This window comes from Paenibacillus tengchongensis (assembly GCF_008973665.1).
Taxonomy (GTDB): domain Bacteria; phylum Bacillota; class Bacilli; order Paenibacillales; family Paenibacillaceae; genus Paenibacillus_AQ; species Paenibacillus_AQ tengchongensis.
On the sequence record NZ_WACP01000004.1, the window covers coordinates 344,356 to 402,026 of the forward strand.

At 56.1% G+C, this 57,671-nt stretch carries 51 protein-coding genes; 38 read left to right on the forward strand and 13 right to left on the reverse strand.

From position 1 onward, the window contains the following. The first annotated feature begins 30 nt into the window (after window positions 1–30). The 8 genes from F1381_RS09290 to F1381_RS09325 all read left to right on the forward strand — a co-directional run bounded on the left by F1381_RS09290 (window position 31) and on the right by F1381_RS09325 (window position 10,445). Window positions 31–774, forward strand: coding sequence for a CAP domain-containing protein (locus F1381_RS09290; RefSeq protein WP_151734542.1), 744 nt, complete (start codon window positions 31–33; stop codon window positions 772–774). A 610-nt stretch (window positions 775–1,384) separates the two neighbouring features. Continuing rightward, entirely contained in the window at window positions 1,385–2,278 is an 894-nt protein-coding gene (locus F1381_RS09295; RefSeq protein ID WP_246187964.1) for a GDSL-type esterase/lipase family protein, read from the forward strand. 59 nt (window positions 2,279–2,337) lie between these two features. Further along, a complete protein-coding gene (locus F1381_RS09300) occupies window positions 2,338–3,318 on the forward strand; it encodes an ABC transporter ATP-binding protein (RefSeq protein WP_151734543.1) in 981 nt (326 codons plus the stop codon). Beyond that, window positions 3,311–4,300, forward strand: a complete 990-nt coding sequence (locus F1381_RS09305) for an ABC transporter permease (RefSeq protein WP_151734544.1) — start codon at window positions 3,311–3,313, stop codon at window positions 4,298–4,300. The genes F1381_RS09300 and F1381_RS09305 overlap by 8 nt, the downstream gene beginning before the upstream one ends. A 69-nt stretch (window positions 4,301–4,369) precedes the next feature. After that, window positions 4,370–6,358, forward strand: coding sequence for a DNA topoisomerase IV subunit B (parE, locus tag F1381_RS09310; protein WP_151734545.1), 1,989 nt, complete (start codon window positions 4,370–4,372; stop codon window positions 6,356–6,358). Window positions 6,359–6,711: 353 nt separating this feature from the next. Next, the gene (gene gyrA, locus F1381_RS09315; protein WP_151734546.1) at window positions 6,712–9,150 is read left to right on the forward strand and encodes a DNA gyrase subunit A; all 2,439 of its coding nucleotides are present in this window, start codon (window positions 6,712–6,714) and stop codon (window positions 9,148–9,150) included. A gap of 138 nt (window positions 9,151–9,288) precedes the next feature. Further along, complete coding sequence (locus tag F1381_RS09320; protein WP_222850427.1) at window positions 9,289–9,891, forward strand: GNAT family N-acetyltransferase; 603 nt, start codon at window positions 9,289–9,291, stop codon at window positions 9,889–9,891. 122 nt (window positions 9,892–10,013) lie between these two features. Next, window positions 10,014–10,445: a MarR family winged helix-turn-helix transcriptional regulator gene (locus F1381_RS09325; RefSeq protein ID WP_151734548.1), complete on the forward strand. Its 432-nt coding sequence runs from the start codon at window positions 10,014–10,016 to the stop codon at window positions 10,443–10,445. 79 nt (window positions 10,446–10,524) lie between these two features. Here the strand turns inward: F1381_RS09325 and F1381_RS09330 are convergent, their stop codons facing one another. Beyond that, on the reverse strand, window positions 10,525–11,271 hold the full coding sequence (locus tag F1381_RS09330; protein WP_151734549.1) for an RluA family pseudouridine synthase: 747 nt from the start codon (window positions 11,269–11,271) through the stop codon (window positions 10,525–10,527). 3 nt (window positions 11,272–11,274) lie between these two features. Further along, window positions 11,275–12,138: a class I SAM-dependent methyltransferase gene (locus F1381_RS09335; RefSeq protein WP_151734550.1), complete on the reverse strand. Its 864-nt coding sequence runs from the start codon at window positions 12,136–12,138 to the stop codon at window positions 11,275–11,277. 211 nt (window positions 12,139–12,349) lie between these two features. Between F1381_RS09335 and F1381_RS09340 the strand changes: the two genes are divergently transcribed. The 3 genes from F1381_RS09340 (at window position 12,350) to F1381_RS09350 (ending at window position 13,926) form a co-directional block, all read left to right on the forward strand. Continuing rightward, on the forward strand, window positions 12,350–12,547 hold the full coding sequence (locus tag F1381_RS09340; protein WP_151734551.1) for a hypothetical protein: 198 nt from the start codon (window positions 12,350–12,352) through the stop codon (window positions 12,545–12,547). Between the two features lie 153 nt (window positions 12,548–12,700). Continuing rightward, window positions 12,701–13,153 (forward strand): flavodoxin, encoded by a 453-nt coding sequence (locus tag F1381_RS09345; RefSeq protein WP_151734552.1) that lies wholly within the window; start codon window positions 12,701–12,703, stop codon window positions 13,151–13,153. Window positions 13,154–13,155: 2 nt separating this feature from the next. Continuing rightward, window positions 13,156–13,926, forward strand: a complete 771-nt coding sequence (locus F1381_RS09350; protein WP_151734553.1) for a hypothetical protein — start codon at window positions 13,156–13,158, stop codon at window positions 13,924–13,926. Window positions 13,927–14,011: 85 nt separating this feature from the next. On the opposite strand, the gene F1381_RS09355 is transcribed toward F1381_RS09350, so the two are convergent. Next, window positions 14,012–14,866 carry a GNAT family N-acetyltransferase gene (locus tag F1381_RS09355; RefSeq protein ID WP_151734554.1) on the reverse strand — a complete coding sequence of 285 codons (855 nt, stop codon included), beginning with the start codon at window positions 14,864–14,866 and terminating at the stop codon, window positions 14,012–14,014. 34 nt (window positions 14,867–14,900) lie between these two features. Next, window positions 14,901–15,191, reverse strand: coding sequence for a GNAT family N-acetyltransferase (locus F1381_RS09360; protein WP_151734555.1), 291 nt, complete (start codon window positions 15,189–15,191; stop codon window positions 14,901–14,903). A 210-nt stretch (window positions 15,192–15,401) separates the two neighbouring features. Between F1381_RS09360 and F1381_RS09365 the strand changes: the two genes are divergently transcribed. From F1381_RS09365 to F1381_RS09400, 8 genes are all read left to right on the forward strand, one after another. After that, entirely contained in the window at window positions 15,402–16,304 is a 903-nt protein-coding gene (locus tag F1381_RS09365) for an ArsR/SmtB family transcription factor (protein ID WP_151734556.1), read from the forward strand. 233 nt (window positions 16,305–16,537) lie between these two features. Then, the gene (locus tag F1381_RS09370; protein WP_151734557.1) at window positions 16,538–18,316 is read left to right on the forward strand and encodes an ABC transporter substrate-binding protein; all 1,779 of its coding nucleotides are present in this window, start codon (window positions 16,538–16,540) and stop codon (window positions 18,314–18,316) included. Between the two features lie 70 nt (window positions 18,317–18,386). After that, window positions 18,387–19,340 (forward strand): ABC transporter permease, encoded by a 954-nt coding sequence (locus F1381_RS09375; RefSeq protein ID WP_151734558.1) that lies wholly within the window; start codon window positions 18,387–18,389, stop codon window positions 19,338–19,340. Window positions 19,341–19,353: 13 nt separating this feature from the next. After that, entirely contained in the window at window positions 19,354–20,277 is a 924-nt protein-coding gene (gene opp4C, locus F1381_RS09380; RefSeq protein WP_151734559.1) for an oligopeptide ABC transporter permease, read from the forward strand. Window positions 20,278–20,291: 14 nt separating this feature from the next. After that, window positions 20,292–21,275, forward strand: coding sequence for an ABC transporter ATP-binding protein (locus tag F1381_RS09385; protein WP_151734560.1), 984 nt, complete (start codon window positions 20,292–20,294; stop codon window positions 21,273–21,275). Next, on the forward strand, window positions 21,268–22,233 hold the full coding sequence (locus F1381_RS09390; RefSeq protein ID WP_151734561.1) for an ABC transporter ATP-binding protein: 966 nt from the start codon (window positions 21,268–21,270) through the stop codon (window positions 22,231–22,233). The genes F1381_RS09385 and F1381_RS09390 overlap by 8 nt, the downstream gene beginning before the upstream one ends. Window positions 22,234–22,588: 355 nt before the next feature. Next, window positions 22,589–23,203: a 50S ribosomal protein L25 gene (locus tag F1381_RS09395; RefSeq protein ID WP_187355266.1), complete on the forward strand. Its 615-nt coding sequence runs from the start codon at window positions 22,589–22,591 to the stop codon at window positions 23,201–23,203. A 208-nt stretch (window positions 23,204–23,411) separates the two neighbouring features. Beyond that, window positions 23,412–24,098, forward strand: coding sequence for a hypothetical protein (locus tag F1381_RS09400; RefSeq protein WP_151734563.1), 687 nt, complete (start codon window positions 23,412–23,414; stop codon window positions 24,096–24,098). Between the two features lie 43 nt (window positions 24,099–24,141). On the opposite strand, the gene F1381_RS09405 is transcribed toward F1381_RS09400, so the two are convergent. Next, window positions 24,142–24,768: a GyrI-like domain-containing protein gene (locus tag F1381_RS09405; RefSeq protein ID WP_151734564.1), complete on the reverse strand. Its 627-nt coding sequence runs from the start codon at window positions 24,766–24,768 to the stop codon at window positions 24,142–24,144. A 206-nt stretch (window positions 24,769–24,974) separates the two neighbouring features. Between F1381_RS09405 and F1381_RS09410 the strand changes: the two genes are divergently transcribed. Together F1381_RS09410 and F1381_RS09415 are read left to right on the forward strand one after the other, a co-directional pair. After that, entirely contained in the window at window positions 24,975–25,859 is an 885-nt protein-coding gene (locus F1381_RS09410; RefSeq protein ID WP_151734565.1) for an SMP-30/gluconolactonase/LRE family protein, read from the forward strand. Window positions 25,860–25,966: 107 nt separating this feature from the next. Continuing rightward, on the forward strand, window positions 25,967–26,860 hold the full coding sequence (locus tag F1381_RS09415) for a fumarylacetoacetate hydrolase family protein (protein ID WP_151734566.1): 894 nt from the start codon (window positions 25,967–25,969) through the stop codon (window positions 26,858–26,860). 127 nt (window positions 26,861–26,987) lie between these two features. On the opposite strand, the gene F1381_RS09420 is transcribed toward F1381_RS09415, so the two are convergent. Together F1381_RS09420 and F1381_RS09425 are read right to left on the reverse strand one after the other, a co-directional pair. Further along, window positions 26,988–27,527 (reverse strand): CDP-alcohol phosphatidyltransferase family protein, encoded by a 540-nt coding sequence (locus F1381_RS09420; protein WP_151734567.1) that lies wholly within the window; start codon window positions 27,525–27,527, stop codon window positions 26,988–26,990. A 115-nt stretch (window positions 27,528–27,642) separates the two neighbouring features. Beyond that, window positions 27,643–27,876, reverse strand: coding sequence for a cysteine-rich CWC family protein (locus F1381_RS09425; protein ID WP_151734568.1), 234 nt, complete (start codon window positions 27,874–27,876; stop codon window positions 27,643–27,645). Window positions 27,877–28,152: 276 nt separating this feature from the next. Here F1381_RS09425 and F1381_RS09430 point away from each other — a divergent pair, with 276 nt between their 5' ends. The 6 genes from F1381_RS09430 (at window position 28,153) to F1381_RS09455 (ending at window position 36,948) form a co-directional block, all read left to right on the forward strand. After that, the gene (locus tag F1381_RS09430; RefSeq protein WP_151734569.1) at window positions 28,153–29,112 is read left to right on the forward strand and encodes an ABC transporter permease; all 960 of its coding nucleotides are present in this window, start codon (window positions 28,153–28,155) and stop codon (window positions 29,110–29,112) included. Between the two features lie 15 nt (window positions 29,113–29,127). Continuing rightward, entirely contained in the window at window positions 29,128–30,024 is an 897-nt protein-coding gene (locus F1381_RS09435) for a carbohydrate ABC transporter permease (RefSeq protein ID WP_151734570.1), read from the forward strand. A gap of 97 nt (window positions 30,025–30,121) precedes the next feature. Further along, window positions 30,122–31,978, forward strand: coding sequence for a type 2 periplasmic-binding domain-containing protein (locus F1381_RS09440; protein WP_151734571.1), 1,857 nt, complete (start codon window positions 30,122–30,124; stop codon window positions 31,976–31,978). Between the two features lie 119 nt (window positions 31,979–32,097). Then, a complete protein-coding gene (locus tag F1381_RS09445) occupies window positions 32,098–33,840 on the forward strand; it encodes a sensor histidine kinase (protein WP_151734572.1) in 1,743 nt (580 codons plus the stop codon). Further along, a complete protein-coding gene (locus tag F1381_RS09450; protein WP_151734573.1) occupies window positions 33,833–35,257 on the forward strand; it encodes a response regulator transcription factor in 1,425 nt (474 codons plus the stop codon). The genes F1381_RS09445 and F1381_RS09450 overlap by 8 nt, the downstream gene beginning before the upstream one ends. Further along, window positions 35,254–36,948: an extracellular solute-binding protein gene (locus tag F1381_RS09455; RefSeq protein ID WP_187355267.1), complete on the forward strand. Its 1,695-nt coding sequence runs from the start codon at window positions 35,254–35,256 to the stop codon at window positions 36,946–36,948. Before F1381_RS09450 ends, F1381_RS09455 begins: the two co-directional genes overlap by 4 nt. Window positions 36,949–36,968: 20 nt before the next feature. Here the strand turns inward: F1381_RS09455 and F1381_RS09460 are convergent, their stop codons facing one another. After that, on the reverse strand, window positions 36,969–37,484 hold the full coding sequence (locus tag F1381_RS09460) for a YbaK/EbsC family protein (RefSeq protein WP_151734575.1): 516 nt from the start codon (window positions 37,482–37,484) through the stop codon (window positions 36,969–36,971). 411 nt (window positions 37,485–37,895) lie between these two features. Next, window positions 37,896–38,342 carry a MarR family winged helix-turn-helix transcriptional regulator gene (locus tag F1381_RS09465; RefSeq protein WP_151734576.1) on the reverse strand — a complete coding sequence of 149 codons (447 nt, stop codon included), beginning with the start codon at window positions 38,340–38,342 and terminating at the stop codon, window positions 37,896–37,898. Window positions 38,343–38,505: 163 nt separating this feature from the next. Here F1381_RS09465 and F1381_RS09470 point away from each other — a divergent pair, with 163 nt between their 5' ends. The 3 genes from F1381_RS09470 to F1381_RS09480 all read left to right on the forward strand — a co-directional run bounded on the left by F1381_RS09470 (window position 38,506) and on the right by F1381_RS09480 (window position 42,058). Beyond that, on the forward strand, window positions 38,506–39,966 hold the full coding sequence (locus tag F1381_RS09470) for an MFS transporter (RefSeq protein ID WP_151734577.1): 1,461 nt from the start codon (window positions 38,506–38,508) through the stop codon (window positions 39,964–39,966). 56 nt (window positions 39,967–40,022) lie between these two features. Then, window positions 40,023–40,250, forward strand: a complete 228-nt coding sequence (locus F1381_RS09475; RefSeq protein WP_151734578.1) for a carboxymuconolactone decarboxylase family protein — start codon at window positions 40,023–40,025, stop codon at window positions 40,248–40,250. Window positions 40,251–40,474: 224 nt separating this feature from the next. After that, entirely contained in the window at window positions 40,475–42,058 is a 1,584-nt protein-coding gene (locus F1381_RS09480) for a C39 family peptidase (protein WP_151734579.1), read from the forward strand. A gap of 76 nt (window positions 42,059–42,134) precedes the next feature. On the opposite strand, the gene F1381_RS09485 is transcribed toward F1381_RS09480, so the two are convergent. Both F1381_RS09485 and F1381_RS09490 read right to left on the reverse strand, forming a co-directional pair. Continuing rightward, window positions 42,135–43,490: a PFL family protein gene (locus F1381_RS09485; protein ID WP_246187974.1), complete on the reverse strand. Its 1,356-nt coding sequence runs from the start codon at window positions 43,488–43,490 to the stop codon at window positions 42,135–42,137. A gap of 36 nt (window positions 43,491–43,526) precedes the next feature. Further along, window positions 43,527–43,796: an ACT domain-containing protein gene (locus F1381_RS09490; protein WP_151734581.1), complete on the reverse strand. Its 270-nt coding sequence runs from the start codon at window positions 43,794–43,796 to the stop codon at window positions 43,527–43,529. Window positions 43,797–44,021: 225 nt separating this feature from the next. Here F1381_RS09490 and F1381_RS09495 point away from each other — a divergent pair, with 225 nt between their 5' ends. The 4 genes from F1381_RS09495 (at window position 44,022) to F1381_RS09510 (ending at window position 50,573) form a co-directional block, all read left to right on the forward strand. Next, window positions 44,022–45,647, forward strand: a complete 1,626-nt coding sequence (locus F1381_RS09495) for a diguanylate cyclase (protein WP_151734582.1) — start codon at window positions 44,022–44,024, stop codon at window positions 45,645–45,647. 51 nt (window positions 45,648–45,698) lie between these two features. Beyond that, on the forward strand, window positions 45,699–46,070 hold the full coding sequence (locus F1381_RS09500) for a response regulator transcription factor (RefSeq protein WP_151734583.1): 372 nt from the start codon (window positions 45,699–45,701) through the stop codon (window positions 46,068–46,070). Continuing rightward, entirely contained in the window at window positions 46,057–49,323 is a 3,267-nt protein-coding gene (locus F1381_RS09505) for an ATP-binding protein (protein ID WP_151734584.1), read from the forward strand. Before F1381_RS09500 ends, F1381_RS09505 begins: the two co-directional genes overlap by 14 nt. Window positions 49,324–49,598: 275 nt before the next feature. Beyond that, entirely contained in the window at window positions 49,599–50,573 is a 975-nt protein-coding gene (locus tag F1381_RS09510) for an aldo/keto reductase (RefSeq protein ID WP_151734585.1), read from the forward strand. Between the two features lie 118 nt (window positions 50,574–50,691). Here F1381_RS09510 and F1381_RS09515 read toward each other — a convergent pair whose 3' ends face one another. Continuing rightward, on the reverse strand, window positions 50,692–51,375 hold the full coding sequence (locus F1381_RS09515) for a DUF421 domain-containing protein (RefSeq protein ID WP_151734586.1): 684 nt from the start codon (window positions 51,373–51,375) through the stop codon (window positions 50,692–50,694). Between the two features lie 200 nt (window positions 51,376–51,575). Between F1381_RS09515 and lspA the strand changes: the two genes are divergently transcribed. The 4 genes from lspA to F1381_RS09535 all read left to right on the forward strand — a co-directional run bounded on the left by lspA (window position 51,576) and on the right by F1381_RS09535 (window position 56,527). After that, window positions 51,576–52,043 carry a signal peptidase II gene (gene lspA, locus F1381_RS09520; RefSeq protein WP_151734587.1) on the forward strand — a complete coding sequence of 156 codons (468 nt, stop codon included), beginning with the start codon at window positions 51,576–51,578 and terminating at the stop codon, window positions 52,041–52,043. A 250-nt stretch (window positions 52,044–52,293) separates the two neighbouring features. Next, entirely contained in the window at window positions 52,294–54,132 is a 1,839-nt protein-coding gene (locus F1381_RS09525; RefSeq protein ID WP_151734651.1) for an assimilatory sulfite reductase (NADPH) flavoprotein subunit, read from the forward strand. 51 nt (window positions 54,133–54,183) lie between these two features. Continuing rightward, on the forward strand, window positions 54,184–55,908 hold the full coding sequence (gene cysI, locus F1381_RS09530) for an assimilatory sulfite reductase (NADPH) hemoprotein subunit (RefSeq protein WP_151734588.1): 1,725 nt from the start codon (window positions 54,184–54,186) through the stop codon (window positions 55,906–55,908). Window positions 55,909–56,128: 220 nt separating this feature from the next. Beyond that, window positions 56,129–56,527 carry a hypothetical protein gene (locus tag F1381_RS09535; RefSeq protein ID WP_151734589.1) on the forward strand — a complete coding sequence of 133 codons (399 nt, stop codon included), beginning with the start codon at window positions 56,129–56,131 and terminating at the stop codon, window positions 56,525–56,527. Between the two features lie 11 nt (window positions 56,528–56,538). On the opposite strand, the gene F1381_RS09540 is transcribed toward F1381_RS09535, so the two are convergent. Further along, window positions 56,539–57,612: a glycosyltransferase WbsX family protein gene (locus tag F1381_RS09540; protein WP_151734590.1), complete on the reverse strand. Its 1,074-nt coding sequence runs from the start codon at window positions 57,610–57,612 to the stop codon at window positions 56,539–56,541. Window positions 57,613–57,671: the final 59 nt, after the last annotated feature.

Here is a 57,671-nt window from a genome sequence, read left to right on the forward strand (position 1 = left end):
ACAATACACCAAGAATAGGGAGATGGATGAATGAAGCGCAACACGTTTAGAAAAGCAATCGGGGGAAGCGTGGCCGCAGTGCTGGCGCTCAGCATTTCGTTGCCGCTGCAAGCAAACGCTGCAGACTATAATTCGGGAGTCGCGGCCGCAAATAACGGATTTGCCCAATTTCTGCAATCTATTAATTCTTATACCTTTAAGCAAATCTACTATGTCAAGAAGCCTGTAGTTACGGCTGCTCCTACAGCGAAGCCGGCAGCGACAGCCACACCGGCCGCAACCGCCAAGCCGACTCAAGCTCCTGCGCCAACTGCGCAGCCGGCCGCTACAGCGAAGCCCGCCGCAACTCCGGCACCAACGGCTAAGCCGGCTGTAACGGCTGCTCCTGCAGTCAACAGCACTCAAGCCTCGTACGTGCAGCAGGTCGTAGCATTGGTCAACAAGGAACGCGCCTCTGCCGGGCTGTCTCCGGTAACTGCACTGGACAGCCTGAACAAAGTGGCTGCCGCCAAAGCGACCGATATGCGTGTGAACAATTATTTCTCGCATACTTCGCCTACGTACGGTTCACCGTTTGACATGATGAAGTCCTTCGGCATCACTTACCGCGCCGCCGGCGAGAACATCGCCATGGGCCAGAAGACGCCTGAGGCGGTCATGACCGCCTGGATGAACAGTGCAGGCCACCGGGCCAACATTTTGAACGTGAACTATAACTATATCGGTGTAGGTTACGATAACAACTACTGGGTGCAGGAATTTATCGGCAAATAAGCAGCAAGGACAAGCAAAGCCCGTTCTCCGGTTGATCCGGCGAGCGGGCTTTGTTTTTTTACATAGTGTTCTCTCAAAAGCTCTGCTTCAGCCGGATGAGGGCCGCCAGGCAAGAATTATGCGGCAGCTGGGCGAATATATGCATGAGCTCCACAGCATACCTCCGGAAGTGATCGCCAGTCAGGCAGAGGGGTATCCCCCGCTTCGACGGATATACCGGCAGAAGCCTACCGGCGTCTGAGCGAACGTTATGAGCAGATTAAGGCGGAATTGTATCCGCACATGAGACCGTATACACGCGCTTGTGTAGATGAAGCTTTCCGGGGCTTGCGCATGGAGCGGAATGGTTCGATTACATCCTTTGTCTCATTCATGGGGATTTGGCCCTTGAACATGTATTGGTCAATGAGGACTATCCCCGATATTATCGGCATTATCAACAGCTTTTTTTGATGCTGATCCGGGGATAACGCTTATTCTGCGTTGTGATTTTTTACGCGAATCTGTATATTTGCAAATTGGACATAGAAGAATTATGTTTATCTACATAGTTAAGAAGTTAGTAAAAAGTGGCACAATGGAACTATGACCGGCATACGGAGGGATAGCTTTGAACGATTCCAAATGGACCTGGCGGCTTGTCGGCCTGTCGTCCATCGTGACAACAATACTGCTGCTGATCGGATTCATGTATGCCGTAAGCGACATTCTTTATCCGAAGGGGGAGACTGCGCTTACTTCACTGCCCGAGGAGACGCAGGCGCCCGCTGCCGCTGCAGACGGCTATAAGATTCTGGCGCTTGGCGACTCCCTGGCTAAGGGTACCGGGGACAATACCGGGAATGGATTTGTGAAGCGTACGATGGACGGGTTGGTGCAGGACGGCGGAAAAGCGGCGCTGGTGGGCAATATGGGCATCAACGGACTGACTACGGCCGGACTGCTGGACAAGCTGAAGGAGGAAGGCGTACAGTACGCCATGCGGCAGGCGAACATCGTCCTGCTCTCCGTCGGCGGGAACGATCTGTTCGGGAATTCGGGTATCCTGGGCAATAACAGCGGTGACAGCGGAGCAGAAATTCCCGAGGGAGCGTCCACACCCGTGCTGCCCGAAACAGAAGAGGCAGGAGCCGGGACGAGTCAGCACGAAGTGCAGGAGCTTACACCGGAGTCTTTGCTGGCGGGACTTCCGGCTGCTGTAGAACGTCTGGAGCAGGCTCTGGAAAGTATCGTTAAGATCAACCCTTCGGCACACATTTATTACATCGGGCTGTACAATCCCTTCGACGATGTTGAGGCGCTGCGGGTCCCAGGCAACCAGGCGGTGACGGCCTGGAACCATTCCGTGATGGAGCTGATCAATGCCCATGACCAAATGACGCTGGTACCGACACTGGATCTGTTCGGCAACCATTTAGAGAAGTATTTGTCCACAGACCATTTTCACCCGAACGAATACGGATATCAGCGGATCAGCGAGCGGATTATTCAAGCGGTCCGTTAGGATAGCACGGAGCAATGAAATGAGAGAAACGGCATAAGCCCTGAGGAGCTGATGAGAGGATGTTATTGGAACAGAGCAGCGGCTATCCGCCCGCCGTCCTGACGGTGGACGGCGTCCGTAAACGGATCGGCCGCAAATGGATTATCGACAATGTCACCTTTGATGTCCGGGCGGGCGAAATCTTCGGCTTCCTCGGGCCGAACGGCGCCGGCAAGACGACAACGATCCGCATGCTGGTGGACTTGATCCGCCCGACGGAAGGAACGATTACTGTATGCGGCTACAATGTCAACAAGAATCCAGAGCAGGCGCTGCAATATGTCGGCTCCATCGTCGAGAATCCGGAGGTGTATACCTATCTGACCGGGTGGGAGAACCTGCAGCATTTCGCCCGCATGCAGCCGGGAGTGGACAAGGCGCGTATCGCCGAGGTGGTGGAGATCGTCCGGCTTGACCAGCGCATCCACGACAAGGTCAGCACCTATTCGCTGGGGATGCGGCAGCGGCTCGGCATCGCGCAGGCGCTGCTGGGGCGCCCGCGCCTGCTTATCCTGGATGAGCCGACGAACGGGCTTGATCCGAAAGGAATCAAGGAGCTGCGCGAATTCGTCCGCAAGCTGGCCGGTGAAGGAATGGCAGTCTTCGTCTCCAGCCATCTGCTCAGCGAAATCCAGCTGCTGTGCGACCGGGTGGCCATTATCAGCAAGGGAAAGGTGCTGGCGGTCGGCGGTGTCCATGAGCTGGTATCCCGCAACTCCCCCTATGTATTGTGGGAGCTTGCGCCTAGCAGCCAGGCCAAGGTGCTGCTCGGCGCACATCCAGGCATCCGTATTCTGGCGCCGGACGAAGTGACGCTGGACGATGCCGTTACTGCCGGTATGGGAGAGGATTCGTTGGTTACCGTCATGGACGAAGCCCTGATTCCGGAAATGGTCTCCCTGATGGTTGCCGCCGGAGTGACCGTACGGGCTGTGCATAAAATCAACCCGACACTGGAACAGCTATTCTTGAAGCTAACGGAAGGTGAAACTATTGATTAACCTGCTTCCCCTGGTCCGCAACGAGTGCCTGAAAATTATCAAGAAGAAGCGCTTTTATGTCATACTGCTCATCCTGGTTGTACTGGTTCCGATGTTCACCTATGCCCAGATGCGGATCTCCGAGCGCAGCCGGGAGAAGTTCAACTCCGACTGGCGCCTGGAGATTCAGCAGCAGATTACCGATAACCAGAATTCGCTCAGCAGCGACCGGATCCCCGAGGAATGGAAGACTTACCGGCGGATTTTCGTCCAGCAGCTGCAGTATTACTTGGACCATAACGTCAATCCGAACGAACCGAGCGGCGTCACCTTTACCCGTGAATTTCTCGACAATTCGGTGAACCTGTTCATTCCGCTGCTGATTATGGCGGTTGCTTCCGACCTGGTATCCGGTGAGCGGACGACTGGCACAATTAAGATGCTGCTGACCCGGCCGGTGCGGCGGTGGAAGGTGCTGCTGAGCAAGCTGGTGGCGCTCCTGATGTTCGTCTCGCTGATTGTATTGTCGGTGGTCGTTATCTGCTACCTGATATCAGGCCTTGTCTTCGGCTACACAGGCTTCAATGTTCCGGTCTTCACCGGCTTTCAGATCAATGGGGATACCGTCGATATGTCGGGCGTACACGCGGTTCCGCAGTGGAAATACCTGCTGATGCAGGCCGGGCTGATCTGGTTCGTCAGCGTGGTGGTGGCGCTGCTTGCCTTTATGGTATCGGTGCTCGTCCGCAGCACGGCGGCCAGTATCGTGGTCATGATGGCGGCTCTGATTGCCGGAACCATTCTGAGCAACATGGCCTCCGCCTGGACCTCGGCCAAATATTTATTTATGGTCAATCTGGGGCTGACCGGGTACCTGGCCGGCACGCCGGCGCCGATTGAAGGGATGACGCTGCCGTTTTCCATGGCGGTTCTGGCCATTTGGGGCCTGGTTTCAATAATCATTTCATTCGCCGTCTTTACGAAAAGGGATATTTTGAATTAGAATGAACAAAGCAACGAAACGTTTGTTTGCATGTTTACTGATAGCGTAATTCATAAAGGAGGAGCATGAATGCTCGAACAGATCGATATGTTTGCAAAAGTCTCCAAGAACGGTGGAGTTGGACAGGCCGGGACCGGATACGATGCTGACGACATTCAGGTGCTCGAAGGGCTGGTTGCCGTACGCAAGCGGCCCGGTATGTATATCGGCAGTACAAGTTCCTCGGGACTGCACCATCTCGTATGGGAGATTGTAGATAACGCCGTAGACGAACATCTGGCCAAATTTTGCTCGAAGATTGATATTACCCTGCGCAAGGACGGCTCGGTAACGGTGACCGATAACGGCCGGGGCATTCCGACCGGTATGCACAAGACGGGCGTGCCGACTCCGCAGGTTGTATTTACGATTCTGCACGCGGGGGGCAAGTTCGGCGGCTCTGGCTACAAGAAATCGGGCGGACTGCATGGTGTCGGCGCATCTGTCACCAATGCACTTTCCGAGTGGCTGGAAGTGGAAATTTACCGTGAAGGCAAGACTCACAAGCAGCGTTTTGAATATTGGGTGGACAAGAAGGGCGTGGAGCATGTCGGGGAGCCGGTTACCGGCCTTGAAGTGCTCGGCAATACGAACAAGACCGGTACGAAGGTAACCTTCAAGCCGGATATTCGCGTCTTTGCCGGCGGCATCTCGCTGAATTACGATACGCTTGCCGAACGCGTGCAGGAGATTGCCTTCCTCAACTCGGGACTGCGGATCACCTTAAGCGATGAGCGCAGCGGACGCCAGGACGAATTCTATTACGAAGGCGGCGCCAGCCAGTTCGTCCAGTTTCTGAATGAAGGCAAGGACGTGCTGCATGAGGTCGTCCACTTCAGCGGCGAGAAGGATGAGATCGAAGTTGAGGTGGCGCTGCAGTATAACGCCGGTTACACCGAGACGCTGGCCTCCTTCGTGAACTCCATTCCGACCCGCAGCGGCGGTACGCACGAAACCGGTTTTAAGACGGCGTACACCCGTATACTGAACGAATATGCGCGGCGGACACAGCTCTTGAAGGAAAAGGACAAGAACCTTGACGGCAACGACCTGCGCGAAGGGATGATGGCCGTCATTAGCGTGAAGATGGCTGATGTGGAATTTGTCGGCCAGACGAAGGATCAGCTCGGCAGCGCCTCGGCCCGCAGCGCCGTGGATACGGTCGTCTCCGAGAACATGGCGACCTTTCTGGAGGAGAATCCGCAGGTGGCACAGAGCCTGCTGAAGAAAGCCATCCAGGCGTCCAGGGCCCGCGAGGCGGCGCGCAAAGCGCGCGATGAAATCCGCAGCGGCAAGAAGCGCAGCGAGAGCCTGAGCCTGGGGGGCAAGCTGTCTCCGGCGCAATCCAAGGATGTCAGCCGTACCGAGCTGTTCATCGTGGAAGGCGATTCCGCCGGAGGCTCGGCCAAGCAGGGCCGGGATTCCAAGCTCCAGGCCATTCTGCCGCTTAAGGGCAAGCCGATGAACCCGGAGAAGGCCAAGCTGCTGGACATTCTCAAGAATGACGAGTACAAGGCGATCATCTCTGCCATCGGGGCAGGGATCGGTCCGGAATTCGCCGTGGAAGACAGCAATTATTCCAAGATTATCATTATGACCGATGCCGATACCGACGGCGCGCATATTCAGGTGCTGCTTCTGACCTTCTTCTACCGGTACATGAAACCGCTGCTGGATGCCGGCAAGGTCTTCATTGCCCAGCCGCCGCTGTATAAGATTACGCGCAAATCCGGCAAGCTGGAGACGGTGCGCTATGCCTGGAGCGACGAGGAGCTGGCGAATTACCTGAAGGAATTCGGCAAGAGCTTTGAGCTCCAGCGCTATAAAGGACTCGGCGAGATGAATCCCGAGCAGCTGTGGGAGACGACGATGAACCCGGAGACCCGTACACTGCTGCAGGTACAGATCGAGGACGCCGCCAAGGCGGAGCGGCGCGTATCCACGCTGATGGGCGACAAGGTCGACCCGCGCAAGCGCTGGATCGTCGAGAACGTCGACTTCACCGAGGTGGAGGAATAAGCAAGCCGGGATGAAGGGGATGCCGCTGCAGATCCGCCGTCCCGGCTGCAATAACCGGCCGCGAATCCCGCGGCCGCATCAATGCCGCATATTCCATGCGGCATGCTGTTTGTACGGAAGGTGACGAATACTTCCGGATCTGTGATTTTTGGCGATAGGGAGGCGGAGCAAGCGGAATTGTTCTGGAGGAGCATTAGCGTCCGCCTTTGTTTCCGGATTTGTACCGCAAACTGCGGACCAATAGAACAAATCTGGAAACAACAGCGGCCGGAAGAATAATCCGCAGGCGGAGCAGCCGTGTATCGCCAACGCTTCACGGCACCCGGACAGAATGAGGAACAGAAGGTGAGCCAATGAGCAGTTTAGAAGAATTTTCCCCGGCCATACTGGAAGAGGTCGTCGGCGACCGCTTTGGCCGGTATTCCAAATATATCATTCAGGACCGGGCGATTCCCGACGTACGCGACGGCCTGAAGCCGGTGCAGCGCCGGATCCTGTACGCGATGTACGACTCCGGCAATACGCCTGACAAGCCGTACCGTAAATCCGCCAAGACGGTCGGGGACGTTATGGGTAACTACCATCCCCACGGCGATTCTTCCATTTATGACGGTATGGTGCGGATGGCCCAGCCTTGGAAGATGGGCCATGTGCTGGTCGACGGCCACGGCAACTGGGGTTCGATGGACGATGACCCGGCAGCGGCGATGCGCTATACCGAAGCCCGCCTGTCGCCGATTGCGCTGGAAATGCTGCGCGACATCGAGAAGCGTACCGTACAGTTCAAGGACAATTTCGATAACACCGCGAAAGAGCCGGTCGTCGTTCCTTCGCGCTACCCGAATCTGCTGGTGAACGGCGCCAGCGGCATCTCTGCGGGCTTTGCGACGGAAATTCCGCCGCATAACCTGCGTGAAGTCATCGACGCCTGCATCGCGGTGATGCAGAAGCCGGACATTCCGCTGGAAGAGATCATGACCTTTATCAAGGGTCCGGATTTCCCGACAGGCGGCACGATTATGGGCGGGGAGGGCATTCTCGAAGCGTACCGCACCGGTAAGGGCCGCATTTATCTGCGCTCCAAGACGGAGATCGAGAATCTGCGCGGCGGCAAGCAGCAGATCGTCGTCACCGAGGTGCCGTTCCAGGTCGTGAAATCACGGATGGTCTCCGCGATGGAGAACATCCGCCTGGAGAAGAAGATCGACGGCATTGCCGAAGTGCGCGACGAGAGCGGCCGGGACGGCCTGCGCATCGTGGTTGAGCTGAAGAAGGATGCCGACGCCCAGGGTGTGCTGAATTACCTGCTGAAGAAGACGGATTTGCAGGTCACTTATAACTTCAACATGGTGGCCATCGTTAACAAGGCTCCACATCAGCTCGGGCTCAAAGCGATTCTGGAGGCCTATATTGCCCATCAGCGCGAGGTGGTTACCCGCCGCACCCAGTTCGATCTGGAGCGTGCGGAGGACCGGGCCCAGGTGCTGGAAGGGCTCGTCAAAGCGCTGAACATTCTGGACGAAGTTATCGCGGCGATCAAGGCTTCGAAGAACCGCCAGGACGCCCAGAACAACCTGGTCTGGATGTTCGGGTTCACCGAACGTCAGGCGGATGCCATTCTCACGCTGCAGCTGTACCGGCTGACCAATCTGGAGATTCATTCCCTCCAGAAGGAGCTGGACGAGACGCAGGCGCGCATTAAGACCCTGCGGGGTATTCTGGAGAGCGACAAGAAGCTGATCTCCGTCATCCGCAAGGAGCTGCTGGAAATCCGCGACAAATACGGCATGGACCGCCGTTCGGTGATCCAGGGTGAAGTCGAGGAAATCAAGGTCAGCCTGGAAGTGCTGGTGAATGCCGAGGATGTGCTGGTGGCGCTGTCGGCCGACGGCTATATCAAGCGGACGGGCATGCTGTCGTTCACACGCTCCGGCGGCGAGCGGCAGGGCTCGGGCGTCAAGGACGGCGACCACATTGTCAAGGTAATGGATCTTAATACCCGCGACAATCTGCTCGTCTTTACCCGCAAAGGGCAATACTTCCTGCTGCCGGTACATCAGATTCCAGAGTTCAAGTGGAAGGACCCCGGTACGGCGATCGTCAATGTGATCTCTTTGGCCAAAGGCGACAGCATTGTCAATGTGCTTCCGGCCGGCAACCTGGAAGAGCCGCAGCGCAGCCTGGTATTCGTGACCCGCAAGGGCCAGGTGAAGCGCACCGAACTCAAAGAATACTCTACCACCCGCTCCGGGGCGGTGGCGGCCTGCAAGGTGGCCGAAGGCGATGAGATTGTAACCGTGGCGCTCAGCAGCAGCGACAAGGATATTGTGCTGGTCACCCGTGAAGGGATGAGCATCCGTTTCCGCGAAAGTGAAGTCAACCCGATGGGCCGTGTAGCTAGCGGTGTCCGCGGCATCCAGCTGCGGGAAGGAGACGAGGTGGTCTCCTGCTTCTGGGTACACGAAGACGAAGGCGAGATTCTGACCGTATCCGATCTGGGGTATGCGAAGCGGTCCCTGCTGGTCGATTATCCTTCGCAGAGCCGCGGCGGCAAAGGAATGCCGACCTTTGAATTCAAGGAAGGCAAACGCGTCAAGCCGAACGGCAGCCGGATCGCCGGCGCCTTCCACTGCACGGAGCCGCTGGAGCTGACGGCGGTTACCCGTGAAGGAACGCTCCAGGCATTCAGTTCAGAAGCTGCGCCGCTTGCAGAGCGGAAATCCATCGGCAAGCAGCTGGTTGCGGTCGATAAGAAGGACGAGATTATTCATTTATTCGTGTCGGTGAAGTAAGTCCGCCGCATGCCGTACAGTGCCCGAAGGCCCGTTATAACGGTCTTCGGGCACTGTTTTTTTACAGAAAAATTCAAGGAAATGTATCGCTTGCGCTGTTTCATATCACAATTTATGGTTACTAAGCGCAAGATTTCTGTGATAGTATGGAATTACCTGGAATATGCCGGTGGAGTCGCTGAAATTTCCGTTATCCGAAAGGAGATTCATGAGATGTACCTGCAGCATCATAATTTGCTGATCCGCAAGGCGCAAGAGGAGGACGCGCCGATCTTGTGCAAATGGTGGAATGACGGGAAGGTCATGGCCCATGCGGGCTTCCCCTTTGGCCTAAGAACCACTGTAGAAGCCGTAGAGGACCGGATTCAGGCTGCGACGGTACAGAACAGTCTGCTTATGATCGAGATCGCAGGCGAGCCTGCGGGAGAGATGAATTACCGGGCGCTTCCGGGCAATGAGGCTGAGATCGGCATTAAGATTTGCCAGTTCCAGCAGCAGGGCAAAGGATACGGCACTGTCTTAATAACTATGCTGATCGGCTCATTGTTCAAAGAATTGAATTATGCCACAATCAGATTGGATACCAATATCAGGAACGCCCGGGCGCAGCATGTCTTTGAGAAAATCGGCTTCAAGCAGACGGCGCTGCACCGCGATGCCTGGAAGAATCAGCTTGGCGAATGGCAATCTTCGGTGGAATATGAAATGACCAAGGCTTATTATTTCAAGCGGTTTGGCTGACGGGAGATTTGGCCGTGACATCTGACGGATGAGATAAATTTTGGGCGTATGCAGGAAATGGAAGTTGTTTCGCGAAAATAGTATTATAACGGAATCATTCCGCAGGAAAGGAAGGAATTAGTGTGCACTCCGCTGAATTCAGTAAAATATGGCACAAAATTTTAAAGGATTACAAGCTGCACATGGATACCAAGCTTGCCCCGACACTGACTGATGCCCAACTTACTGTGCTGGAATTGCTTCAGGAACGTGACGCCATGAAGCCTTCCGACCTGGCGCCGCATTTAGCTACCAGTCCGGCGGCGGTTACGATGCTGCTTGACCGGATGGAGAAGCATAACCTGATTGTCCGTGAACGCGATGCGGCAGACCGGAGAATCGTCTGGGTCAGCATTACAGAGACGGGCAAGAGGGAGACTGAGCGCGGCCTGCGTATTCGCAGCGAGTTCTTCGCTGAAGCGCTTGATCCGATTTCCTCACATAACCAGCAACTTCTGCTGTACCTGATGGGCAAAATGGTGATGGCTCCGGCAGCGGAAAGCCCGGTCCGTTGACGTTGCTCCTTGCACAGGCACAGGCAGGAAGAGATCATACAATATCTTAATGCCGCTATACATAAGAACAGGCCGTCCGTTAACGGACGGCCTGTTCTTGCAAATGACGCGGCCACAGATTCCAGGGATGGGTCTGCGGAGGCAGGGAGACCAGTTCAATCTCCTGTTTGCTCACGGGATGAGGAAACCCGACCACGGCGGACCAAAGGGCAATCTGCTGCCCGGGCTTGTTAACCGTTGCCCCGTACTTCTGGTCTCCGTAGAGCGGACAGCCGATTCCCGCAAGCTGCACCCGGATCTGGTGGGAACGTCCGGTGAGCAGATCGATGCGGAGCAGGCTGCAGCCCTCGGCGGTTCCCAGCACGGTGTAGTCAAGGATGGCTTCCTTGCCGCCGGGGGTTCCTTTGCGGACGATCTGCACTGTGTTGCTCTTAGGGTCCTTTAGCAGAGTGTTGACCAGCCGTCCCTTGGACTGTCGTGGTACGCCGTGGACGACGGTCAGATACACCTTGCGGAAGCTGTGGGTACGGACGCTGTCGGACAGCCGGGAGGCGGCCTTGGAGGTCTTGGCGAAGATCATCGCCCCGCCGACAGGCCGGTCCAGTCGGTGGACAAGCCCCATGAATACATTGCCCGGCTTGTTGTAGCGCTCTTTTACGTCCTCTTTCAGCAGGCTGAGCAGGTCCGCATCTCCTGTTGCATCCTCTTGCACCGGAATATTGACGGGCTTCACAATCCCCAGCAGATGATTGTCCTCAAACAGCACCTCGAAGCGCGAGGCTGCACCGCCCGGAGTTTCGGCACCGCCGGATTGATAATCCGCCATGAGTTAAGACTCCCAGCGGCCGAGAATGCCGCAAGGCAGGGTCATGCCGGATGCGGTGATCGGCAGGCCGATCTCGCCGGAGGACAGCTTGCCGCCGTAACGTTTACCCATCGTCATGGCCAGCATATTGCGCAGCACTGTCGGAGAAATGCCGGTAGTGTAGGAATTGATCAACAGGAACAGCGGCTTGTCGCTCATAATCTGCATGCAGCTCTCCAGGAAGGGATAGAGGCTTGTCTCCAGCTTCCACATCTCACCGCTGGGGCCTCTTCCGTAGGAAGGCGGGTCCATGATGATGGCATCGTACTTGCTGCCGCGGCGCTGCTCGCGCTGCACGAATTTGAATACATCGTCGGTGATGAAGCGTACCGGACGTTCACCCAGACCGGACAACTGCACATTCTCTTTAGCCCATTGCACCATGCCTTTGGCGGCATCTACATGAACGACCGAAGCGCCGGCGCTGGCTGCAGCCACCGTTGCTCCGCCGGTGTAAGCGAACAGATTCAGCACGGAGATCGGGCGGTTCGCCGCAGCGATCTTGTCCATCATCCAGCTCCAGTTCGCCGCCTGCTCCGGGAACAGCCCCGTGTGCTTGAAGTTCGTCGGGCGCAGATGGAACTTCAGTTTGCCGTAACCGATCTTCCAATCGGCGGGAATCGGCTTCTTCATCTCCCATTGGCCGCCCCCGGAAGAGCTGCGGTGATAATGCCCGTGGACATCGCGCCACTTGCCGGTATCATTGGAGAGCGGCCAAATAATCTGCGGGTCCGGCCGGCGGAGAATGACATCCCCCCAGCGTTCCAGCTTCTCGCCGCCTCCGGTATCAAGTACTTCATAGTCCTGCCATTCGCTTGCTATATACATCGATAATCCATCCTTCAAAAAAATTCATTTAGCCTTAATTGTACAACATATCCCCCCGCCGCTACAAACCGTTTTCTGCCATTCCTGCGACTATTCTCAGTTTGTCCCGACTATTGATTGTGTATAAGGCTTTACGAAAGCCGGCCGCGCGAGACCGTCATGAAATAAGCAGGTAAAATAAGACGGGCATGTCTGAGGAGGAGTGGAGAACATGTTGGACCTCTCGGCATTATGCTATCCGCTCACGGCCAATCCGGCGGCTGCCAGCGAATTCCTGCCGTGCCGTGCTTTGCGGCCTTATATCCACTGTTTCTGGGAAACGGCTGCCGCTCAAGGAGGCGGGAATGTCCGTGATCCGGACGGCAATGGGATTACGCTGCTTGAAGGCGGATACCTGGCTCAAGAATAGACTCCTGACCTCGAAAATACGAACTTTAACCCTGATGCCGGGGGATGAGGTTCGTATTATTTTTTCTTTCTAGTTGACATTGATAATCATTATCAAATAGAATGTGGGTAGCTAAGCGGGATGAAACATGATGAACCCAGGGAGGAACGATAGATGCCGAAGGTATTGGTGGCCTTCGCCAGCTTGACGGGCAACACCGAAGAGATGGCGGAGCTGATTGTGGAAGGAATACGCGCGGCGGGCGGGGAAGCGGTCATGAAATCGGTCACCGATTGCAACGCTATTGAGATACAAGAATATGAAGGCGTGCTGCTCGGGGCATACACCTGGGGCGACGGCGAGCTGCCGGATGAGTTCCTGGACTTCTATGAAGAGATGGATGAGCTTGAACTGCAGGGCGTAAAGGCGGCTGTATTCGGCAGCGGAGATACCGGTTACGAAATCTACTGCGGCGCAGTGGACCAGTTGGAGGCGAAGCTGAAGGAACGCGGGGGGGTGATTGTCCAGGACAACCTCAAGGTCGAATATGGACCGAATGCAGCGGAAAAAGAGCTCTGCCGCAGCTTCGGCCGCCAATTCATCGAAGCTTTCGCGGCGGTGTCCTGAGCATGGGCCGCACAGCGGGAAGTCTGATTGCGGAAGGGGCTGGCCGGCAAGGCCTCCGTTACAGCCGGCTCAATGATTTCCGCGCCGAGCATCTGATGCTGGGGGGAGCCGGCGGGGGCTCCGGCAGCCCGGCGACCGGGCTGCCCGTATGGAGGCAGCAGGTCCAGTACGCGGTGGGGCATACGCTCAACGATTTCTACAGCCTCCAGCCGGAGGTGCGCCGGGAGACGCCGGTCCAGTTCCTCCTGGAGCGGCGCTGGCCGCCGAAAGGGAATGCTTTTCCCTCCCTGCTGCATTACTGGGAAGTGAAGACCACCATCGCCGCTGAGCTGATGCGGATTGTCTCCTGTAACCATTTGCAGGACATTCCGGTCAAACTGTACGAGCAGTGGCATGTCCAGGTTCCGGAGCTTGAGCTTGAGCTGGCGATGATTTTTCAGCTGGCGTGGGGCTCTGGGATGAGCGGCGGGGGTCTCAAGCTCCAGAAATTTATGGTAAGCGGTCACGAGGATGTGATCGCGGGATTCCTGCACATGAGCAATGTCTTCTGTCATAAGGCGTACGGCCGGCCGGCGGAGACGGTGGAAGTCTTCTCGCTGCTGGACGGCCGCAATCATTGCTATGACGGAGCCTGCTTCTCACTGGATGAATCGCTGGATTACGTCCGTCTGCTTGCCGTCACACTGAAGCAGGAGGAGGACGCGGAGCTGGCCGCAAAATTCGGGGGAAGCGCAACGGACCGCCCCGCTGCTTCCTGCTACGGACTGATGTAACGCCTCCGAGCGGTGCAGGCGTGCACGAACATAGCAAAGAAGCCGGTTCCGCTCCTGGAACCGGCTTCTTTGCGGTCGAACGATATTATCCGTTATAGCTGTAGTAATTCTGCCGGTTCTGAATGACAAATCCGCAGCTTTCGTACAGCTTCAGGGCATTCGGGTTATCCAGAGCAACCTCCAGGCTCACGCTGTTGCCGTGATGCCGCTCCCGCTCAATGGTCTGGAGCAGCGAGCTGCGCCCGATGCCCCGGCTGCGCAGCCGCCGATCTACGACAAAACCGGAAATCCAGGTCTCTCCGTCTTCCGTATACAGCCGCATCTTGCCGGCGGGCTGGCCGTTCCATTCGATCAGGACATGTTCCTCTGAGTTTCCCGGTTGAATCTGATTGTACATCCCGGCGGCGTCCGCCTGGTCCATGCCGAAGCCGTCCAGGTCCAGAGCGATGAGCAGATCCGTCTCATCATCGCGCGCCGGCCGCAGGGTGACTTCCCCGGCAGCGGCAGATCCGGCGCTGTCCGCCTGTACCTGAGCAGCTGCACTGTCCCATTTCATCTGATATTCGGCATGATGAAAGGAGACGGGCAGCTTCTTCAGAAAGCCTGCGGCAGATTGGGATGTCTCGGGAGCGTTGAGCAGCACCGAACGGGCCGGTCCTTTGGCGAGCACGTCCTGAGCCTGCTGCCACAGACCGGTGAAGATTCCCCGGCGGCGGTAGCCCGGGCGGACCATGCCGCAGATTTCCAGCTCGCTTCCGATGCCGTACAGTCCGATGAACCCGACCAGCAGATTTCCCTCAACCTTCACCAGCCACTGTGCCCCGCCGTCTTCCGGCACCTGGCGCAGCATATCCCAGTTCAGCTTCAGGTTAATGTGCTCGTATTGCTCGCAGCGCTGCTGCAATTCCTCTATTTGCTTCAATGTTTCTTCCGTATTCAAACCTAGTTCCTCCCAGCGATTCACGCCGGATTGCTTACTCCTTGGAAGCGCGCGGGCTCAGGACGTCCGCATATTCGGCGTGTTTCTTGAATTGATGTGCCGCATAAGTGCACTCAGGTACAATCTTTACATTCTCCGCACGGGCTTTGTCGACCACGGCCCGCACCAGCTTCTCACCCGCACCTTGGCCGCGCAGATCTTCGGATACAAAGGTATGATCCACTACAATATCCCCGTTGCCCTCATCCGATCTGTATGTAATTTCGGCCAGGTCCTTACCGTCGCCAGCAATATAGAAACGATTCTCTCCATTCTGAATGTGCATCTTATTAACCTCACTCCTGTTCGCTGTAATGCTACTATTGTACTACCCGAATTTGGAAAAAGCGAGGTCGCGACTTTTTTAGATTAAACAACGCCGTTTAGTAAGTTATAACGTCCCGGATCACGCCCTGCTTGCGTTTGAGCCGCCTAATGCCCTAAGATGAAGACACTAACGCTGCAAAGAATAGAAGTCGCATCAGGAGGAATGAGTGTGGAATATGAGGTAGGGGTTGAATTCTGGCCAATCTACGAATTGGTGAACAGCATACATACTTATATCTGCAAAAAATCCGGCAGGAAGATCGAGCTCGGCAGCGAGTGGTCCGCTGAAGTATACGCTACACTGAGTCCGGAGCTGCGCCTCGCGCTGGAGCATGCGGAATTGGACAATGACTGGAAGCTGCTCAATCTGCTGCTCTACCTGTGTCCGGACAAATCAACGGTGGAGGGAGTGCTTCTCTGGCTGGAACAATTATCGGTCGGTGAGATGTATGAGACTCTTTCCGGGTATGTCAGCATTTTCCCGACCCAAATGAATGAGTACCGCAGCCGGATGCTCTTCCTGCTCTCGGAATGGAACCGGCAATATTTTAGCAGCGGTAATGATAACGTTCTGCGTAAGCTTCAGGAGCATGCGGAGGAGCGGAGGGCCGTGCTGGCAACAAGCCCTGTGCAGAATTTTGTCGATGAGACGACGAACGGATTCGTCTTCCTTCCGGTGGAAGGATTGCGCCGGCTGGTGCTGATTCCGCATTTTCATTTTCAGCCGGTCAATATCATTTATAACTTTGGTTCGCTGACCCTCTGCCATTATGCGGCCCGGATTACCGCCGGCGAGGAGGAAATCTCTCCATTCATGTATAAAGCCTTGCGCAGTCTGAGCGAGAAAAGCCGGCTGCGGATTCTCAAGTCGTTGGGGCAGGAGCGCAGAACCTTCTCGGAAATCGCCCGGAGCGCCGGCATCTCCAAGGGCATCGTCCATGACCATGTATTCAGCCTGCGCTGTGCCGGTCTGCTGCATGCTTATATCGAAGGTGAAGCGGTCACCTCCTACAGTCTCAGACTGGAAGGCGTCCGTCAAATGAATACGCAGCTGCTGCAGTATTTAAGCTAAGATCATGCTTGCTGGTTAACAGGCTTGATTTCGGCCGATGTTCTCCCGATCGGGAGAACATCGGTCTTTTTTTTTGTCTGGAAAAATATATGTTTCTGCAACTAAAGAATTATTTTGTTGTTCTCTCTTTACAGAACACTAATCTCTTTCTATAATGTGAACTATCGGCTATTAATCATACTTAGCGGGTAGGAATTCTAGAAGATAAAAATTGGAGAAAAGAGATGATACTCATGAAAAGAAGCACATTGCTGTTATCCTCCTTGCTGATTGCCGGATCGCTGCTGGTCACGGCTTGCAGCAACGGCGATAACAATTCCGCAGCGTCCGGCAATACCGGCTCAAACAGCGTGAACAGTGCGGCGCCATCGGCTGCTTCCGGGGGAGACGCCACAGCGCAAACCACCGCTTCACCGGCGCCTGTGCCGGCGGGAGCGCTCAATGAGCCCTATACGGCTACTGACCTGACCAAACTGCCGGCCGCTGCGCAAAGCCGCACCGATACGATTATTGTCGGGCTTACAGATCCCAGCGGCGCGTTTACCCCTTATTTTCAGGAAAGCGGCTATGACGGCAATGTTTCTTCGCTGCTCTATGCATCCCTGGTAACCGTGGACAACAACGGGGTGCCGGTGCCGGATCTGGCGGAGAGCTGGGAGGTATCGGAAGATCAGCTTACATACACGTTTCACCTGCGGAAGGATTTGAAGTTCAGTGACGGCTCGCCGCTGACGGCGGAGGATGTCGCTTTTACCTGGACGATTCAATATGACATAAGCTATGACGGCGGCTCCTCGCTGCCTTCGCTGAAGGTGAAGGGTGGTCAGGCTTATAAGGAAGGCACCGCCAAGAGCGTCGAAGGGATCAAGGTCATTGATCCGCAGACGATTACGGTCACTTTGGAGCAGCCCAATGCGACAGCACTGGTGACGCTCGGCTCCAATGTCCTCTCCAAGGCCTATTACGGTAAGGATTATACGTTCGGCAATCTGGAGTACATCAAGAAGCTGCACGAGAAGCCGCTCGGCGACGGGCCTTACAAGCTGGAGAAATTCCTGCCCGGCCAGGAAGTGCGGCTCACGGCGAACGAGAATTATTACAAGGGCAAACCGAAGACGGAGCATTTCATTTACAAAACCTCGCAGGGCGACGCGTGGCAGTTCCTGGAGACGGGAGAAGTGGACTATGCCTCGTTCAGCGCGACGGAAGAGAATATCGAGAAGCTGAAGTCGCTGGGCTTCGTCAACATTATCCCTTATACACCGAGCACCTACGGCTATATGCAGGTCAACCTGAAGCATGAGCAGCTTAAGGATAAGAAGGTACGGCAGGCAATCGTATACGGCCTTGACCGTCAGAGCATTTATGTCGATGCTGCTGAGGGCGCAGGCTCTATCGCCAACATTCCGGCTTCGCCGATTTCCTGGGCCTACACCGAGGAAGGCATTAATCCATACAACTATGATCCGGAAAAAGCGAAGCAGCTGCTCGACGAAGCCGGATGGACCGTGGGCGGAGGAGGTATCCGCGAGAAAGACGGGCAGAAGCTGAGCCTTCACTATCTCGGTTCCAAGAGCAAGAACACCGACATCTTTATTGCCGTAGCCAAAGAAAACTTTGCGGAGCTTGGCATCGACTTCCAGCCGGAAATCTTCGCCGACTTCAACTCGCTGGTCTCCAAGGTGGAGGGCGGGGACTATGATCTGGTCTCCTTCTCTACGCCGATGCTGACCGACCCGGCCGACGGGTTCATGCAGTTCTTCGACGGCGAAATTACCGATTACGACAACCCGAAATTCCTGGAGCTCTATAACAAGGCGCTGGCCACGACGGACATCGAACAGCGCAAAGCGGTATACAAAGAGCTTTACCAGCTCTTGAACGACGAACTGCCGATTATCTTCACCAGCTATAAAAAGACGGTATATGCCTATAACGGACGGATTCAGAATCTGACGGTCAGTCCGTTCATCGGGCTTGCCGGCAGTCTTCCCGAGTGGACATTGAAATAAATCCATGCTCTTGTCCCCTGCCTGCAGCTGTCTGTACGGCAGGGGGCGGGTAAAATCAAGGGAGCCGATCATGAGTACCTATCTGAGCAAAAGACTGCTGTATATGATCCTGATCCTGTTCGCCGCTTCGCTGCTGATCTTTGCCCTCTACGCCAATACGCCGGGCGATTTCATCACCGGCAACATCAAGCTGACAGCGGAACGCAAAGCGGAGCTGCGCGAAATCTACGGACTTAACAAGCCGATGCTGGAACGTTACGGCATCTGGCTGAAAAATGCGCTGCACGGCGACTTCGGCTATTCCTTGGCCCAGCAGAAGCCGGTGCTGCAGCTGTTTAACGATTACATCTGGAATTCGTTCCTGCTGGCGGCCGTTTCCACCTTTCTTACCTGGCTGATCGCGGTCGTTATCGGGGTCATTTCCGCATACCGGCAGTATTCCTGGTTTGATACGCTGGTGATGATCGGTATTTTTGCCGCGATGTCGCTGCCGTCTTTTTTTATCGGGCTGTTTCTGATCAAGATGCTGGCTGTCGATCTGCAGTGGCTGCCTCCGGGAGGGATGATCACCACCGGCAGCAATGCTACCGGAATGGCTTACGTTAAGGAAGTGATCCAGCATATGACCTTACCGGTTGTGGTCATGACGCTGCTGGGACTCGGCTCGCTGACCCGGTATTTCCGCAGCGGGATGATCGATGTGCTGCGCCAGGACTATATCCGCACCGCCCGGGCTAAAGGCCTCAGCGAACGCAAGGTCCTGTTCCGGCATGCCTTGCGCAATGCACTGCTGCCGGCGATCACGCTGGTCGGCTTTGAGCTGCCGTCCTTGTTCGGGGGATCGATTATCATTGAACAAATCTTCAACTGGCCGGGTGTCGGCCAGCTGTATATGAAGTCCTTCGGCCTGCGGGATTATCCCCTACTGATGGGTTTTACGATGCTGCTTGCCATTCTGACCGTGCTCGGAACGCTGCTCTCGGATATGCTCTACCGGGTAGCCGATCCGCGTGTGCGGCTGTAAGGGGGCGGCACAAATGCGAACAAACACTGTATCTGCGGCAGCTTCGCCGAAGCGCTCCCGTGAGCGCAGGTCCTCGCTGCTGGGACAATCGCTGCGGAAGCTGATGCATAACAAGCTGGCGGTGGCGGGGTTTGCCGTCGTCGTCTTTATGACCCTGCTGTGCTTCATCGGTCCGCTGTTCTCGCCGTATACCGACAACAGAATCAATATGGCGATGATGAATAAAGCCCCGAGTCTCAAGCACTGGCTCGGAACGGATGCGCTGGGCCGCGACATTATGACCCGGGTGATGCAAGCCGGACGGATCTCACTGACGGTCGGGCTGGCTTCGATGCTGCTTTCCGTTTTCCTGGGCGCCTTGCTCGGGGCAATCTCCGGCTATTACCGGGGAATCACCGACCAGATTATCATGCGGATCGCCGATCTCCTGATGACTGTTCCGAATTTGCCGCTGCTGTTTATTTTCGGCGCGATGCTGTCGGAGTGGAAGGTACCGACGGATTACCGGATGTATCTGGTCATGCTGATGCTCAGTGCGGTGAACTGGCCGGGCATGGCGCGGATGGTCCGGGGACAAATGCTCAGCCTGCGGGAGCGCGAATTCATGCAGGCGGCAGAGGTGCTCGGCCTGCGCAGCAGCCGGAAGCTGCTGCATCATCTGCTGCCGAACATTGTACCGCTCCTGATCGTCATGGCTACGCTGAATATCGGCGGAGCGATTCTCAGTGAATCGGTGCTCAGCTTTTTCGGTCTCGGGGTCATGCCGCCGACGCCAACCTGGGGCAATATGATCGATGCGGCCAACAATATGATCGATTTTCAGAATCATCCGTGGCTGTGGATTCCGCCGGGGGTGTCCATCTTTGCCATAGTCATTGCCATCAATATATTCGGCGACGGCCTGCGGGACGTCCTGGACCCTAAACAGAAGAGGTAGGTGGCTGTCATCCGATGAAGCCTTTGTTGAAAGTAGAGAATCTGCATACGGAGTTCCGCACGGACGAGGGGACGGTCAAAGCCGTCGACGGGATCAGCTTTCAGGTGCGGGCTGGCGAGACCGTCTGCATTGTCGGGGAGTCCGGCTGCGGCAAGAGCGTTACCGCCATGTCCATGATGGGGCTGGTCGAAGAGCCCGCCGGCAAAGTCACCGGGGGCGCCATAACGTTCGGAGACGACGATTTGCTGCGCCTGAACAAGCATGAGCTGAGGGCGATCCGCGGCCATGAGCTGGCGATGATCTTCCAGGAGCCGATGTCTTCACTGAACCCGGTGCTGAAGATCGGCGAGCAGATTATGGAGCCGCTGATGCTCCACCTGAAGCTGAAGAGGAAAGAGGCGGCGGCCCACGCGGTGGAGCTGATCCGGCAGGTGGGCATTTCCCGGCCGGAGCAGATTGCCGCCAGCTATCCGCATGAGCTCAGCGGCGGCATGCTCCAGCGGATTATGATCGCCATTGCCGTCTCCTGCAGCCCCAAGCTGCTGATCGCCGATGAGCCGACGACGGCGCTCGATGTGACCATCCAGGCGCAAATCCTTGATATGCTGCGCACCTTTAAAGAAAGCTCAGGAATGTCCTTGCTGCTCATCACGCATGACTTGGGCGTGGTGGCCGAAATGGCCGACTACGTAATCGTGATGTATGCCGGCAAAATCGTCGAGGAAGGGGAGGTAACGGCGCTGTTTGCGGACCCGAAGCATCCGTACACCCGCGGGCTGCTGAAATCAAAGCCCGTGATGGGGCGGCGCACAGAGGAGTTATATTCAATTCCGGGACAGGTGCCGAATCCGCTGGAATTGACGCCCTCCTGCTATTTCCATGACCGCTGCGGGCATTGCATGGAGGTCTGCGTCAGCCGCGAGCCGTTGCTGCAGCCGCTCGGCAACGGGCAAAAGGCAGCCTGCTGGCTGTACGAGGAGGCGAAGATTCATGTCTGAGGCACTATTGGAAGTCAGCCATCTGAAGAAGTATTTTCCGGTGAGCCAGGGCTTGTTCGGGCGCTCCGCAGCGCAGGTCAAGGCGGTGGACGATATCAGCCTGACGCTTATGCCGGGCGAGACCTTTGGTCTGGTTGGAGAGTCCGGCAGCGGCAAAAGCACGGTCGGACGCACCATCCTGCGGCTGACGGACAAAACAGCCGGTGAAGTGAAGTTCAAGGGAGTCGATGTACACTCCCTTTCGCCTGCAGAGCTGCGCCGGCTGCGTCCGCAAATGCAGCTGATCTTCCAGGACCCGTACAGTGCGCTGAACCCGCGGGTCCGGGTAGGGAACGCGATCGGCGAAGCGCTGCTCGACCATGGCCTGGCCACGAAGTCCGAGGTGCGCGGACTGGTGCTGGAGGCGCTGGCGGCCTGCGGCCTCTCCGCCTACCACATTGACAGGTTCCCGCATGAGTTCTCCGGCGGACAGCGGCAGCGGATCGGCATTGCGCGTGCGCTCATCCTGAATCCGGATCTGATCATTGCCGATGAGCCGGTCTCGGCGCTGGATGTGTCCATCCAGGCCCAGATTATCAATCTGTTCAGCAGCCTGCAGCGCAGTAAGGGACTGGCTTACCTGTTCATCTCCCACGACCTCAGCGTGGTGGAGCATCTGTGCGACCGGATCGGCGTGATGTATCTCGGCTCGATGGTGGAGACCGCCTCCCGGGACGAGCTGTTCAAGCATCCGCTGCATCCGTACACTAAGGCCCTGCTCTCTGCCGTGCCGGTGCCGATTCCGAAGCTGAAACGGGAGCGGATTGTGCTGAAGGGAGACATCCCGAGTCCTGTAAATCCGCCGTCCGGCTGCAAATTTCATACCCGCTGCCCGCTTGCCGTCGAGCGCTGCAAGACGGAAATCCCGCTCTTCCGGGAAGCGGGAACCGGCCATTTTGTCGCCTGTCATCTGGTTTGATTTCAGCATTTTGGTGTTATATATGGATGATAATTGAATATATTCCTTTTTTGACTTGTCCGAAACGCAGTGCTATACTGATTCCACACCGGGTCAAAATGGTTAATAAGAGACTAATTAGACTATTGCGCTAATTGGTCTTATTCTTTTTCATGCTTCCAAAGTCAGTGTGGTACGAAGCAACTCATTGCAGCTTATGCTGACAAAACTAAGTCCACGCTTCCGAAGCCAGTTTTGTACGAAGCAACTCATTGCAGCTTATGCTGACAAAACTTAGGTCTACGCTTCCGAAGCCAGTTTTGTACGAAGCAACTCATTGCAGCTTATGCTGACAAAACTTTTAGGAGGAAATATCATGAATACCACAGTACGTTTGACGGAAAGAACAGGTTCGACCTCTTCGCTGCGCAGCAAAGGCTTTGTACCGGTTGTCATCTACGGTGCAGGTTCAGATACGCAATCCTTCTCGGCAGATGCCAAAGCATTAAATGAAATTCTGAACAAAAACCCCCGGGCGATCCTGAAGGTGGAACTGCCGGGCTCCGGCGTGAAGAACGCGGTTATCCAGGAAGTGCAGCGCCAGCCGCTTTCCCGTTCGGTGCTGCATGTCGATCTGCAGCAGATTGACATGAAAGCCGAGCTCGACACCAAGGTGGCCTTCAGCTTCACAGGCGATCCGGTGGGTGTCAAGGCCGGAGGTATTCAGCAGGTGGAGCTGTACGAGCTCGATATCCGCACACTGCCGGACAAGCTGACCGCGACCTTTGAAGTGGACATCAGCGGGCTGGACATCGGCGATCAGCTGCTGGTCTCTGACCTGCCGCAGCATGAAGGCTGGGAAGTGCTGACCCCGCCGGAAACGCTGGTCGTCAAAATCGCACCTCCGGTAGCGGCCGAAGAACCGGCTGAAACCGAGGCGGAAGAGGCACCTGCAGCGGAAGCAGCGGAGGAAGGCCAGACGGAAGAATAAGCATCACAGGCTATCAGAGCCTGGTTGATGAATCCAAACACAAGCAAGCGGCTGATTGCGGCATCGTTGACGCAATCAGCCGCTTTTTTTAGTCCGGCCTCAGTATTCAGCCCGAAGGCATCTCCGCCTGCAGCCCGATTTATGCCCCATTGGCCTGATATACAATAGGTTTATCTATGAAATACATATCGGTTAAGGGGATGACGGGATGGATCAGGAACAGTTGCCGGATTTGGTGCTTGGAGGCATGAACAGTGCCGGAGGCGGGCGGTACAATCAGGTCAGACTTGAAGGGATGAGTACTATTCACGGTCCGCTGCAGGCGCGCATGCTTAAGGCTGACGGGATGATGACGCTGGATGCGGATGTCTTGGCCGCCGAAATGGATGCGGACGGCAAGCTGACGGTGAAAGGAAATTTGGAGGGCGGACGGCTTACCCTGGACGGGATGTTGTCTGTGCATGGCGATCTGCGGTGCGGGACGCTTCAGTTGAACGGGATGAGCGATGTTAAAGGTGGCTGCGATGTAGAGGAGCTCCGCGGCGAGGGAGGATTTACGGTAGGGGGACTCCTGAGTGCCGGGATGGTAGACTTCATGCTGCAGGGCCAGGGCAAAGCGGAGCGGATCGGCGCCCGCAGCCTCGTCATCCGCCGTTCCCCGCGGGCGGCCCGCAGCAAGCTGCTGAGCGGGCTGTTCCCGAAATTCAAAGCCGGGCTGAAGGCGGAGCTGATTGAAGGGGAATCCGTTCAGCTTGAATACACAGAAGCCGGGGTTGTCACCGGCGGTACGGTGTCGATCGGTCCCGGCTGTGACATCGGCCTGGTGGAGTACCGGGACACCGTGCATATCCACCCGGAGGCCAGGGTCGGCAAAGTGGAGAGAATAGCCGATTAAGCAAGCGGGCTGCGGATCAATGTAAATAGGCGGGGAAAGGCGGTCAGGCCTGCCGCTCAACCTGGAAGCGCAGCACGGTTCGCTGCTTGTCCGGCGCCGACCTGCGGGGATCGGAGAGGTAAATTTCCCTGTGCGTCAGCGAGATGCGGCGCAGGCCTTGCACCAGGCAAAACTGTTCCATCCGCGCAAAGCTTTCAGCTTCCGTATCGAATGGCCCCCTATGCATCATCTGCACACACAAGCCGTCTTCCGCAGTACCGAAGACGGCTTGTCCGTTCAGCGGATGCGGCTTGGTGCGTGCGACCTTATCCATTACCGCACCTGCCAGCGCGGGGGTCACGAAATCAGGCTGGCGGATCATTAGCGTGTACAATAAATCATTTTTATCGAGAAAGGCTTTGCTGCGTCCCTGCTCACTGAGGTCCCAGACTCCCTCTAGAGGAAATACCCTATACCCGTAATAATCCCCGGGAGCGGCTCCTTGTTTGGGCAGCATTTTTACGGCATAGGTCAACGAGTACAATACCTTTACCGCTTCGGCAAAGGCTGCGCCGTTTGGATCGCCTTCACCTTTTAGTATAAACACAGGGAAAGCAGGGACTTGAACCAGTTTGGGCTCAGCGGGCGGAAGATAAAGGGCTTTGTCTTGTTTTCTCCAGTCATATTTCATTGGGGAGCCTCCTGTTTAATAGAATTACAACCGGTTATTTTCACTTCTATTTCAGTAAGTTTTGACCGAAATTCTCTATTGCTCCTCCTGAGGTTAGCATACCCAACCAGACAGCTCTATGTCAGGTTAGTCCGGTGGCTTAAGCTTTCAGGGCAAGGTAGAATAAAGAAGAACAGAAACCCGGACAAGGTCAGGAGGCAGAAGACATGCACATGGAAGCGGAATTATTGCCGGTTGCCAAGGCACAGTTGGGTGAAGGCCCACATTGGGACGGGCTGTGGGAAGAGCTTTACTGGGTTGACATTGAAGGCAAGCAGCTGCGGATTTATCATCCGCAGACGGGGCGGGAAGCTACCTTTGACTTTGAGCAAATGGTTACGGCGGTCGTACCGGCAGAAGGCGGCGGCTGGGTTCTGGCGCTGCAGGACGGCATTTACAGCTTCAATGGCCGGGAGAAGCCGAAGCTGCTCGCGCGAATTGAAGCCGGTCAGCCCGGCAACCGGCTGAATGACGCCAAATGCGACAGCAGGGGCCGGCTGTGGTTCGGCAGCATGAGCATGGAGGGCAAGCAGGATGCCGGAGCCTTCTACTGCCTGGAGACGGACGGTTCCGTGCGTAAGATTCTGGACGGCGTCGGCATCTCCAATGGCATCGCCTGGGACGAATCGCGCGGCCGGATGTATTACATCGACAGTCTGACGCGCGGAGTGGATGCGCTGAATTATGATCCGAAGACCGGAAGTGTGGATGGCCGGACGCAGATATTCCGCTTCGGCGACGATGAAGGCATTCCCGACGGGATGACCATCGACAGCGAAGGAATGCTGTGGGTCGCCCATTACGGCGGCGCTTGCGTCTCGCGCTGGAATCCGGTTACCGGTGAGCGGCTCGGCAAGATTGAAGTCGCCGCCAAGAATGTGACCTCCTGCGCCTTCGGCGGTAAGCAGCTGGATGAACTCTACATTACAACGGTAAGCGGAAACATGAGTGAGGAAGAGCATGAACGCTGGCCGGATGCCGGAGGCCTGTTCGTAGCCAGACCCGGCGTACAGGGAGTGCGGGCTAACCGGTACTCCGGCAAGATGGATTAGAGCCGGAGCTGCAACAGGATCTAGCAGCCGGCAGAGTCAGAGAAATAAAGTCCAAACCGTGGCCCTGAGCGGAAGATCGGCGGACAGGCGAAGAGGAGCAGATAGCGTTGAAATTACTGAACTTTTGGGAGAACGGAACTGTGCGGCTTGGCGTGAAGGAAGAAGCCGGTGTGCTGGATGTAGCAGCTGCGCTTCAGCTGAAGCCGGCAGCGGGTGTCCCGGCCACATTCAGCGAGCTGGTTGCAGGCGGAGCCGCAGCCCTTGATCAGCTGGCCCGCTTTGCAGGCGGAGCGGCGGCGGACCAGGAGGCCGGATACTGGAAGGATGAAGCCGGGCTGCAGTTCGCGCCTTGCGTACCCGCCCCCGGCAAAATCATCTGCATCGGTCTGAACTACCGCCGGCATGCGCTGGAGACGGGGATGCGGCTGCCGGAGTACCCGATTCTCTTCAGCAAGTATGCGAATAGTCTGGCCGGCCACGGCGAAGCCGTACCGGTGCCGCGCCATACGCAGAAGGTGGACTATGAAGCCGAGCTGGCCATTGTCATCGGCCAAACGGCCCGGAATATTACTCCGGAAGAAGCGGATGCGGCAATCTTCGGGTACTGCGCAGCCAATGATTTGTCGGCTCGCGATCTGCAAATGCGCACCAGCCAGTGGCTGGCCGGCAAATCCTGCGACAAATTCGCCCCCGTCGGGCCATATGTCGTAACAGCGGATGAAGTAGGCAATCCGCAGTCGCTGAAAATCCGCTGCTATGTTAACGGTGAGCTGCGGCAGGACTCAAATACGGCGGATATGATCTTCGGCTGCCGGCAGATTGTCAGCTACATCTCGGAGTGCATGACGCTTGAGCCGGGCGATCTGATCCTGACCGGGACACCGGAAGGCGTAATGATGGGATACCCGGCGGAGCGGCAGATTTATCTGCAGCCCGGCGACGAAGTAAGCGTGGAGATTGAAAAGCTGGGTACGCTCAGCAACACGATGGTTAGCGAATAAGCGCGGGAGGGCCATACTTCACTGGGCAACCGGGTCAAGGTGAGCCCGTCCGTGTCAACTGTGCTGGTCCGTGTCAACCGTGCCGGTCGGCGGTCCGGTATGGTGCTGTTCCGGGAAGCCCGGCAAGTCAGCGGCGCCCTGTATACAGGCTTCTGCGGTTCACATCCAGTTTGGATGAGGTCAGGTGAATCGCTGTTTCCTCTACAGCCGTGAGCACGGCTAGGATGCATACCGGCCACAGCAGCACCTGCCAGTTCAGCAGCAGGAAGAGCGGGGCAGTGAACAGCACCGCACCGGTAAGCTTGTTGCCCCAGGTATGCAGCATGGCGAAGCTGCGGTATTTGATGGCGGCTATGAGCAGATTAACGAAACGGATGACGGCGATTGCGATGATCCACGGAATAAAGTGCACCGCCGCCGGGCCAAGCCACTGGATCATGTATACCAATACAGCCAGGCAGAACACCATGTCGGCGACAGAATCCAGGCGGGCTCCCAGCGGGCTTTCCCAGTGCTTGCGGCGGGCAATTGCGCCGTCCAGCACATCGCTGAGTCCGCAGGCCGCATATAGAAAGGCGAACAGCAGCGGAGCTTCCGAGGCAAAGAGCAGCCACACCGACAGAATGATCCGGCTGAGGGTCAGCAGATTGGGGATATGCCGCGTCATTGTATCATACCTCCTGTATGTAAACTTAAGAGATGGTGAGCACAATAGGACTTCTCTCTAACCCAATAGAGGAAGTCCTATTTGTATATCCGCCAAGTGGTACTGGTACCGCGCTTCATTCTGCATCCATTCGCGCAGCAAGTTCCTGAAGACAGTTCTTGCAAATACAGGCGGAGCCGGGGTAATCCTCCTTGATCCGCTTCAGCATTCCCTCGGGAATGTGGAGGGTCATGCACCAGCAGGTATCTGCCGGACGGTTATGCACCATCGCGCAGCCGTTGTCCAGCCGGCAGACCGGGCATACTCCGGCGGAGAGCTCCTCTGCCCGAAGGCGGTTGTCGGAATGCATAGCGCCAGTCTCCTTTGCTTCTTAATTATCAGCATCTCTTCGTCCATATACATTCCAGATTAGGGTATGGAACAACATATGACAATGAATTTTGCAGCATAACCGGGAAATCTCCGCCACTTATGCCGCCGGGGAAATCGGTTTGTTTTTCTGTGAAAATCGTCCGCTAACCGCTGACAGTTCTCCCGCTGAAACGCTCATCCCTCTCTCCCGGATTCTCCAGCCCATCCGTTAATATGTAAGCGTAATCATTTATCGAAGATAGGAGATTCAGCGATGGGAGTACCTACTGAAGAAGGGCTGCACGGTGTCCAGCTATCCGTTCCGCCCCGCAGGCGACTGCAGAATAAGCACAGGCTGTTTCTGATGGCGCTGCCGTTTCTTGTAGTGACCTTTATCTTTTACTACCTGCCGGTCAGCGGATGGATTTATGCGTTCTATGATTTTATTCCCGGTATTCCGCTGTCGGACACCCCATTCGTGGGGCTGAAATGGTTCCGTACCATGGTGTCCAATCCTACGCAGACGGCGGAAGTACTGAGGGTGCTGAGAAATACGGTGGCGATGAGCACGCTGGGTCTGGCAACCTCGGTGTTTCCGGTAATATTCGCCATCCTGCTGACAGAGATCAAGTCCGGCTGGTACCGCAAATTTGTGCAGACGATGACGACGATTCCCAATTTTATCAGCTGGATTCTCGTCTATGCGCTGGCGTTCTCCTTATTTTCGGTGGACAGCGGGGTGGTTAGCGGCATACTGGTCTCGCTCGGTCTTGTGGATGAGGGCTTCAACCTGCTGGCGTCCGGCTCGCATATCTGGCTTACGATGATCGCCTGGTACTGGTGGAAGTCGCTAGGGTGGGGGGCTATCCTGTACCTGGCGGCGATTGCGGGCATCGATCAGGAGCTGTACGAAGCAGCAGAGGTGGACGGCGCTTCCCGGTTCCGCAAAATCTGGCATATCACCGTGCCCGGTATTATTCCAACCTTCTTCGTGCTGCTGCTGCTTTCGATCGGCAATTTTGTTAACAACGGCATGGAGCAGTATTTTGCCTTTCAGAATGCGATGAACAAGGACACGATCGAAGTGCTTGATCTCTATGTGTACAACATCGCCTTTGCCAACAATTTTCCGTTCGCCACAGCGGTCAGCATGCTGAAATCGGCAGTCAGCGTCCTGCTGCTGTTCGGAGCCAATACGCTGTCGCGGCTGGTACGGGACGAATCCATTATTTGAGGCGGTGGTCTACCTATGCGCATAGCCAAGCTGAAGCCGGGTGACGCCTTGTTTCAAGCCGTCATCTATCTGCTGTTCGGAGTGTTCACACTCAGCTGTATCTATCCCTTCTATTATCTGTTCATCAACACGATCAGCTCCAACGACCTTAGCGCCGCAGGTGATATCAGGTTTTATCCGCGGGGAATTCATTTGGACAACTATACGAAGGTGCTTAAGATTAGCGGACTCAGCCATGCGGCACTGGTGTCTGTCTACCGGACCGTCGTCGGCACATTCCTGACCGTCGGCGCATCCGCTTTTCTCGGCTATCTGTTCACCAAGCGGGAAATGTGGGGCCGGCAGATCTGGTACCGCAGCATTGTGGTGACGATGTATTTCAGCGCGGGACTTATTCCGTGGTATATCACCATGCACAACCTGCATCTGACCAATAACTATCTGGCTTATATCCTGCCGTCGATCATCACTCCGTTCAACATTATTCTGGTCAAAACCTATGTCGAAGCCATCCCGTCTTCCCTTGAGGAATCGGCCAGCATGGACGGAGCCGGGTACCTGCGGATTTTCCGCAGCATTATTGTACCGCTGACCACGCCGATTCTGGCAACGATTACGATTTTCTCGGCGGTTAACCAGTGGAACTCGTTCATCGATACGGCTTTTCTGATGACGGATACCAAATATTACACGCTGCAGTTTCTGCTGTGGCGGTATCTGAACGAGTCCAGCTCACTGGCGGCGCTGATCCGCAGCTCGCCGGACATGGCGGCCAGTGTCCAGAACATGCAGACACCGACCTCCGTGCGGATGACGGTAACGATGATCGTGGTGCTGCCGATCCTGATCGTCTACCCGTTCTTCCAGCGTTTCTTCGTCAAGGGCATTATGATCGGGGCAGTTAAAGGCTGACACCGCGGCTGCACCAGAAGCAAGGCCCTGTTCTTTCGGACGCGGAGTATCAGGTATCACTATGAAAGAACCATTTGAAGTGGGGGGGATCGTCCAAATGAAAATCAAACAATGGTTGCCGGTGCTGCTCAGCATCTTCCTGGTGCTGGCACTGGCCGCATGCGGCGGCGGAAACAACAGCGCCAACAACAGCGCCAGCAGCGGAAGCGGAGCCGCAGATGCTGCGGCGACCAAGGAACCGGCCGCGGAGGCGAACACCGGCGGGGAGACCAGCGCACCTGGGGATATCGGTGCGCCCGACCATTCCAAGCCGCTGAAGCTGACCGTGTTCTCCACGACGGCCAATTATGCCGGACCGCAGACCGGCTGGTTCGCCAAGATCATCAAGGACAAATTCAACATCGAGCTGGATATCGTTGCTTCGAACCTCACCGGCGGCGATACGAAAATCTCCGCCATGATGGCTTCCGGCAACCTGGGGGATATTATCATCTTCGGCGACGACAAAAACCACTATCCGAACGCCATCCAAGGTAAGCTGCTGCTGGACTGGACGAAGGACGGGCTGCTGGACAAATACGGCACTGAAATCGTCAAGCAGTTCCCGAAGGCGGTTGAGAAGGCGAAGGTTGCCTTCGGCGGGGGCAGCGCGGTCTACGGCCTGGGCAATAATGTGGCCGTGAACCCGTCGGGGCCGTCCGAGGGCAAGGATATGACCTGGGGGCCTGATCTGCGCTGGGACTTGTACCAGCGGATCGGCGCGCCGGAAATCGGCAGCATCGAGGATTATTTGCCAGTGCTAAAGCAGATGCAGGAGCTGGAGCCGGCGAACGGGCAGGGCAAGAAGACGTATGCCTTCTCACTGTGGTCCGACTGGGACGGCAATTACAAAATGACGCTGGCCAAGCAATTCGCCTGCATGCTCGGCTATGATGAAATTGCCGACACCGCCGTATACGTCAAGGCGGATGAGGAGAAGTATTATGATTTCATCTCTGAAGACAGCTGGTATATGAAATCGCTGAGACTTTATTACGAAGCCAATCAGCTCGGCCTGGTTGATCCCGATTCGCTGACCCAGAAATTCGACGATGTGGTAGCCAAATACAAGGACGGACGGGTGCTGTTCTCCTGGTTCCCGTGGCTGGGCGCCGCGAATTACAACACTCCTGAACGGACGGCTGAAGGCAAGGGCTTCGCGCTCGTTCCCTTCAAGGGCGAGCTGATGTATTCCACAGGCTTCAATGTGTACGGGGGCAACGGCATTATCGCCATCGGCGCCAAAGCGAAGGAGCCGGAGCGGATTATGGAGTTCATCAACTGGATGTACACCCCGGAAGGGGCGATGCTCTCTGCGGGCAGCGGCACGGCAGTGCCTAACGGGCCTAAAGGTCTGACCTGGGATATCGGAGCTGACGGCAGGCCGGTGGTGACCGATTTCGGCTGGGAGGCCTTCGCCAAGCAGCAGGATACGCAGATTCCCGCAGAATACGGCGGAGGCGACTTCTATTACGGCTCCAATCAGATGAACTTCTCCTTCGTCGTCCCGGCCATGGAGAACCCGGAGACGGGTGAGCCGTATGACCACAATTTGTGGCAGACGACGCTGGAGCGCAATCCCTCGAAGCTGGACAGCGACTGGAGAGCGAAGATGGGCGCACTGACGGCGAAGGAGTATTTTGTAAAGAACGATATGCTGGCCGTAGCGCCGCAGGGCTTCACCGGCAAAGAGCCGCTGATGATGGATAAGACGCTGGAGCAGAAGAACAAGCAGATTGGAACGGTGATCCAGCAGTACTCCTGGAAGATGGTGTTCGCGAAGAACGATGCCGAATACGACAAGCTGAGCCGGGAGATGCACGAAAAGGTGAACGGTCTGGGCTATGCGGAAGTGCTGGAATTCTCGGTCAAAAAAGCGGAGGAGTTGTTTGAAGCGCGCAAGAGCGTGCAATAACCGGCTGTAACCCAAGGCAGGGCGATGCAAATCGCTTCTGCCTTATTATTTTCAAAAGAGGATAAATATGGTATTCTAAAGCTATATATTAAAACGCTTACAACAAAGGAAGAACAGCGATGCGGAGACGACAATCCGGCGGCGGTCCATCCCCCGCGCAATCCCTGCGAACCATCCTGCTGCTGTATTTGCTGCTCGGCACGCTGCTGCCGCTGTTAATTGTGGGCATCGTGTCTTACAGCTCCATCTATTCCATCCTCTCCGGCAAGATCGGCGGCGGCATTACGTCCGCCCTGCGGCAGGAAGCGCTCAGTCTGGAGAATGCGTTTGATAATCTGGATTTTGCCTCCAAGCAGTTCGCCCTGGACGGGCAGATTGTGGAGGAGATGTCCGGGTTCGTTCAGGAGCGGCAGATTCACCGCAAATCGCAGATCATGAATTCTATCAACCAGAAGATCAATCTCGTAACATTTACAAACCCGTACCTCGGCTTAACCGCCTACCTGATGCCCGGCAGCGAAGATCCGGTACTGTTCTCCAATATGAGTACACGGCGGAATATGGATACCGGAGATTTGCCCTCTTTCATGCGCTATAACGGTGCGGATTATTACGGGCCTCATGTCACCATGTATGCCGTCGGCGACAACACCGTGTTCTCCGAGCGGCGGATCGTCCGGGTGAGCGGACGGCAGGAGCTGTATATCTATCTGGAGACTAACTACAGTCTGCTGCGCAAAATTTTCGGCGGTCATGCCTACGGCATGGAAGTGAGCCATCTCCTGGTCAGCCAGGACAGGCAGCGGACGCATGTTATCGACGGACAGCTACCTTCCGGTGTGATTGCCGCTGCGGGAAGGACAGAGGAGCTGCAGGAAGAGCTGGACGGGTATCATCTGTTCCGCTACTCAAGCCCGCAGGGCTGGCTGCTGGTGGCAGCGGTCCGGAATGAGGTGTTCAGCGGCGAGATTTCTTCCTGGTTTATCAAAATGCTTCTGCTGGCCCTGTTCACGCTGCTCTTCGCCGCTGTGCTGGCCTGGCTGATCTGGAGACGGGTGTACGGTCCGCTCCGCAAGGTCAATGTAGAGATTATCCGCATGGCGGAGAACGTTACCTCGCCGGTTGCTTTCACGGGCGTGCGGGAATTTGATTTTGTGCTCAGCAATTTTCAGCAGATGAAGGAGCAGGTCAACGGGCTGATCCAGGCCGTTGCCCGCAATGAGAAGCAGAAGAGCCAGTTCGAGATCGAGAAGCTGCTCAGCCAGATTAACCCGCATTTTCTGCATAATACTCTCAACACGGTTCAATGGCTGGCCCGGCTGAACGGACAGAAGGAGATCGACCGGCTGGTGACGCTGCTGGTGAAGGTGCTCCATTACAATCTGGGCAAGCAGAGCATTATCGTTACGGTCCGCGAGGAGCTGGAGGCACTGCGTAATTACATGGAGCTGCAGCGTATCCGCTATGATTATGAATTCGAGTTCAGCATCGCCGCAGAGGAGAGTGTGCTGGATGCCGCTGTGCCCCGTTTTCTGCTCCAGCCCCTGGTGGAGAATGCGATCTACCACGGCTTCAGCGATAAAGGCATAGTGGAGGTTGTCATTACGGCGCACAGCGCCAGCGGTGTGCAGCTGGTAGTCAAGGATAACGGCAGCGGCATGGACCGTACGCAGATTGCTGCGCTGCTTGCAGACGAAGGGGCCCGGCACCGCGGGCTCGGCATCGGCTTCTCGTATGTGCTGCGGCTGCTGCGGACGTATTACGGTGAGCAGATGACGCTGGAAATCGACAGCGGGCAGGGCGAAGGAACGGCGATTACCATTACGATTCCCCATAAAAGCAAGGAGGACTTCGATGATTAAAGCGATGGTTGTGGACGATGAGCGTCTGGTGCGCAAAGGGTTCATCTCGCTGATTGACTGGCCGTCCTTCGGGGTGGTGATTGTCGGCGAAGCCGGAGACGGGGCAGGCGCACTGGCGATGCTGGAGGAACAGGAAGCCGATCTGCTGTTCGTCGATATTACAATGCCCGGCATGACGGGCTTCGAGCTGATCCGTCAGGTAAGGCGGCGGTTTCCCGGCATTCGCTGCGTGGTACTGACCTGCCATCATGAGTTCGATTATGTGCAGGAAGCACTGCGGCTGGGCGCGGTCGATTATATTGTCAAGACGCTGCTGGAGGCAGACAATGCCGGCGAGACCATTAGCCGGCTGGTCGGGCGGATCGAGTGGGAGCGATGTGCGGGTACGCTGCCTGCCGGAGGAGGAGATGCCGGAGTGTTCGCAGTGGACAGCGCGCTGGCCTACGTGCCGGTGATTCTGCCCGGCAGCGAAGAGGAGCTGCTGCGGCTGGACGCGGTCAGGAACCGGCGGCTGCTCGCGCTGCGGTCGATGTGGATTGCGCCTCTGCCGGGGCTCTGCGCCGCAGGGGAAGGGCAGCGGGAACAGCATGCGGCCCCGGCAGGCCGCTGGCAGACAGCCCTGGTCACAGGGCTTAAAGGGCGGCGGGTACCCGAGGTGGAAGAGCTGCTGGAGCAGTGCCTGCGGCCGGCGCTGTTCTATGCCGGAGACGGGAGCAGGCTGCCGGTCAGCCTGGCCTGCGGGGATCTCAGGCAGCTGGCCGGCAGCGCGGTTCCTCCGGGCACAAGCCCTGCCCGGGAAGGTGAAGGCCCACTTGAGCAGGCCGCCAATCTCCGCTGGACGCTGGAAGGAGCGGAGTGGGACAAATTCACCGCAGCTGTGCTGGCCCGGCGGATTCCTGCCGGGGAGATTCAGGCGTTCGGGGCCGGGCTAATCAGCAGCTGGCAGGGATACCTGCTGAGGCCTGAGGAGGCGGCCCGGCTGCAAGCCGAGGCGGAAGCAGCCCTGGACTGGTGCCGCTGGCAGAGCTGGCTGCGGCAATTCGCAGGCTATGTCCAGCGGCGCAGCTACGAGCTCGGCCTGAGCAAGGAGGTGCTGCTGTGCCTCATTCGTGCGGTCCGGTACATGCGGCGCCACGCCGGTGACAAAATCAATCAAAGCGATGTGGCGGCTCATGTCAGCATGAGCCGCGGATACTTCAGCCAATGCTTCGCCCGCTTCGCCGGCGAGAGCTTTGGCGAGTGCCTGCGGGGTATGCGTCTTACGCTGGCCAAGACGCTGCTGCTGACCACGAACATCCCCGTCTGCGAAATCGCCTGCCGGTCCGGCTTCGAGGATGACCGTTATTTCAGCCGGCTGTTCCGGGAGCATGTCGGCAGCCTGCCGAGCGAATACCGGGCGGAGGGGATCGGCAGTTGAGAGGTTCAAGGTTTGCAGGGAGCGTACTGGCAGCAGTTGTACTGGGGTTCGCACTTGCTGCCTGCCGGGCCGGTACAGAGGAGGAGAGAGCTGCAGCTCCGGCACCGTCTGGAGTGGAACATGCGGAAGATGCTGCCTACGTCCGGTATGAGCAGCCGGTTACGCTGCGGATCGGCTTCAAGGTGCCCGATGCCCGGCTCGGGAACGGGGACAGCAACGACAATAATCCGATCTCGCGTTATTTGGAGCGGGTCACGAATATTAAAGTGGTTCATGCCTGGGAGGCGAAGGGGGACGAACCGTTCTTCCAAAAGGCACAGCTGGCCATCGACAGCGGCGATCTGCCCGATGCGCTGGTGGTGAACCGCGATCAGCTGGCGCAATTGATCGACCGCGGCATGATCGCCGACCTGACGGACACCTTCCGTGAATACGGCTCAGGACTGATTCAGGATATCTATGCTTCCACCGGCGGCGAAGCACTGGAAGACGCCTCGCGGGGCGGGCGGCTGTATGCGCTGCCCAACGTGGCGATCCGGGCCGATGCAACGAGCCTCCTGTGGGTCCGGCAGGACTGGCTGGATCAGCTGGAGCTGCCGGCGCCGCGGACGCTTGAGGACATCGAGAACATCGCCCGTGCCTTTGTCGAACGAGACCCAGACGGCAACGGCAAACGCGACACAGTCGGCATAAGCGCCTACAGCCAGATTGTGTACGGCTCGAAGCCCCATGTGAACGGGCTGGATGCCGTGTTCCACGCCTTTCACGCCTTTCCGGCGAACTGGATCAGGAATGAAGCCGGCGACATCGTGTACGGCTCCACGACGCCGGAAACGAAGGAAGCGCTCATCCAGCTAGCCGGCTGGTACAAGCGGGGACTGATTGATCCGGATTTTGCGCTCTACAGGGAAACCCAGGAGCCGATTCTCGCCGGCCGGACCGGGATGTTCTTCGGTCCGTGGTGGATGCCTTACTACCCGCTCTCGGAGGCGGTGGCCCTGGATACCAGAGCGGAGTGGAGGGCGTTCGCTGCCCCGCTCGACGGGAACGGGCATTTCGTCGCCCATATGGCGCCGGTGACGGACCGCTATCTGGTTGTCCGCGAGGGGTACGGGCATCCCGAAGCTGTGGTGAAGCTGCTGAACCAGTTTACCCGGCTGGAGCGCCGCCGGGATCCGAATGCCGGTGAAGTGAAGCTGCTGGACGACTATGCGGCCGAGACCGGCATCCAGCCCCGGGCGTATTACCCGTTCGACCTGCTGCTCGATTATGCCGGAGCGGTTGAACAGCATTACAGCGATATCCAGCAGGCGCTGCACGGCAAAATCGATCCGGAGCAGCTGGACCCCGACGCCAGGCTGATCTATAAGCGCTGGCTGGCGGAAGAGGAGCAGCCCAAGAAGGATCTGGAGGGCTGGAAGGCCGCCAATGCTTATAAATACGGGGTTGCCGCGCTGACCTCGACGGCGGTCCGGCAGGTACGCAGCGTCTACCATGGCAGCACTGTAACCATGCGGCGCGAGTGGCCCAAGCTGCAGCGGCTGGAGACGGAGACCTTTCTCAGCATCATCGCCGGCGATTCGCCGCCGGACAGCTTCGATACGTTCGTTCAGGAGTGGAAGCGCCGGGGCGGAGAAAAGATTACGGAAGAGGTGACGCGGATAGTGGAGGCGCGGGAGCGCGGCGAGTAGCGGACGGCTCCGCTCTAACCTTAACTAGCCTGTCCGTCACCGTCCATAGTCTCCTCCTGCCAGCCCTTGCACACATTGACCCAGGCCTTGGCACCTGAAGCGCCAGAGTAGTGTGCCAATTCCTCACAGGTCAGCTCGATTGCCGAATTGCTGCTGCCGCAGGCGGGGAACAGCGTAGCGAACCGCTGCATGGATACGTCGAGGTATACCTCCAGCGGATGGGCCAGCCCAAACGGGCAGACGCCGCCGATTTCATGTCCGGTCTGTGCCAGGACTTCCTCGGGGGTGAGCATCCGCGCTTTGCAGCCGAATACCTCCCGGAACCTTTTGTTGTCGATCTTGGCATCGCCGGCGGCGACGATCAGGATGGCGGCCTGGTCCGCTCCGCGGAAGGATAACGTTTTGGCGATTCGCGCCGGGATGACGCCGATCGTCGCTGCCGCCATATCCACGGTTGCACTGGAGGTGGCGAATTCGCGTATGTCCTGTTCTCTGCCGAAGGTACGAAAATGCTCTTTAACATTCGAGATGGACATTTGATGCTCCTCCCTTTCCGGATGATCAGACTTTCATTCAATTTCATGCTGGTTTATATTGTAAGCTCTTTTGGCTGCAAGTGCAAAGCCCATGCCTTATCTAACATTCAAACGCTTCTCCTCCTGCCCCTAGTTAAAGAACGGGTCAGCGGGTATGGCGAAATGCTGCTGGCTTAGTTAAAGGGGAGGGAGACTACCGGACTGCCGCTTACCCTAATGAAACCTGGGATCATATTCTGGAAGGAGTTATGCTGGGCTAACAGCGACAGGGTACCCGTTGTCGTGTATAACCGCAATAACGAACAGGCCCCTTCATGTGAAGGGGCCTGGTTGGTGTATGCTGCCCGGCGCTTTCGGCAAAGATATCCATGCCGGGCAGCAGCGGAAGCGGATGGCCGTTGCTGCGGGCGGTTATTCTGCCTCAGGTCTATCCTGACCGTCTGCAGTATTCAGGGTGATTTTGTGCAGCAGCGCCACCAGTGTATTGACTTCCTCTTCACTCAGATTAGCGGTCAGCCTGCGGTTGAATCCATCCAATATTGACTGAAAGACCGGAGCGAACTCCAGAGCTTTGGCCGTCGGATAGAGCAGAGAGGACCGGCGGTCGCCGGGATCCGGGCGGCGCTCGATAAACCCGAGCTGCTCCAGATGCTTGACGGACCGGGCTGTCGTCGCTTTATCGAATTTCATTTCCTCGGTCATCCGGTCCTGGGTAATTCCCGGACGGCTTAGGATCAGCTTGAGAAAGCTGTGCTGTCCGCCGCTCCCCAGGCCGTACGGCATCAGTTCCTTGGCGAGCTGCTTCTGGTTCTGGCGCTGCAGATAGGCTATCAGCTTTCCAATCGGTTCTCTTGACAACACGGGACACCTTCTTTGGCTTGCTTGGCACGGATGCTGCCTGTGCCTAATTCAAAGTCTACAATAAAGTAGTTGCATGCGCAACTAAATTGCGGTACACTGAAACAGCCAGTTTGTTGCGTGCGCAACTATATCGGAAAATTACGGCAAGAGGGTGTAAGGGATGAGTTCAATCGGCACTACCTATCAGGAGGACGCCGCTATCCAGAAGAAACGCTGGATTATTCTGATAGTTCTAAATTTGTTTACTTTTATGTCCACTCTGGACGGAAGCATTGTCAACATTGCTTTGCCGGTGCTGGTGAAGGAACTGAATCTTCCGGTCGCCCAGGTGGAATGGGTCACGACGGGGTATTTGATGGCCATTTGCTCCATTATCCTGTTCTTCGGCAAGCTCGGCGATATGGCCGGCAAGATCCGCATTTTCAAAATTGGCACCATCATCTTTATCATCGGGTCGCTGCTGTGCGGACTTAGCGGCAATCTTCCGTTTCTGATTATCTCCCGGGTTGTCCAGGCGATCGGCGCCTCCATGACTATGGCGAACAGCCAGGGCATTGTTACCGATATTTTTCCGGCCAATGAGCGCGGCAAAGCGCTGGGCTTGATCGGCACCTTTGTGTCCCTGGGCAGTATTGCCGGGCCGAGTCTTGGCGGTATCATTGTTTCAACGCTCGGTTGGGAATACATCTTCTGGGTTAACGTCCCGATCGGCCTGATTGCGATTGCGCTTGGCTGGAAGGTGCTCCCGAAGGATCTGATCCATGTAAAATCAAAAATCGACGCCCCGGGCAGCCTGCTATTCGCCGTCTTCATTGTTACACTGTTCGCCGGATTGCTGCTTGGGCAGCAGCTGGGCTACAGCGACGGCCGGATCGTAACAGCTCTGATTGTCGCAGCTGCAGCATTCCTTGCGTTTATTATTGTGGAGCTGAAGCGGCCGCAGCCGCTGCTGCAGCTGTCCCTGTTCAAGAATCCGCTATTCTCGCTGAGTATCCTGTGCGCGTTTCTCGTGTTCGTGGCGAACTTCTGCTTTAACATTATCGCCCCATTCTATGCCCAGAACATGCTCAATTTGTCGCCGTTCTATGCCGGGTTCCTGCTAATGCTGTTCCCGATCGCCATGGTCATTGTAGCACCGCTCAGCGGCGCCTTGTCTGACCGGATCGGCTCAGAGTCGCTGACTTTTGCCGGCCTGCTTGTGATGGTCGTCGCGCAGATCGGGCTGGCCCGGCTGCATGAAGGGAGCTCCGTGGTGCTGGTTGGCCTGTGGATTGCCATGCTCGGCATCGGCAGCGGACTGTTCCAGTCGCCGAACAACTCGCTGATTATGTCCAAGGTGCCGCGGACGCAGCTCGGTTCGGCGGGCAGCGTCAATTCGCTGGTCCGCAATGTCGGCATGGTGGTCGGCATCACCGTCGCGACCACGATTCTGTTCAACGTGATGAGCAGCAAGGTGGGGTACCGGGTCAACGATCTCATTCCGGGCCGCCCGGAAATTTTCCTCTCCGGGATGCATGTTGTCTTTATGACCTCCTCGGCCATTTGCCTGGTATCGGCCGTTCTGACCGGCTGGCGGCTGGTGACGGCGCGCAGGGGTAAGCGGGCACAGGCAGAGGCCTAAGCAGCTTGGAACTGGCGGCGGGCTGAGTATAATTAAAGCCATAGCCAGGCAAACGTTTGGCCCCGTCATCAAACTTTTCGGGCAAAGCTTTCACAGACCGGCCTCCAGCGGACCTGATCAAGATCCTTGTGTCGCAGCTCAACGGCTGTGCCTTCTGCCTTGACATGCATGCCAAGGATTTGCTGCTGGTGAACATTATTGCAATTAACGGCTGGAACCGGCTGGCCAGTTCTACCGGAATGGTTCCGGGAGTAGCTGGGTACAGTAGCGCCGCACCGGTCTAAACCGCACATAGGGCCGTCTTCATGCTTGCTTATTAGCAGCAGGGAGGCGGTCCTTTGTTGTGTAATGAAAGCCGCTGGGCTTTGAATTAATGGATTTGAATATTGTTACAGTTATGATAATATAAAACAAAGTAAACGTTTCCAAACGCTTGCTTTTACAGGTGAATATTAGTTGGAGCACTCTATTTGTATTGGAATGAATAAGAATAAGAGGAGAGTTAGGGATGAAAATAAAATATGAGTCATTCATTCCGGTTTCAGATACTTCAGTACATAATTGTTTTCAGGATTTGATTGCGAATATAGGACAATTGACAGGCAGAGGATTTGAAATGTTTTTCTCTGATTCATGGAGGTTTGAATTTGATCTTCAAGGTTTTCTGGGACAGGGCGGAGCAATAGGGGAACATATGAAGGTTGAGGCTGAGTATTCTAATGAATATTTTCAGAAATATCATGGAATTGCTGTATCGCACCTCCTGGCCAATCCATTGAACCATAAATCATTCGCTGAAGTGCTGCTGAATTTAGAGGAGGGATTCCCGCTAATTATACTAATAGATAATTATATCATTCCCTGGGGCAAGGATTATCTCAAAACGCACAGCCCGCACTATATTATGCCAATCGGTTACGACAGAGATACTAATACAGTTCAATGTATAGACCCTATATTCAGTAAGAACATTGAAGTGCTGCCGGCTGATTTATTAAATGAATATAATTTAAGAGAAGTTATTTACAAACTGGATGTCCTTGAAAAGTATGAAGAACCTTCTTTAATGGATTATATCCAGGATATAAAATCCTTATCACAGCGTATTTATTCTGAAAACCATGTGGAGGATATTGCGTCGCTCTCCAAGTTGATCGGTGAATCGGGTTTTGATGTACTCCGGGAATTTTCTGTAGACGAATCCGCTGATTTCTGGAACTGCGCATTACTGTTAAGCTTACGCAGAGTCATATTTGGAAGGCACTATTTCTCAAAGATTCTAAACAGCGCAAGCCTCCGGTACAGGAATAAAGATTTCTATTTCCTATCCACCGAGGCGAACTCCATATGCAAACAATGGGAGAATATAAGGCTTCTGCTCTTCAAGGCCTACTATACAAAAAAAATAAACAGCAAGGATTTGTCAAAAAGACTGCTGAATATAGCGGTGCTTGAAGAGCAGTTTATCGATACCCTTTTGAACAATGACCTTAGAACATTACCGCACCCTACCGGCTCTCTGACCCCTCCTGTAAAAAGGGCTTCGGATATTCATGTCAACCTTAACATAGAACATTTATTTAATAATAAAGGGTTTGCTCATAATGAAGGTTATAATGCGGATTTTACCGGGTTAGGTGAATTTTTGATGGAGAGTCACTCGGCCGTAAATGCAAAGAAGTTCACCCCTGATATTCAGAAACGGTTTGACAATATATCCTGTGCCGCTGAAACTATCATCTTACCGCCAGAGAAGGTAGGATACTATGATTTCATATCCATCATTGGCTGTGCAGAATGGGGCGATTGTACCGACAGCTTACAAGTCGTTTATGAGGATAACGAGGTCATATTATTCCCGCTGAATATTACGGATTGGGCGGCAGAGAAGCCGCGGTTCGGTGAAGAAGTTGTATGGGAAGGAATTTGCGGTAATAAAGACAAGGAAAAAGAACCGGCCAGCATGAAAGTATATATTTATGACCAAACGATTAAAATATCCAAGCGTAAGAAAATTAAAGAAATTAAACTGCCGCAGTGTCCCAATATACATATTTTCTCTATTGAACTTATAGATTCCCAAACAAGATGATCCGCAACAGCAGAACAAGAAACAAGAGCAGGCTGCGGGAAGCAACTACCCGCAGCCTGCTCATCTATGCAGCCCTTTAGTTCTTGAAGCTGTGAATCGGCGCCGGGATCCGGCCGCCGCGGTTCACGAAGCCGGAGCAGTCGAAGCCGTTGACCGCCATCACCGGCGCGTAGCCGAGCAGGCCGCCGAATTCGACCATTTCACCGACTTCCTTGCCGATGACCGGGATGACGCGAACCGCGGTCGTCTTGTTGTTGACCATCCCGATGGCCGCCTCGTCGGCGATGATGCCGGAGATCGTCTCCTTGCTGGTGCTGCCCGGGATGGCGATCATGTCCAGCCCGACCGAGCAGACGCAGGTCATCGCTTCCAGCTTCTCCAGTGTCAGCGCGCCGCGCTGCACCGCCTGGATCATGCCGTGGTCTTCGCTGACCGGGATGAATGCGCCGCTGAGGCCGCCCACATAGGAGGAAGCCATGACGCCGCCTTTCTTGACGTTGTCGTTCAGGATCGCCAGCGCTGCCGTTGTACCCGGCGCGCCGGCTTCCTGCAGGCCCATCACCTGGAAGATTTCAGCGATGGAGTCACCGATCAGCGGCGTCGGGGCCAGCGACAGGTCGATGATGCCGAACGGCACATTGAGCCGCTTCGAGGCTTCCTGGGCGACGAGCTGGCCGACGCGCGTCACCTTGAAGGCGGTGCGCTTGATCGTCTCGCACAGGGTCTCGAAATCCTGGCCTTTGACCTCCTCCAGCGCCCGCTTGATGACGCCGGGTCCGCTGACGCCGACATTGATGACGCATTCGCGTTCACCGACCCCGTGGAAGGCGCCGGCCATGAAGGGGTTGTCCTCCACGGCATTGCAGAAGACCACCAGCTTGGCGCAGCCGATGGAATCGCGGTCTTTGGTGCGCTCGGCAGTCTGCAGGATAATGTCGCCCATCAGCTTCACGGCATCCATATTGATGCCGCTGCGCGAGGAGCCGACATTGATAGAGGAGCAGACCCGCTCCGTAACGGCAAGCGCCTCCGGAATGCTGTCGATCAGCATCCGGTCGCCGGTGGTGCAGCCCTTCTGCACCAGCGCCGAGAAGCCGCCGATGAAGTTCACGCCGACTTCCTTGGCCGCCCGGTCGAGCGCTTCGGCGACCGGCACATAGCTGTCGGTAAGAGTAGAGCCGGCAGCGATGGAAATCGGCGTGACCGAAATCCGCTTGTTGACGATCGGCACGCCGAACTGGCGCTCCAGGTCCTCGCCGGTCTTGACGAGCTTCTCGGCGGAGCGGGTGATTTTGTCATATACGTTCTGGTTAAATACCTTCAGGTCCGTATGCGCGCAGTCCATCAGGCTGATGCCCATCGTAATGGTGCGCACGTCCAGGTTCATTTCCCGGATCATTTTATTCGTTTCCTGCACTTCTACAAGTGAAATCATAAGCTATTTCTCCTCAAAGGTTGATAGTGGCGCCTAAATCCGGTGCATAATATTAAAGATGTCCTCATGCTGCAGCTTGATCTCAACGCCGATCTCCTCGCCTACCCGCTGCAGGTCCTCCACAATGGCCTCGAAGGATTTGGACGGTGCGGAAATGTCGACGATCATCATCATGTTGAAATAGTCCTGGACAATCGTTTGCGAAATATCGAGGATATTCAGGTTGTGCTCCGCCAGATAGGTGCACACCTTGGCGATAATCCCCACTTTGTCTTTTCCCAGTACAGTAATAATCCCCTTCAATGAAAAAGCCTCCTATACTATGTATTCTTTGCTCATCCGCCGCATTAACGGATTGAACCGTTTCAATTATTATGGCAGGTGATGACCGAGGCATCAACCAAAGGTTTTTTGTCGGAAATTTCGACATTGTTTGCGCTCTACTGTCGATTTCTTTAAAATAAGATTGACAGCATTATCATGTTATGATTTAAGGATGGATTGACTGAGATTGCTTAAGGAGAGCTTATGACAACAAGGAAATATAAGGAACTGGTTGAGCAGCGGATTAGACAGACTTTGGCTCAATGGTCGGAGCAACCGGCGGTGGAGGAGAAGGAAATCTACCGTTTTCTGCACAATTTAAAAGGAACGGCGGGCACGGTCGGGCTTCAGGAGGTAGGGGAGCTTGCCGAAAGGCTGCTGAACCGGTTTGCTGACGACAGCCGCAGTCCATGGCCGGAAAGCGAGTGGGGCAGGCATTTATATCCACTGCTGGAGCAGTTCAGTGAAAGCGCCTCCTCCGGGACTGCTGTCCTTAAGGAGGGGAAGCGGCCCCCGGGGGCCCGGCCGCAATTTGAAGTGCTCATCATAGAGGATGATGTGGAGCTGGTCGCTTTTCTGCGGGAATCGCTGGAGAAAGACAACTACTATGTCAGCATCGCTCTGTCAGCGGAGCGCGGGCTTAAGCTGTTTTATGAGAACAAGCCGGATATGCTGCTGCTGGACATTATGCTGCCGGACAAGAGCGGCATCGATGTACTCCGGCAGATTGTCGAGAAGGCTAAAAAAGAGCGGATTCCGATCCTGATATTCAGCGGCGAGCATTCCCGGGAGCTGCAGCTGTATGCCTACTCGCTGGGAGTGATGGATTATATACGTAAGCCTGTCGATATCGAGCTGCTGCTGGCGCTGATCCGCAACCGTTTCGTGCTGAAGCAGGAGTGGCAGGAGGCGGTTGTGATCGACGAGCTGTCCGGTGCGTTTAACCGCAAATACTTCAATCAGACGCTCAAGCAGCTGTTTTCTGACTATAAACGGACGGAGCGCGAGTTTACCCTGGCGTTGTTTGATCTGGATCACTTCAAGCGGGTTAACGATACTTATGGACATCTCGTCGGCGATGAAGTGCTGCAAAGATTTGCCGAAGTGGTCAAGAAGTCCATCCGCCTGGAGGATACCTTCTGCCGTTACGGCGGGGAAGAGTTCGCCTTGTTTATGCCCCATACCGGTGCGGCTGCCTCCTTGCAGGTGATCGAACGGATCCGGCGCAGGTTTGCAGAGGTCAGCTTTTCAGCCAAAAACGAATCATTTAAGGTAACCTTTTCCTGCGGCCTGGCCGCTGTAAATGAATCGCTGCCGCATGCCGATAAATTGATAGAAGAAGCGGACCAGGCGCTCTATGCAAGCAAGCATGGCGGCCGCAACCGAATAACGGTCTATAACCGGATGCTGCCCGGAGCGAAAGGGGCGCAGCCGCTGAATATTATAGTGGTCGATGACGACGCGTTCATCCGCGAGGTGCTTACAGGCGGCTTTGCCGGCTGGCACCCCTCCGGCGGAGAGGTGGCTTCGGTGCGCAGTTTTCCGGACGGCACACGGTTTCTGGAGGCGGACTGGTACACTCCGGGTGAGAAATATATTATTCTGCTGGACGGTATTATGCCGGAGCTGGACGGGCTTGATGTTCTGGCCAAGCTCCGCGCCGGCTACAAAGGCGCGGAAATTCTGGTCATTATGCTGACCGGGCGGCAGGATCAGCGCGATATTATCCATGCGCTGCAGCTCGGAGCCGATGATTATGTGATCAAGCCGTTTGGAGTGCAGGAGCTTCTGGCGCGGATTGAACGGCTGGTATCCCGTATTCTGTATTAAGGAAACGAACTGGAAGGCCGGGGCAGGCGTACGATGAAAGGTGAGATGGAATTGCAAAAAATTTTGATTGTGGATGACGAGGAGATTCTCCGGATGCTGATTGAGGATACACTGGAAGATCTGGAGGATGTGCAGATCCATACGGCCGAACATGGCCGGGAAGCGCTGGATAAGCTGGCGGCGGACCGCTTTGATCTGGTCATCCTCGATTATATGATGCCGGAAATGACCGGGATTGAGGTGCTGGCCAACCTGGAAGAATCACTGAAGGCCGCCACTCCGATCCTGATGCTGACAGCCAAGGCGCAGGATACCGACCGCATCAAGGCGCAGGAGGCGGGAGTAAGATATTTCATGCCGAAGCCCTTCAGCCCGATGGAGCTGCTGCAGATTGTGGAGGACATCCTACGTGAGCCGAACTAAGTTTGCCAATTTGAGCATCCGCAGCAAATACTTCCGCATCATTACAGCCATGTTCATTGTAGTTATACTGACTGCGGGCTGTCTTTTCATTTATATCAATTCACAGCAGGCGAAGCTCAGCCGGGAACGCGAGACGCTGCAGTACAAAGCGCAGACGATCAATGAGCTGGCGGCAACACTGAATGATGTCTTTTTTCGGGCCAGAGGCTACATTTCACTTAAAAATGACAATGAGCTGCAGCTGGCCTATGCGGCTTTGGAGAAGCTGGACGTCGTGCTGGCGTCTTATTCGCAGCTGAAGCTGTCTCCCGAGGAGACGCAGTTTCTGGGTGATCTGCGGGCCTTCAAAACCGAGTACGAGAACGAGATGCTGCCACAGGCAATCGCGTACGTCCAGACCGACGATTATGAGAGCGTGCGCGAGCTGTCGGAATCGGGAAGCACCGCCAGGGTGAATGATTTTCTCGCTTACACAAAGAATTACAAGGTCCGTGCGGACCAGGTGCAGAACGATATGGTGCAGCAATCTGTCCGGCAGTCGAATATGTTCACCGTGACCGCCTTTGCCTTGTCAGCCCTGCTGCTGCTGCTGTTTATGATCATTATCTGGCGTATCCTGCGGACGCTGGTCAATCCGATTATCAAACTGGAGACGGCGACGCATTCGCTTGCGGCCGGGGAGGCCGTACTGCTTGGCGAGCTGAACACGCAGGATGAAATCGGGCGGCTGTACGGCGCTTTTCTCCACATGGCGCGGAGCATCCAGGATAAGGAAGAAGAGCTGACGGTGCAGAACGAAGAGCTGCAGGCCCAGCAGGATGAGCTGCAGGACCAGCAGTTCCGGCTGGAGCGTTCTCTGAGCGAGATTGAGAGCATCATGGAGGCGCTAAATCAGTCTTTTGCAGTAGCAATTCTTTCGGCCAAAGGCGTATTCACCTATATCAATGAGAAGGTGACTGAATATACCGGTTACCGGGCAGCCGAGATTGTCGGGCATCCCTACCGGCTGTTTGAAATGCGCAATCTTTCCTCCGCCCAGCTTGAGGATATGCAGCGTAAGCGGGAAACCGGGATGGTGTGGAGCGATGAACTCTTAATTGATGCAAAGAATGGAACGCCGCTCTGGCTGCATCTGACGTTGAAGCCGTATCTCAATGACGAAGGCGGGATTTACCAGTATATTCTGATCGCGAGCAATATTACTTCCTTGAAGCATGCTCAGCAGGAGCTGGCGGCGACGCTGACCCGCACCGAAGAGACCAAAACGATGCTGGAGCGCAGCAATCAGCTTAACCACGATATTACGTATACCCTGGACAAACAGCAGTTTGCCGGGAAATTTATTGATTTCATGAACCGCCAATATGCCTTTGACTCCAGTCTCTTTCTGCTGATCAGGGGCGGGATCGCCGCCACTAAGGGGATCCCGGCGGAGATGGTGAAGCAATATCTGGACGGGGAAGGGATGCTGTACCGGATGCAGACCGAGAAGTCGTATGTTACAGTGCGTCCGGCATCGCGGAGTGAGCAGGGAATCTCTCCGGTTCAGCTGGATGCATATGATTATTACGCCGCTGTGATGAGCGCGGACAATGAAATTTTGGCGGTCTTCTGCGGGACCCGTGTCGGAGCTTCCTTCAGCGAAGAGGAGACCAAGGATATCCAGGGACTGATGAACCGGGTGGCTCTGGCGATCGAGCGGCTCTATATGTATGAAGAAATTGAACATGCCCGCACGCTGAATCTGGACATCATCAATAATGTTGCGGAAGGCATCCAGTTCATCGAAATGGACGGCACGATGAGCCAAATGAACAAGGCGCTGAGGCAGATGTTCAGTTACGGCAAGTGGAACGAAGGGAACCGTATGCCGCCGGACCGCTGGCTGGAGCATTTGCTGGGCCAGGTGGGCGAAAGCGAAGCGCTGCGGCATTTCTACAATCAGGCGATGGCAGCCGATTTCACGAATTCCGGTACTATGAAATACTCGATCGGCGGAGAAATGCTGAAACATGTCGATGTGTATGCCATTCCGGTATTCCGCCGGGAGGAACGGCTGGGCACGCTGTTCGTCCACCGCGATATTACCCGCGAATACGAGCTGGACCAGATGAAGTCGGAGCTGGTCAGCACGGTCAGCCATGAGCTGCGGACTCCGCTGTCCAGCGTGCTGGGCTTTACGGAGCTTCTGCTGAATAAAACGATGAAACCGGACAAGCAGCAGAAATATTTGCAGACCATCCACCGGGAAGCCCAGCGCCTGACCGATCTGATCAACGATTTTCTGGATCTGCAGCGGATGGAATCCGGTACCCAGCAGTACAATCCGGAGAAGCTCAATCTCAGCGAGCTGGTGCTTGGCGTCATTGAACAGTATAAGCTTGGCAGCACGCATCATATCCTGTTTGAGGATGAGGCGGAGAACGCTGCTGTTGAAGCGGACCGCAACAAGCTGATCCAAGTCCTGACGAACCTGTTCAGCAACGCGATTAAATTCTCGCCCGGCCGCGGAGAGATTAAGGTGATGCTGCGCAATGAACCGGGAGTGATCGTCGTGGAAATCCGGGATAAGGGACTGGGGATTCCCCAGGATCAAATCGGGCAGCTGTTCCAGAAGTTCCGCAGAGTGGACAACAGCGCAGCCAAACGGATCGGCGGCACCGGGCTTGGCTTGGCCATCTGCAAGGAGATCATTGAGAAGCAGAACGGTACCATTGGTCTGGAATCCGCCGAGGGCGAAGGAACGACCGTCTGGTTCCGGCTTCCGGTGCTGCAGCCCCAGACGGCCCGGCCTGAAGAGGAGCCTTATAAGTGGAGTCCGGACAAGGATGAGAAGCCGAGTGTGATGATCGTGGAGGATGATTATTCCCTCTCGCTGCTGCTCTCGGAGGAGCTTAAGGCCAAGGGCTTTAAAGTTACGCACCATTACCAGCCGCAGCAGGCGTTCGAGCAGGCGCTGCGGACGCCGTTCCAAGCGGTCATCGTCGATCTGATGCTCGGTGAGGAGCTGGACGGCTGGGACCTGATCATGATGCTGAAGCATGACGAGCGGACGGCGGATGTGCCGATTGTCATTTCTTCGGCCCTTGACCAGGCTGATCAGAGCCTGCTGGAGAATGTCCGGCGGTATCTGACCAAGCCTTATCCGCCGGGGGAGCTGTCATCGACGCTGCAGGACATTTTGAATGCTTCGGGGGCGAGCGGGGAAGTGCTGTTCCCGGAAACCCGGCTGGACGGTAAAGACAGGAACTGAACTAATAGCGTATACTATTTAAAACGCCGGGCAGTCATTCTTCCGTCATCGGAGAATGACTGCCCGGCGTTTTTGCACTATTGCGGCATGTTTTTAAAGGTTGTAGGACAGGAAAGGCGTCCGATTTCTAAGACCCTGGGGGAGTGCAATCAGCATAAGACACAAGCTGGTACTTTTCTAGCCTTAAGCACCAAAAAAGCCTTGCCTTAAAGTGGACTCTAAGGCTTATAGTGGACATGAATTGCGATTATTCTAACGAACAGGGAGGAATCGCCATGAAGTACACTTATTTGGGCAAATCAGGACTGAAGGTCAGCCGGCTCTGTCTGGGTACGATGAATTTCGGACCGGAGACAGAGGAGCGGGAAGCGTTCAAGATTATGGACGCCGCCCTGGAGGCGGGCATTAACTTCTTCGATACGGCCAATGTTTACGGCGGCGAAGAGCACCGCGGCCATACGGAGGAAATTATCGGCCGCTGGTTCAGCCAGGGCGGCGGACGGCGCGAGAAGACCGTGCTGGCTACCAAGGTGTACAGCGATATGTACGATGAGCTGGACGGCCCCAATTCAGCCCGCGGCTTATCCGCCTACAAAATCCGGCGGCATGCCGAAGGCTCGCTGCGCCGGCTGCAGACCGACCACATCGAGCTGTACCAGATGCACCATGTGGACCGCAATGTGTCCTGGGACGAGCTGTGGGGTGCGTTTGAGAACCTGGTCTCCCAGGGCAAGGTAGGCTATATCGGCTCCAGCAACTTTGCCGGATGGCATATTGCGCGGGCCCAGGGCGAGGCCAAAGCCCGGAATTTCCTCGGCCTTGTCTCGGAGCAGCACTTGTATAACCTGCTGGAGCGCACGCCGGAGCTGGAAGTGCTGCCGGCCGCAGCGGAGCTGGGGCTTGGCGTGATACCCTGGAGCCCGCTGGCCGGCGGATTGCTTGGCCGCAACGCCCTGGCGAAATCCGGCGTCCGCAGCGCCCGTTCGGCAAAGCTGGAACGGCACCGCCCGCAGCTGGAGCAGTTCTCGGCGCTCTGCCGGGAGCTGGGTGAGCATGAGGACCAGGTCGCACTGGCCTGGCTGCTGGCCAATCCGGCAGTCACCGCTCCGATTATCGGGCCGCGGACACTGGAGCAGTTCGAAGATTCACTGCGCGTGACGGAGATTGAGCTGGATGAAGAGACGCTGAAGAAGCTGGATGAAATCTTCCCGGGACCGGGCCGCCCGGCACCCGAAGCCTATGCGTGGTAGAAGCTTAAGCAGACGGCAAAGTTCACGCATATATTAGCGCACGGCAATAAGCGGACAGGCTGCCCCCGGCCTGTCCGCTTTATTTTGACCCGTATACTCAGTGCATAACAAAGTACGGTCAGTGGGAGACCGAAGACAGGACGGCCAGCTCGCCTTCTTCGGTAATTTCGGCGTAGGCTACTGCCTTGGGTCCGGCATACCCCTGCTTGTGCAGCTCACCGGTCAGCCAGGCCTCGTCGCGGGAGAGGGCCTTCAGAGTGCTGTGCTGTATGATGCCGTCCTCAATAATGCTCATCGGCAGAGTCACCCCGCGCTCCGGCAGCTCCATATCCCCGCGCGTAACGGATTCAAACTGCGATTTTTTCAGAATACTTAAAGAGCCGTTGGTTTCATAGATGGCGTAAGCCACCTCGCTGACCGAGAACGTATCCTTGGCGCGGAGCATCATCCGCAGCTGGTCGAAATCCAGATTGTTTTTGTGCAGCTTGCGGAAATCGATTTTGCCGTCTCTGATCAGAATTTCCGGTTCCCCCTCCAGCGGCTTGCGGAGCTTCGGAAACTTGAGGGTGACCTTCTCAAACAGAATGGACAGCAGCGTCCACACGCCCAGGGTGAAGATCAGCATCGGCACGGAGTGCTCCTTCTCATAAATGGTTTCCCCGACCAGATCGCCCAATATCACCGCAGAAATAAAGTCGAAGGGGGTCAGCGCGGTAATTTCTTTCTTGCCGAGCAGCCTGGTCATGGCCCATAATCCGATAAATCCGGCGACCAGCTTAATAAAGATCAGCCCGTAATCCATGCCTGATTCCCTCCTATCCGTTATTTATAGTCTAACAGTCTATAACCATACCGAAGATAGAATGTAACATCCGGAACAAAATGCCATCTTCCCGGGCGCTGAGCCGGGATGAAAGCGGCGGACGTTTTGTGATAAGCTGGTGGATAAAGATCGTGTGTCTGGCTTTAAACACATTAAGAACGCGGCATAGGAGGTAAAGCATGCTGTTTTATGTGATATGCGGTGCGGTTCTATTGGCGGACCAGGCGGCCAAATGGGCGGTACGGACTCATATGCACCTGGGGGAAACGGTTCCCGGCATCGGGCCCTATCTGCACTTTACTTATTATGAAAATGCCGGCGCGGCCTTTAGCCTGTTTCAGGGCTACGGGAGGTATTTCGCCATTATTGCCGCCATATTCGTGGCAGCGGTGCTGATCTACCGGAGAAAAGGAAAGCTGAAAGGGCGGCTGCTGGACGCGGCCAGCGGGTTTATGGTCGGCGGCGCCATCGGCAACGGGATTGACCGCGCACTGTACGGCCGGGTAACCGACTTTCTCGTGTTCGGCGGCGGCGGCGGCATTCTGAACCTCGCTGATCTGGCAATCAACCTCGGCTGGCTGCTGGGCCTTATGTATCTGGTACGGGCCGAATACAGAGAAAGACGGCTCTATCGCAGCAGATGGTGACGTTAGTTAATTTCGAAATCTATTATCATTTTATCTAATGGATTGTATCAGGATTGATAATGCTGCCGCTTAAATCGGGGTGTTTTACTCTGATATAAGCGGTTTTTTCGACTTAAATACATAAAATATGTAAATTAAAGAATAAAATAGGCTTCAATCGGTTCATTGCCCGATCCCGGGAATTATGTTAGCCTGTGTCTATGATGCTTGAGAGGAAATAGATTACTACGCTAAGGAGAGGTCCATATTGGTGCAATTACATGTTACAAACAGTCCTTTCAGCGAGAGCCAGGCTGAGCTTCTGAACCGCCTTTTGCCGACGCTTACCGAGTCGCAGCGCATTTGGCTCGGCGGTTATTTGGCGGCGTTCGGAGGGGCCGCAGTTGCCCCAGCCGTCCAGGAACCGTCCGCTGCGGCCGTCCAGGAACCGGCAGCCGCAGCGCCAGCCGCTTCCCGGGAGGTTACGATTCTGTTCGGTTCCCAGACCGGCAACTGCCAGCGGCTGGCTACCAGCCTGTCCGGCCAGCTGAAAGAGCAGGGCTTCACGGTGAATGTGTCGGCGATGAACAGCTTCAAGACGAACGCCTTGAAGAAGACCGAGAACCTGCTGCTGATTGTGAGCACCCACGGCGAAGGGGAACCGCCGGACAACGCCCGCTCCTTCTATGAATTCCTGCACAGCAAGCGGGCGCCGCAGCTTGAAGGATTGCATTATTCGGTCCTGGGGCTGGGCGATACCTCTTATGAATTCTTTTGCCAGACCGGCAAAGATTTCGATAAACGCCTGGAGGAGCTTGGCGGTACCCGGCTGGGTCTCCGGGTTGACTGCGACCTGGACTATGACGAGCCGGCCGCCGGCTGGTTCACACAGGTGATCGGCGCCTTGAATGAGCGGGTGAATGCCCCGCAAATCGCCGAAGCGGCCGTTGAAGCGGCGGAGCATGCCGATGCCCCGGCTTCGCCGTATTCGCGGAATCAACCGTTCTATGCCGAGGTGCTGGAGAATTTGAACTTGAACGGACGGGGCTCTGACCGGGAGACCCGGCATCTGGAGCTGTCGCTGGAAGGCTCGGGCCTGGCGTTTGAGCCGGGAGACTCGCTCGGTGTTTATCCCGAGAACCACCCGCAGCTGGTGGAGGCCCTGATATCCGCCATGGGCTGGGATGCCGGGGAGACGGTGCCGCTGAACAAGAAGGGTGAGACCGGGTCTCTGCGTGAAGCGCTGCTGCGGCATTATGAGATTACCGTCTTAACCAAGCCGCTGCTGGAGCAGGCTGCGAAGCTGAGTGCTGCCCCGGCACTGCAGGAGCTGCTGCTGCCTGAACGGCAGCAGGCGCTGAAGGATTACATTCACGGCCGCGATCTGCTGGATCTGGCAGTAGATTTTGCGCCATGGAAGGCGACGGCTTCCGAGTTCGTCGCGATTCTGCGCAAGCTTCCGGCACGGCTCTATTCCATCTCCAGCAGCTATAACGCCAATCCGGACGAGGTTCACTTTACGGTGCGGGCCGTCCGTTATGAAGCAAACGGCCGGCAGCGCTACGGCGTATGCTCCGTGCACTGTGCAGAGCGCGTACAGCCGGGAGACAAGCTGCCGATCTATATTCAGAGCAACCCGAATTTCAAGCTTCCGGCGAATCCGGATGCCCCGGTCATTATGATCGGCCCGGGAACCGGCGTGGCTCCGTTCCGTTCTTTCCTTGAAGAGCGGGAGGTCCAGGGGGCTGCCGGCAAGAGCTGGCTCTTCTACGGCGACCGGCATTTCGTAACGGATTTCCTGTATCAGACCGACTGGCAGCGCATGCTGAAGGACGGCGTGCTGAGCAAGCTGGATGTGGCCTTCTCCCGGGATACGGCGGAGAAAGTCTACGTGCAGCACCGGATTCTGGAGCACAGCCGCGAGCTGTACGCCTGGCTGCAGGAAGGTGCCCATATCTATGTATGCGGCGATGAGAAGCATATGGCGCATGACGTGCATACCGCGCTTCTGACAGTTATCGAGGAGGCGGGCGGCATGAGCGCGGAAGCGGCTGCCGCTTATCTGGATACCCTGCAGCAGGAGCAGCGCTATCAGCGCGATGTCTATTAATAGTTCAGCCCGGAAAGAAACAGCGGACGATTGCGGAAGGAGAATAAGGCTATGGCAAATCATGACCCGGCGGTGAAGCCGATCGGCGGCCCGCCAAGCGATGTGGAGCATATTAAGATAGAGAGCAATTATTTGCGGGGAGCACTGGAGGAAACGCTGCGCAACCCGATTACCGGAGGACTTCCGGAGGACGACAACCGGCTGCTGAAATTTCACGGCAGCTACATGCAGGACGACCGGGATCTGCGGCTGGAGCGCGAACGCTCCAAGCTGGAGCCGGCTTACCAGTTCATGCTCCGCGTGGTTGCCCCGGGCGGGGTGGCGAGCGCCGCACAATGGCTCGTTCTGGACGAACTGGCCCATAAATATGGCAACGGAACACTTCGTCTGACGACCCGGCAGGCATTTCAGATGCATGGTGTGCTGAAATGGAATCTGAAGCAGACAATCAAGACGATCAACGACACACTGATGACAACGCTGGCGGCCTGCGGCGATGTGAACCGCAATGTCATGAGCGGACCGAACCCTTACCAGTCCGAGCTGCACGCCGAGGTCAATGAATGGGCGCGGCGCCTGAGCGATCATCTGGCTCCCCGCACCCCGGCGTACCATGAAATCTGGCTCGACGGCGAGAAGGTTGTGGACAGTCTGAAAGGCGTGGAGGTCGAGCCGATCTACGGTCCGGTCTATCTGCCGCGCAAGTTCAAGATCGGGCTGGCCGTTCCGCCGTCCAACGATGTTGACGTCTTCTCCCAGGATTTAGGCTTCATCGCGATTGTGGAAGACGGCAAGCTGGCCGGCTTCAATGTCACCGCCGGTGGCGGGATGGGCATGACCCATGGCGATACGAACACTTATCCGCAGCTGGGACGCCTGATCGGCTTCTGCCGGCCGGAGCAGGTCATTGATGTCGCCGAGAAGACGGTTACCATTCAGCGTGATTACGGCAACCGTTCCGTGCGTAAGAATGCACGCTTCAAATATACGATCGACCGCCACGGTATCGAATGGTTCAAGGCAGAGCTGCATGACCGGCTCGGCTGGCAGCTCGAAGAGGCCCGCGGTTATCATTTCGACCACAACGGCGACCGCTACGGCTGGGTGAAGGGCTATGACGGCAAATGGAATCTGACGCTCTACATCCAGAGCGGCCGGATTCAGGATACGGACGATTACCAGCTGATGACCGGCCTGCGCGAGATCGCCAAGATTCATACCGGCGAATTCCGGCTGACTCCGAATCAGAATGTCATTATCGCCGGCATTACCAGTGCCAAGAAACGTAAAATTGCCGAATTGGCCGGACGGTACGGCCTCACCGATGGGGCCCATCTCTCTGCGCTGCGGCGCAGTGCGATGTCCTGCGTGGCGCTCCCGACCTGCGGGCTGGCGATGGCCGAGGCTGAGCGCTATCTTCCTCACCTGCTGGATAAGCTGGAGCCGGTCATCCAGGAGGCGGGCCTCAGCGAGAAGGAAATCGTCATCCGCATGACGGGCTGCCCGAACGGCTGTGCCCGGCCGGCGCTCGGCGAGATCTCCTTCATCGGCAAAGCGCCCGGACGGTATAATCTCTACATGGGAGCGGGCTTTACCGGCGACCGGCTGAACAAGCTCTACAAAGAGAATATCGACGAACGGGAAATACTGGAGACGCTGACACCGATCATTCATCATTATGCCAAGGAACGTCTGGGCGGTGAGCATTTCGGAGATTTTGTCATCCGCAGCGGTTATGTGAATGCGACAACCTCGGGTCTGAATTTCCACGCTTAAGCGACTGGCTCTATTAATCTAACAAGAACGGCAAACCGGCCGGTCTAGGGTATATCATCCTGGGCCGGCCGGTTTGCCGTTTAAGGGCCACTGCCATGTGGTGTCGTCCTGCCCCCGGCTTCTTCCATGGTATTGATCCTATGAATTTGGATGGTTGTACTATAGCAGCAGGCAGCTATGGACATATACTATACCAACACAGATGAAAGGGATGATAGCAATGCCTACCTTTGACAGTATTCTGGTAACCGGCAGTCAGACCATACAGCAAGACCTTCAAGTCAACGGAAATACGACGGTCGGATCGCATCTCAATGTGACCGGAAGTGAAACCATAGCGGGAGATTTGCAGGTGAACGGCAACCAGACGGTAGCCAACCACCTGGGAACCGGCGGCGATCTCGATGCCGAAGGCAGCGTATGGGCCAACTTCCGCGTAGGCGCCGCCAATCTGCCTACTCTGCCCGCCGGCGGATTCAGCATCCAGCAGGTCAGATTTTATGCCGGCGGTACCCCTATGCAGCCGGGGCTGGTGCTGAAAGGCACCGATGGTCTCGACTATGTGCTGTTCATTGATGTCAGTTTCGGGACGCCCAGCCTGGCGATCGTGCCGGCATAAGGGGAACGGCATCAGCCCATCGCAGCCGGGTCGTATCCGGCCAGCTCCAGCGCTCTTCGGGTTTCCTCCAAATAAGCAAATCCGTGCCGCTCATCCGGCTCCAGATAAGTGCCTTCCGCCCATTCGTTCCAGGCGTTGATGAAGAGAAATTCACTCTGGAACAGATTGGCAGCACGCTCGATCTGCCGATGCAGATAATGCCCGAATTTGCGCGGGGAGGCTCCGATGCAGCTCTGGCCCCGCAGCCCAAGCCGCGGCGTATTGTCCCAGTTCACATAAGCTCCCGGAATTATCTTTCCGCCACTCCTGCGGTGCGTGCGCCCCAGAACCGACAGCCAGAGCTGGTCATAATCGAAGACCAGGTGCTCCTGTCCATCCAGGAGCATGCGCTGCCAGAGCCGCTGGCTATTTCCGTGGGCGAAGGTATAATGGGGTTCAAATTCCACGCCGGCATCGAATCCGGGCTGCTCCGGCACCTCAAATCCGCCAAGCGTCCGGACAAAATAAATGCCTGCAAGGCCATTTTCCGTCGCGAGTTCATTCCATAGCCGGTACATCTCGTTCCAGCGGGGAATATTGCCGGGACGGTAAATGATGAACAATGGCCTGCCGTCGACCCGGATATACCGATCATCCTTGAAGAGAGGCAGCAAATCATAGAAATGCTGTTCCCAGTCGCTTTCATCGCCATAGTCCTGACGGATCAGCAGCTCATGTTCCCCGCCGTCCCATTTACGGGTCCAGGATTCATTGGCCCATGACAGACAGAACGGCATAGAGGGCTCACCCGATTGATGCATTTCCATTACCGGCCTTTCCAGCAGCTGTTTGCCTTTGAACCAGTAGTGATAGTAGCAGAAACCGTAAATGCCGTAGGCTCTGGCCAGGTCGGCCTGCCGGCTGCGGGCAGAAGGGCTCGTAAGATCATAATAGTACTGCTGAAATGGTTCTTTCGGCTGCTGATGGCCGTGATAGAGGGGGACGGCTTTGCGGGTGTTGGTCCACTCCGTGAAGCCTTCACCCCACCATTTGTCATTCTCGGGAATCCGGTGAAATTGCGGCAATACAAATGCAATCAGCTTCAACTTGCGTTCTACCTCCACTCCAGAAAGCTTCCGGTCTCCATGCGCCAGGCATCCGGCGG

Excerpts from the sequence above, each read along its gene's own strand:
- F1381_RS09510 (WP_151734585.1), top strand. The coding sequence starts at position 49,599 with ATGAAGTACACTTATTTGGGCAAATCAGGACTGAAGGTCAGCCGGCTC.
- F1381_RS09515 (WP_151734586.1), bottom strand. The coding sequence starts at position 51,375 with ATGGATTACGGGCTGATCTTTATTAAGCTGGTCGCCGGATTTATCGGA.
- F1381_RS09360 (WP_151734555.1), bottom strand. The coding sequence starts at position 15,191 with ATGCACATTCAGAATGGAGAGAATCGTTTCTATATTGCTGGCGACGGT.
- F1381_RS09385 (WP_151734560.1), top strand. The coding sequence starts at position 20,292 with ATGAAGCCTTTGTTGAAAGTAGAGAATCTGCATACGGAGTTCCGCACG.
- F1381_RS09330 (WP_151734549.1), bottom strand. The coding sequence starts at position 11,271 with ATGGCGGATTATCAATCCGGCGGTGCCGAAACTCCGGGCGGTGCAGCC.
- F1381_RS09480 (WP_151734579.1), top strand. The coding sequence starts at position 40,475 with ATGAAAATAAAATATGAGTCATTCATTCCGGTTTCAGATACTTCAGTA.
- F1381_RS09395 (WP_187355266.1), top strand. The coding sequence starts at position 22,589 with ATGAATACCACAGTACGTTTGACGGAAAGAACAGGTTCGACCTCTTCG.
- F1381_RS09425 (WP_151734568.1), bottom strand. The coding sequence starts at position 27,876 with ATGCATTCCGACAACCGCCTTCGGGCAGAGGAGCTCTCCGCCGGAGTA.
- lspA (WP_151734587.1), top strand. The coding sequence starts at position 51,576 with ATGCTGTTTTATGTGATATGCGGTGCGGTTCTATTGGCGGACCAGGCG.
- gyrA (WP_151734546.1), top strand. The coding sequence starts at position 6,712 with ATGAGCAGTTTAGAAGAATTTTCCCCGGCCATACTGGAAGAGGTCGTC.
- F1381_RS09420 (WP_151734567.1), bottom strand. The coding sequence starts at position 27,527 with ATGACGCGGCATATCCCCAATCTGCTGACCCTCAGCCGGATCATTCTG.
- F1381_RS09405 (WP_151734564.1), bottom strand. The coding sequence starts at position 24,768 with ATGAAATATGACTGGAGAAAACAAGACAAAGCCCTTTATCTTCCGCCC.
- F1381_RS09435 (WP_151734570.1), top strand. The coding sequence starts at position 29,128 with ATGCGCATAGCCAAGCTGAAGCCGGGTGACGCCTTGTTTCAAGCCGTC.
- F1381_RS09470 (WP_151734577.1), top strand. The coding sequence starts at position 38,506 with ATGAGTTCAATCGGCACTACCTATCAGGAGGACGCCGCTATCCAGAAG.
- F1381_RS09340 (WP_151734551.1), top strand. The coding sequence starts at position 12,350 with ATGTTGGACCTCTCGGCATTATGCTATCCGCTCACGGCCAATCCGGCG.
- F1381_RS09370 (WP_151734557.1), top strand. The coding sequence starts at position 16,538 with ATGAAAAGAAGCACATTGCTGTTATCCTCCTTGCTGATTGCCGGATCG.
- F1381_RS09300 (WP_151734543.1), top strand. The coding sequence starts at position 2,338 with ATGTTATTGGAACAGAGCAGCGGCTATCCGCCCGCCGTCCTGACGGTG.
- F1381_RS09445 (WP_151734572.1), top strand. The coding sequence starts at position 32,098 with ATGCGGAGACGACAATCCGGCGGCGGTCCATCCCCCGCGCAATCCCTG.
- F1381_RS09290 (WP_151734542.1), top strand. The coding sequence starts at position 31 with ATGAAGCGCAACACGTTTAGAAAAGCAATCGGGGGAAGCGTGGCCGCA.
- F1381_RS09440 (WP_151734571.1), top strand. The coding sequence starts at position 30,122 with ATGAAAATCAAACAATGGTTGCCGGTGCTGCTCAGCATCTTCCTGGTG.
- F1381_RS09350 (WP_151734553.1), top strand. The coding sequence starts at position 13,156 with ATGGGCCGCACAGCGGGAAGTCTGATTGCGGAAGGGGCTGGCCGGCAA.
- opp4C (WP_151734559.1), top strand. The coding sequence starts at position 19,354 with ATGCGAACAAACACTGTATCTGCGGCAGCTTCGCCGAAGCGCTCCCGT.
- F1381_RS09535 (WP_151734589.1), top strand. The coding sequence starts at position 56,129 with ATGCCTACCTTTGACAGTATTCTGGTAACCGGCAGTCAGACCATACAG.
- F1381_RS09410 (WP_151734565.1), top strand. The coding sequence starts at position 24,975 with ATGCACATGGAAGCGGAATTATTGCCGGTTGCCAAGGCACAGTTGGGT.
- F1381_RS09390 (WP_151734561.1), top strand. The coding sequence starts at position 21,268 with ATGTCTGAGGCACTATTGGAAGTCAGCCATCTGAAGAAGTATTTTCCG.
- F1381_RS09430 (WP_151734569.1), top strand. The coding sequence starts at position 28,153 with ATGGGAGTACCTACTGAAGAAGGGCTGCACGGTGTCCAGCTATCCGTT.
- cysI (WP_151734588.1), top strand. The coding sequence starts at position 54,184 with ATGGCAAATCATGACCCGGCGGTGAAGCCGATCGGCGGCCCGCCAAGC.
- F1381_RS09400 (WP_151734563.1), top strand. The coding sequence starts at position 23,412 with ATGGATCAGGAACAGTTGCCGGATTTGGTGCTTGGAGGCATGAACAGT.
- F1381_RS09450 (WP_151734573.1), top strand. The coding sequence starts at position 33,833 with ATGATTAAAGCGATGGTTGTGGACGATGAGCGTCTGGTGCGCAAAGGG.
- F1381_RS09335 (WP_151734550.1), bottom strand. The coding sequence starts at position 12,138 with ATGTATATAGCAAGCGAATGGCAGGACTATGAAGTACTTGATACCGGA.
- F1381_RS09460 (WP_151734575.1), bottom strand. The coding sequence starts at position 37,484 with ATGTCCATCTCGAATGTTAAAGAGCATTTTCGTACCTTCGGCAGAGAA.
- F1381_RS09375 (WP_151734558.1), top strand. The coding sequence starts at position 18,387 with ATGAGTACCTATCTGAGCAAAAGACTGCTGTATATGATCCTGATCCTG.
- F1381_RS09345 (WP_151734552.1), top strand. The coding sequence starts at position 12,701 with ATGCCGAAGGTATTGGTGGCCTTCGCCAGCTTGACGGGCAACACCGAA.
- parE (WP_151734545.1), top strand. The coding sequence starts at position 4,370 with ATGCTCGAACAGATCGATATGTTTGCAAAAGTCTCCAAGAACGGTGGA.
- F1381_RS09495 (WP_151734582.1), top strand. The coding sequence starts at position 44,022 with ATGACAACAAGGAAATATAAGGAACTGGTTGAGCAGCGGATTAGACAG.